Annotated in this window: 56 protein-coding genes (2 of these 56 running past the window's edge); 24 read left to right on the top strand and 32 right to left on the bottom strand. The window is 60.2% G+C overall.

Going from position 1 to position 55,283, the window contains the following annotated elements; all coding sequences use genetic code 11:
- The 11 genes from ABDK74_RS12785 to ABDK74_RS12835 all read left to right on the top strand — a co-directional run.
- On the top strand, nucleotides 1–20 hold the 3' end of the coding sequence (locus tag ABDK74_RS12785; protein WP_346004069.1) for a leucyl aminopeptidase. The gene continues 1,453 nt to the left of window position 1, outside the view; 20 of the gene's 1,473 nt are visible here — the last part of the coding sequence; the start codon falls outside the window, past its left edge; its stop codon occupies nucleotides 18–20.
- Complete coding sequence (locus ABDK74_RS12790) at nucleotides 4–480, top strand: DNA polymerase III subunit chi (RefSeq protein ID WP_346004070.1); 477 nt, start codon at nucleotides 4–6, stop codon at nucleotides 478–480. Before ABDK74_RS12785 ends, ABDK74_RS12790 begins: the two co-directional genes overlap by 17 nt.
- Before the next feature lie 84 nt (nucleotides 481–564).
- The gene (locus tag ABDK74_RS12795) at nucleotides 565–1,653 is read left to right on the top strand and encodes an aromatic ring-hydroxylating dioxygenase subunit alpha (RefSeq protein ID WP_346004071.1); all 1,089 of its coding nucleotides are present in this window, start codon (nucleotides 565–567) and stop codon (nucleotides 1,651–1,653) included.
- 43 nt (nucleotides 1,654–1,696) lie between these two features.
- Nucleotides 1,697–2,542, top strand: coding sequence for an aldo/keto reductase (locus ABDK74_RS12800; RefSeq protein WP_346004072.1), 846 nt, complete (start codon nucleotides 1,697–1,699; stop codon nucleotides 2,540–2,542).
- A 12-nt stretch (nucleotides 2,543–2,554) separates the two neighbouring features.
- Entirely contained in the window at nucleotides 2,555–3,892 is a 1,338-nt protein-coding gene (locus ABDK74_RS12805; protein WP_346004073.1) for a hypothetical protein, read from the top strand.
- Nucleotides 3,892–4,761 (top strand): hypothetical protein, encoded by an 870-nt coding sequence (locus tag ABDK74_RS12810; protein WP_346004074.1) that lies wholly within the window; start codon nucleotides 3,892–3,894, stop codon nucleotides 4,759–4,761. The genes ABDK74_RS12805 and ABDK74_RS12810 overlap by 1 nt, the downstream gene beginning before the upstream one ends.
- Complete coding sequence (locus tag ABDK74_RS12815) at nucleotides 4,758–5,279, top strand: hypothetical protein (protein WP_346004075.1); 522 nt, start codon at nucleotides 4,758–4,760, stop codon at nucleotides 5,277–5,279. The genes ABDK74_RS12810 and ABDK74_RS12815 overlap by 4 nt, the downstream gene beginning before the upstream one ends.
- Nucleotides 5,279–6,367 (top strand): hypothetical protein, encoded by a 1,089-nt coding sequence (locus tag ABDK74_RS12820; RefSeq protein WP_346004076.1) that lies wholly within the window; start codon nucleotides 5,279–5,281, stop codon nucleotides 6,365–6,367. The genes ABDK74_RS12815 and ABDK74_RS12820 overlap by 1 nt, the downstream gene beginning before the upstream one ends.
- On the top strand, nucleotides 6,364–7,803 hold the full coding sequence (locus ABDK74_RS12825; RefSeq protein ID WP_346004233.1) for a hypothetical protein: 1,440 nt from the start codon (nucleotides 6,364–6,366) through the stop codon (nucleotides 7,801–7,803). Before ABDK74_RS12820 ends, ABDK74_RS12825 begins: the two co-directional genes overlap by 4 nt.
- Entirely contained in the window at nucleotides 7,800–8,285 is a 486-nt protein-coding gene (locus tag ABDK74_RS12830; protein WP_346004077.1) for a hypothetical protein, read from the top strand. Before ABDK74_RS12825 ends, ABDK74_RS12830 begins: the two co-directional genes overlap by 4 nt.
- Nucleotides 8,286–8,451: 166 nt before the next feature.
- Nucleotides 8,452–9,387 carry an ROK family protein gene (locus tag ABDK74_RS12835; protein ID WP_099286853.1) on the top strand — a complete coding sequence of 312 codons (936 nt, stop codon included), beginning with the start codon at nucleotides 8,452–8,454 and terminating at the stop codon, nucleotides 9,385–9,387.
- A gap of 74 nt (nucleotides 9,388–9,461) precedes the next feature.
- On the opposite strand, the gene ABDK74_RS12840 is transcribed toward ABDK74_RS12835, so the two are convergent.
- The 3 genes from ABDK74_RS12840 to ABDK74_RS12850 all read right to left on the bottom strand — a co-directional run bounded on the left by ABDK74_RS12840 (nucleotide 9,462) and on the right by ABDK74_RS12850 (nucleotide 11,867).
- Nucleotides 9,462–10,379 (bottom strand): CDP-alcohol phosphatidyltransferase family protein, encoded by a 918-nt coding sequence (locus ABDK74_RS12840; protein ID WP_408874484.1) that lies wholly within the window; start codon nucleotides 10,377–10,379, stop codon nucleotides 9,462–9,464.
- 14 nt (nucleotides 10,380–10,393) lie between these two features.
- On the bottom strand, nucleotides 10,394–11,071 hold the full coding sequence (locus ABDK74_RS12845; protein WP_099286851.1) for a phosphatidylserine decarboxylase: 678 nt from the start codon (nucleotides 11,069–11,071) through the stop codon (nucleotides 10,394–10,396).
- A 79-nt stretch (nucleotides 11,072–11,150) separates the two neighbouring features.
- Nucleotides 11,151–11,867, bottom strand: a complete 717-nt coding sequence (locus ABDK74_RS12850; protein WP_346004078.1) for a methyltransferase domain-containing protein — start codon at nucleotides 11,865–11,867, stop codon at nucleotides 11,151–11,153.
- Between the two features lie 40 nt (nucleotides 11,868–11,907).
- Between ABDK74_RS12850 and gloB the strand changes: the two genes are divergently transcribed.
- Complete coding sequence (gloB, locus tag ABDK74_RS12855; RefSeq protein WP_194254857.1) at nucleotides 11,908–12,624, top strand: hydroxyacylglutathione hydrolase; 717 nt, start codon at nucleotides 11,908–11,910, stop codon at nucleotides 12,622–12,624.
- 62 nt (nucleotides 12,625–12,686) lie between these two features.
- Here gloB and ABDK74_RS12860 read toward each other — a convergent pair whose 3' ends face one another.
- The 8 genes from ABDK74_RS12860 to ABDK74_RS12895 form a co-directional block, all read right to left on the bottom strand.
- Complete coding sequence (locus tag ABDK74_RS12860) at nucleotides 12,687–12,836, bottom strand: DUF2474 domain-containing protein (protein WP_194254855.1); 150 nt, start codon at nucleotides 12,834–12,836, stop codon at nucleotides 12,687–12,689.
- A 19-nt stretch (nucleotides 12,837–12,855) separates the two neighbouring features.
- A complete protein-coding gene (gene cydB, locus ABDK74_RS12865) occupies nucleotides 12,856–13,881 on the bottom strand; it encodes a cytochrome d ubiquinol oxidase subunit II (RefSeq protein ID WP_194254853.1) in 1,026 nt (341 codons plus the stop codon).
- A 5-nt stretch (nucleotides 13,882–13,886) separates the two neighbouring features.
- Nucleotides 13,887–15,326 carry a cytochrome ubiquinol oxidase subunit I gene (locus ABDK74_RS12870; protein ID WP_408874485.1) on the bottom strand — a complete coding sequence of 480 codons (1,440 nt, stop codon included), beginning with the start codon at nucleotides 15,324–15,326 and terminating at the stop codon, nucleotides 13,887–13,889.
- 219 nt (nucleotides 15,327–15,545) lie between these two features.
- Nucleotides 15,546–16,604 (bottom strand): DUF2125 domain-containing protein, encoded by a 1,059-nt coding sequence (locus tag ABDK74_RS12875; protein ID WP_346004080.1) that lies wholly within the window; start codon nucleotides 16,602–16,604, stop codon nucleotides 15,546–15,548.
- 249 nt (nucleotides 16,605–16,853) lie between these two features.
- Complete coding sequence (locus ABDK74_RS12880) at nucleotides 16,854–17,603, bottom strand: lysophospholipid acyltransferase family protein (RefSeq protein ID WP_346004235.1); 750 nt, start codon at nucleotides 17,601–17,603, stop codon at nucleotides 16,854–16,856.
- Nucleotides 17,604–17,648: 45 nt separating this feature from the next.
- Nucleotides 17,649–18,242, bottom strand: coding sequence for a YdcF family protein (locus ABDK74_RS12885; protein ID WP_346004081.1), 594 nt, complete (start codon nucleotides 18,240–18,242; stop codon nucleotides 17,649–17,651).
- A complete protein-coding gene (locus ABDK74_RS12890) occupies nucleotides 18,239–19,147 on the bottom strand; it encodes an FtsX-like permease family protein (protein ID WP_346004082.1) in 909 nt (302 codons plus the stop codon). Before ABDK74_RS12890 ends, ABDK74_RS12885 begins: the two co-directional genes overlap by 4 nt.
- On the bottom strand, nucleotides 19,144–19,845 hold the full coding sequence (locus tag ABDK74_RS12895) for an ATP-binding cassette domain-containing protein (RefSeq protein WP_346004083.1): 702 nt from the start codon (nucleotides 19,843–19,845) through the stop codon (nucleotides 19,144–19,146). The genes ABDK74_RS12890 and ABDK74_RS12895 overlap by 4 nt, the downstream gene beginning before the upstream one ends.
- A gap of 123 nt (nucleotides 19,846–19,968) precedes the next feature.
- Between ABDK74_RS12895 and ABDK74_RS12900 the strand changes: the two genes are divergently transcribed.
- Nucleotides 19,969–20,451, top strand: a complete 483-nt coding sequence (locus tag ABDK74_RS12900; RefSeq protein WP_408874486.1) for a zinc-ribbon domain-containing protein — start codon at nucleotides 19,969–19,971, stop codon at nucleotides 20,449–20,451.
- Nucleotides 20,452–20,479: 28 nt separating this feature from the next.
- On the opposite strand, the gene ABDK74_RS12905 is transcribed toward ABDK74_RS12900, so the two are convergent.
- Nucleotides 20,480–20,890 carry a hypothetical protein gene (locus ABDK74_RS12905; RefSeq protein ID WP_346004085.1) on the bottom strand — a complete coding sequence of 137 codons (411 nt, stop codon included), beginning with the start codon at nucleotides 20,888–20,890 and terminating at the stop codon, nucleotides 20,480–20,482.
- A gap of 138 nt (nucleotides 20,891–21,028) precedes the next feature.
- Between ABDK74_RS12905 and ABDK74_RS12910 the strand changes: the two genes are divergently transcribed.
- From ABDK74_RS12910 to ABDK74_RS12920, 3 genes are read left to right on the top strand one after another with little or no spacing between them, the layout of a single operon-like run.
- Nucleotides 21,029–22,828, top strand: coding sequence for an ATP-binding protein (locus tag ABDK74_RS12910; RefSeq protein ID WP_408874512.1), 1,800 nt, complete (start codon nucleotides 21,029–21,031; stop codon nucleotides 22,826–22,828).
- Nucleotides 22,825–24,762, top strand: coding sequence for a response regulator (locus ABDK74_RS12915; RefSeq protein ID WP_346004087.1), 1,938 nt, complete (start codon nucleotides 22,825–22,827; stop codon nucleotides 24,760–24,762). The genes ABDK74_RS12910 and ABDK74_RS12915 overlap by 4 nt, the downstream gene beginning before the upstream one ends.
- A gap of 24 nt (nucleotides 24,763–24,786) precedes the next feature.
- Entirely contained in the window at nucleotides 24,787–25,227 is a 441-nt protein-coding gene (locus tag ABDK74_RS12920; RefSeq protein WP_346004088.1) for a SufE family protein, read from the top strand.
- A gap of 39 nt (nucleotides 25,228–25,266) precedes the next feature.
- Here ABDK74_RS12920 and ABDK74_RS12925 read toward each other — a convergent pair whose 3' ends face one another.
- From ABDK74_RS12925 to ABDK74_RS12935, 3 genes are all read right to left on the bottom strand, one after another.
- The gene (locus tag ABDK74_RS12925) at nucleotides 25,267–25,476 is read right to left on the bottom strand and encodes a hypothetical protein (RefSeq protein ID WP_346004089.1); all 210 of its coding nucleotides are present in this window, start codon (nucleotides 25,474–25,476) and stop codon (nucleotides 25,267–25,269) included.
- Between the two features lie 108 nt (nucleotides 25,477–25,584).
- Nucleotides 25,585–26,238 carry an energy transducer TonB gene (locus tag ABDK74_RS12930; RefSeq protein WP_346004090.1) on the bottom strand — a complete coding sequence of 218 codons (654 nt, stop codon included), beginning with the start codon at nucleotides 26,236–26,238 and terminating at the stop codon, nucleotides 25,585–25,587.
- A 135-nt stretch (nucleotides 26,239–26,373) separates the two neighbouring features.
- The gene (locus tag ABDK74_RS12935; RefSeq protein WP_346004091.1) at nucleotides 26,374–28,800 is read right to left on the bottom strand and encodes a glucose/quinate/shikimate family membrane-bound PQQ-dependent dehydrogenase; all 2,427 of its coding nucleotides are present in this window, start codon (nucleotides 28,798–28,800) and stop codon (nucleotides 26,374–26,376) included.
- Between the two features lie 310 nt (nucleotides 28,801–29,110).
- On the opposite strand from ABDK74_RS12935, the gene rpmI reads away from it, so the two are divergent.
- From rpmI to lpxB, 5 genes are all read left to right on the top strand, one after another.
- Nucleotides 29,111–29,311: a 50S ribosomal protein L35 gene (gene rpmI / locus ABDK74_RS12940; RefSeq protein WP_046901279.1), complete on the top strand. Its 201-nt coding sequence runs from the start codon at nucleotides 29,111–29,113 to the stop codon at nucleotides 29,309–29,311.
- A 14-nt stretch (nucleotides 29,312–29,325) separates the two neighbouring features.
- Entirely contained in the window at nucleotides 29,326–29,682 is a 357-nt protein-coding gene (gene rplT / locus ABDK74_RS12945; RefSeq protein ID WP_062033041.1) for a 50S ribosomal protein L20, read from the top strand.
- Between the two features lie 98 nt (nucleotides 29,683–29,780).
- The gene (gene pheS / locus ABDK74_RS12950) at nucleotides 29,781–30,851 is read left to right on the top strand and encodes a phenylalanine--tRNA ligase subunit alpha (protein WP_346004093.1); all 1,071 of its coding nucleotides are present in this window, start codon (nucleotides 29,781–29,783) and stop codon (nucleotides 30,849–30,851) included.
- A gap of 1 nt (nucleotide 30,852) precedes the next feature.
- Entirely contained in the window at nucleotides 30,853–33,321 is a 2,469-nt protein-coding gene (pheT, locus tag ABDK74_RS12955) for a phenylalanine--tRNA ligase subunit beta (protein ID WP_346004094.1), read from the top strand.
- A complete protein-coding gene (gene lpxB, locus ABDK74_RS12960) occupies nucleotides 33,318–34,565 on the top strand; it encodes a lipid-A-disaccharide synthase (RefSeq protein WP_346004095.1) in 1,248 nt (415 codons plus the stop codon). Before pheT ends, lpxB begins: the two co-directional genes overlap by 4 nt.
- A 4-nt stretch (nucleotides 34,566–34,569) precedes the next feature.
- Here lpxB and trpS read toward each other — a convergent pair whose 3' ends face one another.
- Together trpS and ABDK74_RS12970 are read right to left on the bottom strand one after the other, a co-directional pair.
- A complete protein-coding gene (gene trpS / locus ABDK74_RS12965) occupies nucleotides 34,570–35,559 on the bottom strand; it encodes a tryptophan--tRNA ligase (RefSeq protein WP_086648774.1) in 990 nt (329 codons plus the stop codon).
- Nucleotides 35,560–35,601: 42 nt separating this feature from the next.
- Nucleotides 35,602–36,087, bottom strand: coding sequence for a c-type cytochrome (locus tag ABDK74_RS12970; RefSeq protein WP_346004096.1), 486 nt, complete (start codon nucleotides 36,085–36,087; stop codon nucleotides 35,602–35,604).
- Nucleotides 36,088–36,182: 95 nt separating this feature from the next.
- On the opposite strand from ABDK74_RS12970, the gene ABDK74_RS12975 reads away from it, so the two are divergent.
- On the top strand, nucleotides 36,183–36,725 hold the full coding sequence (locus ABDK74_RS12975) for a thymidine kinase (protein WP_346004097.1): 543 nt from the start codon (nucleotides 36,183–36,185) through the stop codon (nucleotides 36,723–36,725).
- 27 nt (nucleotides 36,726–36,752) lie between these two features.
- Here ABDK74_RS12975 and ABDK74_RS12980 read toward each other — a convergent pair whose 3' ends face one another.
- The 8 genes from ABDK74_RS12980 to ABDK74_RS13015 all read right to left on the bottom strand — a co-directional run bounded on the left by ABDK74_RS12980 (nucleotide 36,753) and on the right by ABDK74_RS13015 (nucleotide 44,173).
- The gene (locus ABDK74_RS12980) at nucleotides 36,753–37,259 is read right to left on the bottom strand and encodes an FKBP-type peptidyl-prolyl cis-trans isomerase (protein ID WP_099286833.1); all 507 of its coding nucleotides are present in this window, start codon (nucleotides 37,257–37,259) and stop codon (nucleotides 36,753–36,755) included.
- 26 nt (nucleotides 37,260–37,285) lie between these two features.
- The gene (locus ABDK74_RS12985; RefSeq protein WP_099286832.1) at nucleotides 37,286–38,518 is read right to left on the bottom strand and encodes an argininosuccinate synthase; all 1,233 of its coding nucleotides are present in this window, start codon (nucleotides 38,516–38,518) and stop codon (nucleotides 37,286–37,288) included.
- Nucleotides 38,519–38,595: 77 nt separating this feature from the next.
- Nucleotides 38,596–39,819 carry a 23S rRNA (adenine(2503)-C(2))-methyltransferase RlmN gene (gene rlmN, locus ABDK74_RS12990; protein ID WP_194254832.1) on the bottom strand — a complete coding sequence of 408 codons (1,224 nt, stop codon included), beginning with the start codon at nucleotides 39,817–39,819 and terminating at the stop codon, nucleotides 38,596–38,598.
- Nucleotides 39,820–39,899: 80 nt separating this feature from the next.
- On the bottom strand, nucleotides 39,900–40,661 hold the full coding sequence (locus tag ABDK74_RS12995; RefSeq protein WP_346004098.1) for a TlyA family RNA methyltransferase: 762 nt from the start codon (nucleotides 40,659–40,661) through the stop codon (nucleotides 39,900–39,902).
- Between the two features lie 7 nt (nucleotides 40,662–40,668).
- Complete coding sequence (dxs, locus tag ABDK74_RS13000) at nucleotides 40,669–42,651, bottom strand: 1-deoxy-D-xylulose-5-phosphate synthase (protein WP_346004099.1); 1,983 nt, start codon at nucleotides 42,649–42,651, stop codon at nucleotides 40,669–40,671.
- Between the two features lie 4 nt (nucleotides 42,652–42,655).
- A complete protein-coding gene (locus tag ABDK74_RS13005) occupies nucleotides 42,656–43,561 on the bottom strand; it encodes a polyprenyl synthetase family protein (protein ID WP_346004100.1) in 906 nt (301 codons plus the stop codon).
- Nucleotides 43,558–43,821: an exodeoxyribonuclease VII small subunit gene (locus ABDK74_RS13010; RefSeq protein ID WP_346004101.1), complete on the bottom strand. Its 264-nt coding sequence runs from the start codon at nucleotides 43,819–43,821 to the stop codon at nucleotides 43,558–43,560. The genes ABDK74_RS13005 and ABDK74_RS13010 overlap by 4 nt, the downstream gene beginning before the upstream one ends.
- A gap of 97 nt (nucleotides 43,822–43,918) precedes the next feature.
- Nucleotides 43,919–44,173: a sulfurtransferase TusA family protein gene (locus ABDK74_RS13015; RefSeq protein ID WP_099286826.1), complete on the bottom strand. Its 255-nt coding sequence runs from the start codon at nucleotides 44,171–44,173 to the stop codon at nucleotides 43,919–43,921.
- A gap of 169 nt (nucleotides 44,174–44,342) precedes the next feature.
- Between ABDK74_RS13015 and ABDK74_RS13020 the strand changes: the two genes are divergently transcribed.
- Nucleotides 44,343–44,687 (top strand): hypothetical protein, encoded by a 345-nt coding sequence (locus tag ABDK74_RS13020; protein ID WP_194254823.1) that lies wholly within the window; start codon nucleotides 44,343–44,345, stop codon nucleotides 44,685–44,687.
- 330 nt (nucleotides 44,688–45,017) lie between these two features.
- Here the strand turns inward: ABDK74_RS13020 and ABDK74_RS13025 are convergent, their stop codons facing one another.
- The 3 genes from ABDK74_RS13025 to ABDK74_RS13035 form a co-directional block, all read right to left on the bottom strand.
- Nucleotides 45,018–45,806: a hypothetical protein gene (locus ABDK74_RS13025; protein WP_346004102.1), complete on the bottom strand. Its 789-nt coding sequence runs from the start codon at nucleotides 45,804–45,806 to the stop codon at nucleotides 45,018–45,020.
- Nucleotides 45,807–45,864: 58 nt separating this feature from the next.
- Entirely contained in the window at nucleotides 45,865–47,196 is a 1,332-nt protein-coding gene (locus ABDK74_RS13030; RefSeq protein ID WP_346004236.1) for an NCS2 family permease, read from the bottom strand.
- A gap of 85 nt (nucleotides 47,197–47,281) precedes the next feature.
- Nucleotides 47,282–49,312 (bottom strand): AsmA family protein, encoded by a 2,031-nt coding sequence (locus tag ABDK74_RS13035; RefSeq protein ID WP_346004103.1) that lies wholly within the window; start codon nucleotides 49,310–49,312, stop codon nucleotides 47,282–47,284.
- 221 nt (nucleotides 49,313–49,533) lie between these two features.
- Between ABDK74_RS13035 and ABDK74_RS13040 the strand changes: the two genes are divergently transcribed.
- Nucleotides 49,534–50,091, top strand: a complete 558-nt coding sequence (locus ABDK74_RS13040) for a biliverdin-producing heme oxygenase (RefSeq protein ID WP_346004104.1) — start codon at nucleotides 49,534–49,536, stop codon at nucleotides 50,089–50,091.
- Here the strand turns inward: ABDK74_RS13040 and ABDK74_RS13045 are convergent.
- From ABDK74_RS13045 to ABDK74_RS13060, 4 genes are all read right to left on the bottom strand, one after another.
- A complete protein-coding gene (locus tag ABDK74_RS13045; RefSeq protein ID WP_346004105.1) occupies nucleotides 50,082–51,488 on the bottom strand; it encodes a glycosyltransferase family 2 protein in 1,407 nt (468 codons plus the stop codon). The genes ABDK74_RS13040 and ABDK74_RS13045 overlap by 10 nt on opposite strands.
- Before the next feature lie 10 nt (nucleotides 51,489–51,498).
- Nucleotides 51,499–53,301, bottom strand: a complete 1,803-nt coding sequence (gene lepA, locus ABDK74_RS13050; protein WP_346004106.1) for a translation elongation factor 4 — start codon at nucleotides 53,299–53,301, stop codon at nucleotides 51,499–51,501.
- Between the two features lie 84 nt (nucleotides 53,302–53,385).
- A complete protein-coding gene (locus tag ABDK74_RS13055; protein ID WP_346004107.1) occupies nucleotides 53,386–54,387 on the bottom strand; it encodes a peptidoglycan -binding protein in 1,002 nt (333 codons plus the stop codon).
- Between the two features lie 3 nt (nucleotides 54,388–54,390).
- Nucleotides 54,391–55,283, bottom strand: partial view of a flagellar motor protein MotA gene (locus ABDK74_RS13060; protein ID WP_346004108.1) — the 3' portion only. Its footprint extends 244 nt past the window's final position; 893 of the gene's 1,137 nt are visible here — the last part of the coding sequence; the start codon falls outside the window, past its right edge; its stop codon occupies nucleotides 54,391–54,393.

Here is a 55,283-nt window from a genome sequence, read left to right on the forward strand (position 1 = left end):
CGCATGAAGCCAGCGCCTGAGGGGCAGGATCACGCTGTGGATGTCGGGTTCTATCATCTGACGCGCACGCCGCTTGAAGAAGCGCTTCCGGCCCTTCTGGGCCGGACGCTGGATGCGGGGGAGCGCGCGCTTGTGCGTTGTCCCGATGCGGCGGCGGTCATGGCGCTGGATACGGCGCTCTGGGCGTGCCGGGACCCGGTTTGGCTTCCTCACGGGAGCGCAAAGAGTGGTCATGCGGCCCGGCAGCCGATCTGGTTGACGGAGAGCGGAGACGTGCCGAATGGGGCGCATTTCCTGTTTCGGGTCGATGGCGCGGGGGATGATGATTTCGCGCCGTTCACCCGGATTTTCGATCTGTTCGACGGCGGCAATCCGCAATCCGTACAGCGGGCAAGAGAGCGCTGGGTTGCGATGAAATCCTCGGGTCACAATCTCGTGTATTGGAAACAGGAAGAGCGGGGCTGGAAAAGGGCCGGGTAAGGTTTCAAAATATGTCTGAAGCCATTGGTGGAAGACGCTCGATAACGAGGGCGCCTTTCATGTCACTGGAGAGGACGCCTGACTGTGCCGGACCCCACGAATTCTTCCCCTGATCCTCTGAAAACCGATCTGCGTCGCGTCGATATTAATCCGGACTTCTGGTATCCGCTGGCGTGGTCGAAGGATCTCAAACGTGGAAAGACGATCGGGCGTCGGTTCGGACGCCATCCGATAGCATTGGTCCGCCCTGAGGAGGGCAGCGTTTTTGCGCTGGAAGACCGGTGCGCGCACCGGCAGGTTCCGCTTAGTTTGGGCAAGGTCAGCGGTGAGGCTGTGCAGTGCTGTTATCACGGCTGGGCGTATGGCCGCTCGGGGCGCTGCATTGACGTACCGTATCTGGGCAAGGGCAAGCTGCCGAACGGTGTGAGAACCTATCCCTGCCGTGAATCGGGCGGGATGATTTTCGTTTTTCCCGGTGATGCAGCGAAAGCGGAAAGCGTTCCCCTGCCGCCACTGGCGCAGGTGGACAATCCGGCATTCAAGACGCGGCATTTCAGCCCTGTCGTGAAATGCCATTACACGTTCATGCATGAGAACCTGATGGATATGAACCATCAGTTCCTGCACCGTCGCCAGATGGGGCAGATCAAGGCGCGTTTTCTGGGGCAGGATGAGGGCGAAGGCTTTATTGAGGCGCGCTACAGTTTCGCACGAAGCGGGAGCCAGCAGCCACTGGCGGAGCGGCTGATTTTCGGCAAACACCACGATGATCCGGGTCGGGAGCAGCCGATTGAGGAAATCGTCAGTATCCGTACGACTTACCCGTATCAGAGCCTGAAAATCCATGACAAGGACGGTGATCTGATTATGGAGCTGTTCAGTGTTTACGTCCCCAACAGTGCTGATGGCGCGAGTACGCAGACATTCGGTCTGCTTTCAGTGCTGCGTCCGAAAACGCCATTCCTGATTGATGTGATCTGGCCTGCGCTGGGCATTTTTACGAACCGGATCTTTGAGGAGGATCGCGAGATCATGGAATTGGAACAGGCTGCGTGGCGCGAACTGGGTGGCGATCATAACATCGAAGTTTTCCCCATCGTGCGGAAGTTGCGAGACCTTCTGAAGGTCAATGGCATTGTGAAGGAACAGACTGCCGATCCTGTCGTTGTTTGAGGACATGGGTCTGAAAAAACGGGTCTGAGGACAGGAGACGGTCATGAAAACAGTCACGCTCAGGAATGGTGTTACGGTTCCTGCACTGGGAATGGGAACCTGGAATATTGGCGATAGTGCCTCACGGCGCAGCAGCGAAATCGAGAGCCTGCGCAAGGGGCTGGAGGCTGGTCTGCGGGTTATTGATACCGCTGAGATGTATGGAAACGGGCGTTCGGAAGATCTGGTGGGTGAGGCGATCGCGGATGTGCGAGAGGATGTTTATCTCGTCAGCAAGATTGTACCCTCCAATGCGTCTTATGACGGGGTTCACAAGGCGTGCCGGCGTTCTCTGAAGCATCTGGGAACGGAGTGGCTGGATCTGTATCTGCTGCACTGGCATGGGGGGACACCGCTTGAAGAAACGATCCGGGCCTTTGAGGATCTGAAGGATGAGGGCCTGATCCGGGGTTGGGGGGTATCGAACTTCGATGTCGATGACATGGAAGAAATTGAAAATCTGTCCGGAAACTGTCTGGTGAATCAGATTTTGTATAATCTGGAGCATCGGGGGACGGAGTTCGACCTTCTGGATCACGATCTGAAGTCCGGAACGGTGACGATGGCTTATTCGCCGCTTGGGCAGGGTGGGGAGTTGCTGGAGCATCCGGCACTGAAAGAGGTGGCGTCGCGGCATGAGACGTCGCTCGGGCCTGCCGATCCGGCACAGATTGCTTTGGCCTGGGTGCTGCGTCGGCCGAATATCCTGGCCATTCCGAAGGCAACGTCTGAGAAGCATGTGGCGGGAAATCTTGCCAGTCTGGAGATCAGGCTGACGGATGCGGATCTCAAAACGCTTGACGGTGCTTTCCCTTCTCCGAAACGCAAGCTATCTCTCGCCATGATCTGACGGTCGTGATGGTTGCGGTCCGTTCTCCCTAACCTGCGGATCGCGGCCCTGCATATTTTTACGTCCCTGTTTCATACTGATCCGGTTTCACTCTGCCTTGCGGTGCTTGTTCTGCCTGCCTGCATGCAGGTGGTGCAGCCCGCGAGGTTCGGGAAAGTCTTGGCCGTGTGTCTGGCGGCTCTGGCTGCGGTATTGGCGCTTTCGCCAGCTGTTCTGGCCGTTGCTCTGGGTGTGATTGCGGCGCAGGAGCGGGATGCCTGTCCGGCGGTGTGGAGCGTCCCGGCTCTGCTGTTGAGCGCTTTGTTTCCTGCCCAGACGCCTGTTCTGCTGGGGCTGCTGCTTGTTCTGTTCTGGTCTGCGCTCGTGCGTCGCAAGGACGGGGGCTGTTCCGCCGTTATGAGCATTCTGGGCGTGTCGCTGGTGTGGCATGCTCCGGAGGCTGTATCGGCCGAACTGGTTGCGGGTCTGGGTGTGTGTGTACTTGGGCTGATCGGCTGGGCTGTTCTGGGAGCGCATCGACCGGGGAATCTGGGGCTTTTACGTCCCGTTCTGCTGATGGTGCTGGTGGTGGCCGCGCAGGACGAAGGTCTGGTGGTTTGTGCCCGGATTGCGCTGGAAGCCGCGCTTCTTGATCTCGCAACGCTGGTTTTGACGGCATCACTGGGGCTTCGGTTTCCGAGTTTTGCCGTACTGCGTCTGCCGTTTCCGCCTCTGCCCGGGCTGGTCGTGCTGTGGCTGGGAATTCATGCCGCGTTGGGCATGGCGGCGGGCGTCGAGGGCTGGAGCGTGCTCGGCGTGGGGGTGGCTCTGCTTCTGGGCGTTCTGGCGCTGTCCGATCTGCTTGTCGTCGTGCGGCAGATGTCTGGGCGTGCGGCTGCCATATCCGGCGTTTCCGTATTGCTCGTGGGGACTGGAAGTCTGCTTTTGCCTGCGCTGGTGTTCGGGCTGACAAGCCCGGCGCTGCATGGTGTGGGGGGGGAGTGGGTCTGGCCCGTCTGGAGTATTGGTGCAGGTGACGGTTCACATTTCCGGCTGATGGCCTTCGTGATGGTTGGAGCCCTGATCTGGATTGTTCTCCTGCGTCCCTGGCGCATTATGGGGGGGATTGTTCAGGCGGCTTCCACGCTGGCTCCGGCGTTGATGACACTGCTGGCATCAGGCGATGCCCTGTTTGAAGAGGCGCCGTCTCTGGGCTGGAGCCTGCGCCGTTTTGTCGTGTCAGGGCGAGTTCGCTTGAAAGGGCTGAAGGGGGTTAAGGCACCCGTTCTGCCTGACCTGCGTCAGGGGGCTGTGGGGCTCTGGCTTGTTCTTCTCGGCCTCGTTCTCGCGGTGCTGGGAGTGATGACGTAATGGCGCATGACGCGGGACTGATTGCGTTGTCTGTGCTGGAAGCGCTGTTCCAACTGGGGCTGCTGCTCGTTCTGGCGCCTGTGCTGGGGTGGTGTCTGGACAGTCTGCCGTTCTGGCTGGCGGGCCACGCGGGGGGGGCAGTGCGGTTTCGCCTTTTGGGCGCAGGTCGTTTCTGGAAAAACCTGTTTCAGAAACCGCTTGCAGCGCGTCCTGCGCTTGCGTTGACCGTGGGTGTGCTGACGCTTGTGTGTCTGCCTGCGGTGACGACGGGATCGGTGTTGTCCTCGCTGACGGACCCGCTCGTCATGGGCCTGATGCTGTTGATGGGGCGTGGATTTCTGGGGTCGGGCGTTCTGTCGCGAGAGGCGTCGTGTCTGGTGCCGGCGGTTCTGCTGTTGTGTTTGACGGAAGCACTGATCGCGCTGGCTGCTCCGGGAACCGACGGTTTGGGGGGCTTGTGCGCGATGTTGCATATCGAGCCTGAGCCGGGTCTGGAAGGTGCGCTTGCGGCCTGTGCGCTGGCTCTGGGAATTGTATGTCCGCCGCTTCGTTCCGAGGATGTGACGGGTATGTTGTCCGGGGTGCGGGACCGGCAGGAGCGTGAGGCGGCGCGCAGTATTGCGGATGTGCTGAATTGTGGCTGGCTGCTGCTGCTGGCTGATCTGGCATGGCCGGTGAGTGTGGGCCTCGCGCAGGGAGGCGTTCAGGGCTGGTGGCTCGGGTTGGTTACACTGGGCGCACGACTGGCGTTGGCTGTGAGCGTGGCGGTTGGGCTGAGGCTGATGGCGCAGGAGCGGAGCGCGCGGCTGACGGCGTTGTTTGCGGGTGTGGCGCTCCTTCTGGCTCTGGCGGGGAGGTTTGGCACATGATTGTAGGGTTCGGACTGCTTCTGTTGCTAGCCCTTGCAGGGTTGGGGAAAGACGGGCGGGGGCTGCCGCTTTACGGGATGGTCTGCGCTTTTGCCGGGGCGACGGTCTGTTCGGGGCTGATGGCGCTGCTCACGTCTGTGGCGCTGATCGGACTGAACGTTCTGGCATGGGTCTGGCTGCGGCGGTTTGCGCCGGAAGCGCCGGACAAGGCAGCTGTTCTGCCGGTTGTGGGTACGCTTGTTCTGCTTCTGGCACTTGGTTTGTCGGGGGCTGGTCTGGGACTTGCGCCGGTTCTGGGCGCGGGGGCGGTTTTGGCCGGGTTATGTGGTGCGGCGTGGGGAACGCCGCTGGTTCAGTTTACTGGGCTGATCCGGGCGGCGGACGGGCTGGTTGTTGTGGCGTGTGTTCTGAATTCATGGCCGCTTTTTGTCGCGGCTCTGAGCCTGTGGGGCGTTCTGGCGGCACTTGGCGTCACGCTGCTGCCCCGTCTGGCCTGGCGACGGGTGGAGGACGTCTGATGCATCCGCTCGCACCCGTCGGCACGCTGTTTGCCGTCACCGTCTGGCCGCTTCTGGCGGCGTTCCTGCTGTTCCTGACGCCTGAAAACCGTCAGGCCGCCAGTAGCCGGACGTTTGCCGTGGCCGGGCTTGTCATCACGCCGCTGGCTGTGTGGCTGATGCCGAGGACGGATGCGCTGGCTGCGGCGTGTTCCTGCATCGTGACGGCCATTCCGCTGCTGCTGCCGCAGGCCCGGGACCGGACGGGGCGGATCCTGCCGTTTCTGGTGACGGGGTGTGCGTTGCTGGCGCTGAACGTCCATTCGGCATTCGCGGTGACGATCCTGTGTGGCGCGGGAACGGTTCTTCTGGCGTGGCGCGAGGGGCGTGGCCCCCGTCAGGCTGCGATTGTGTGGGACATCGCACGCAGTCGGCTTGGAGGTGTTGTTCTGGGGCTTCTGGGCGCATCGCTTCTGCCGATGCAGCAGTCATCGCTGGGGGCAGTTCTGCTGACGGTCGGGCTGTGCATGGTGGCGGGTCTGGGACCATCACCAGCACCTGCGCCTGAGGCGGCGCTTCTGGATACGGGACTGCGGTTTGCAGCGCTGATGCTGATGTTCCGTCTGAGTGCCTATCCACTGGTCCATCTGCTGATGCTGATTGCGGGTTTTGGAACACTCTTCATGCTGGTGGTGTCGCGCTCGACGGGACGGACAATCTCCTTGCCGATGCTGTCGGCGCTGGGTGTTGTTGCGGCCGCGACCGGTGAAGGTCCGGCGATCGTCCTGTTGCTTCTGTCGGCGCTGGGACTGGCCGTTCTGGATCTGCATGAGGCTGAGGGAGCGGAGACTATCGGGGCAGGAGCCGCACCATGGCCGGTGTTCTGCGCGCTGGTCGGGATTGGGCGGTCGCTTGATGCCGCACAACTCGTTCTGTTGATGCTGTGTCTGCTGCCTGCTTTGTGGTCAGTACGCCCTATGAAGCTGCTGCCAGCCTTCGGACGGGGAGAGCGGGGTATCGTCGCTGTGACACAGGCCGTTCTTCTGCTGGGCGGTTTGTGTGGGCCGCTGTTTCTTGCGTGGCATCCGGTGACGGGGTGGCGACCATGAGAAGTATGGGGCGGATTATCCGCAGCGGCGAGCGTGTGGCGCTGTCGCATTATCATCTCGATCCTGTGCAGTGGAGTGATATGCTCTGTGTTCCGGGTGCGACGTTGCCGCTGATCTCGTGCTGGGCGGATGATGCACGCGCCTCTGTTCTGCTGCTGGAGGGGGATCGCCCACTTCTGGCGAGTACGGTTGTGGAAGATCGCCGGTATCTGGCGCCGTCGTCGCGGTTTGCCGGGGCCGAATGGGGCGAGCGTGTGTCGTATGATCTGTATGGCGTGGAGGCGATGGAGGCGCGCGGGAATGGCACGCCTGCGCTGGATGAAGGCGGCTGGACGTCCACATGGCCATTGTCGTCCCGTCCGGGACCGGCTTCGGGGGGGCTGCGTCCGCTTGGGGGGAGCCGCTTTCTGCGCCCGGAGCAGACGGGGCTGAGTGGCCCTCTGGATCTGTCTTTCGAGATTCTGAAAGGGAAGGTCCGGACTGTGGATGTCTGTGCGGGCGGGGCGCATCGGGGTGTGGTGTCGCGTCTTTTGGGGAAGACGCCGGAGGAGGCCATGTTCCTCATAGCACGGATGACGGCGGGCGGTTTCGTGGCGCATCCTTTGGCTTTTGCACGTGCTGTGGCGCAGGCGCGCGGGCAGGTTCCGGGGCCGGGAATTCGGGATGTGTGGATGATCCTTCTGGAGATCGAGCGGATATCGCTCCATCTGTTCGACATGGCGCGGACGGCGCGAGGTGTGGATGCGGAGCTTTTGGCGACGCACTGCGATCATGCACGCGAAGCGATTGCGCAGGCCTGTGCGGAGCGGGGTGTGTCGCGCCGTCTGATGGACACTGTGAACTGTGGCGGCTTTCGCGAGGGACTGGAAATCGTCCCGCTGGCGCAGGCGGTTCATGCGGCGATGCAGCCACGTCTTGTAGCTTTAGAGGAGCTTCACCGGGTCTTTGCGTCCCGTCTGAACGGGTTTGCGGTTCTGGATGTACGACTGGCGGAGCGTTTTGCTGTTGGGGGCGTGACGGGGCGTGCGAGTGGTCGCAGCATGGACATGCGGCGGCGGGAATCCGGAATGCGGCTGGAGGCGCTGCGGGCGACGGGATCGAGCCGTGGCGATGCCCGGGCGCGTGACGGGCTGCGGATTGCGGAAATCAGGGATTCGCTGAAGCTGATGGAACGGATTCTGGGGAGCATTGGTCTGGACGATGACGAGCCCGCGCCGGATCGTACGGATGAGGGTATTGGCGTGGCCGAGGGGGCGCGCGGAGATGTGTGGTACTGGGTGCGGCTGAAAAACGGACGGATCGAAAGCCTGCATGTCCGTGATCCGGGTGTGTCGGTTCTGCCGGTTCTCGGGGCGATGCTGCGGGACTGTCCCGTGGAGCGTGTGCCTGCGGCTCTGGGGTCGATCGGACTGTCTCCGGCAGGGATTGCCTTGTGAAGGGGTTGCGACGGACAGGCCCTCTGAGCCTGCTTTATGCGTTCATGGATGCGCGGCGCTGGTGTCCGTCCTCGGAAGAAGTGCTTCCGCGTCGTGAGGGTCCCATCGGGCTTTATGTTTTGGAGACGGGGGGATGCGAGGGCTGCTTCATGGAGATCGAGTCTCTGAAAGGCAGTGCTTTCGCTCTGGAACAGGCAGGTTTTGTGTGTGTGAGCGATCCTGCAGATGCGGACTGGTTGTTGCTGACCGGTGCGGTGACGCGGGTCTGTGCCGAGATGGTGGACCGGGTCTGGCGGGCGATGCCGCCGGGTCGGAGTCTGATTGCGGTCGGGGCCTGTGCGGTCGACGGAGGGCCGTTTCCGGCCAGTTATGCGATGCTGGGTGGTTTGCAGGCCCTGACGCCGGTGCGGCGTGCGATTCCGGGCTGTCCACCCGCGCCGCAGGAGATCCTGCACGCGCTTCAGGAGCTAGCGCGGGTCTGATCGCGATATTCTGAAACTGGAAATTGCCTGAAACAACGAAGTTTTGTCTTCGGACGGCTTGTCGTGACACGGTTTCGCGTTAAAGCAGACGGACGCACTGGATGCGTTTTCCCATGAGGTCCGGCCACCTGTCGTTCAGGTCGCCGCACAGAGCACAGGGCTTGAGATGGCTGATTATCGCCTTGGAATTGATCTTGGTGGCACGAAGATCGAAATCGCAGTTCTGAATCGTTCGGGCGATCTCGTCCTGCGTGAACGAATTGCCAATCCCGGTATTTATAACGAGGCCGTTCTGGCGATCCGGGATCTGGTGGCGGATGTGGATCATCGTCTGGGTGCGGTGCCGAGCCATCGCGTTTCGGCAGGGCAGCATACCTCCACGCTGGGTATCGGGATTCCGGGATCAATCTCGCCAGAGAGCGGGTTGATCAAGAATGCCAATGCAACCTGGCTGAACAACCAGCCTTTTGGGCATGATCTGGAAGCTGCGCTGGCCCGTCCGGTCCGGACCGAAAACGACGCCAACTGCTTTGCGCTGTCTGAAGCTGCCGATGGTGCGGCCAAGGGCATGCTAACCGTTTTCGGTGTCATCATCGGGACGGGTATGGGCGCGGGCATCGTCAATAATGGCCGCGTTCTTGAAGGGCGTCATCATATTGCTGGCGAATGGGGGCATCTGCCTCTGCCTTGGCCGACGGAAGAAGATGCGCCGCCGCGCGAGTGCTTCTGTGGAAATAAGGGCTGCATGGAGCGCTATCTTTCGGGCCCGGCACTTGCCGCGGACTGGAAAGGACCGGGGCATCGCAATACCGCCGGTATCGAAGAGGCTGCGGCCAATGGCGATCAGGCTGCGATTGCAGCACTCGGCCGTTACACCGAGCGTTTCGCGCGGGCCTGCGCCATGGTCATCAACTTCCTCGATCCGGATGTGATCGTTCTTGGTGGCGGCGTCTCCAATCTTCACACGCTTTATGAGCGCGTGCCGCCGCTTCTGGCCAAGCATGTCATCACGCCGGTCTGCACGACGCCGATCGTGAAGAATAAGCATGGTGACAGTTCTGGCGTGCGTGGTGCGGCATGGCTGTGGGACGTGACGGAATAAAACCAGCCGTTTGCTGGATATGAAAAAGGCCGCCCGGAGAACCGGGCGGCCTTTTTTGTTGGCGTTTTCTGTATTCAGGCAGGTTCTTCTTCTACCGTTTCCGACATCTCTTCCGCCGCCAGTTTCAGGCGGTGGTAAGAGCGGCGGGAGAAGGGCAGGATCGCGATATAGAGCAGTCCCGCACCGGCGAGGGCGCCCCAGGGGTCTGCGACCAGAAGGGCCGCATACAGGCCGGTTCCGAGCATCAGGGGCAGGACGTAGCGGGCCGGAACCTTGAAGTTCTTGAAGGACCAGACCGGAAGCGTCGAGACCAGCAACAGCCCTGTGACGATCAGACAGACGGCCGAGACGAGGGGCAGGCGGGCGAATGCGGCCAGACCTTCAGCATGCAGGCGGTCGGCTTCAAGGCCGAGGAAGACCGGGAACAGGACCAGTCCGGCTCCGGCAGGAGCCGGAACGCCTGTGAAGAAGCTGTAGGAATAGTCCGGCTTGTCGTCGTCATCGAGGCTGGCGTTGAAGCGGGCCAGACGCAGCGCCATGCAGACCGTGAACAGGATGCACGGGACGAAAGAATAGCGTCCGGCATGTTCGAGCGACCACATCAGCAGCACGAAGGACGGTGCGACGCCGAAGCAGACGAAGTCTGACAGACTGTCGAATTCCGCGCCGAAGCGGGTGGCGCCCTTGAGGAGGCGCGCGATGCGTCCGTCCAGTCCGTCAATGCAGGCTGCGATCAAAAGTGCTACGGCAGCGGGTTCAAACTGGTGTTCGAGCGCAAACCGCATGCCGCTGAGCCCAGCGCAGAGGCCGAGCATTGTCATGATGTTGGGGGTGAGGCGGTTGAACGACGGCCCGCGCACACGGGTGCGGGGGTTGCGGCCCATGCGGCGGAGTCTGCGTCGGATGCGGCGCTTTCGTCCAGAGGCGTTCACAGAGGCGCCAACAGATTGGGCGGGTTCGCGGGTGGGTTCAACCGTCGGAGGCGTGGTCATGTATGGCGTCTGGCTCAGAGCGTCGCCAGGACAGTTTCGCCACCAACCATGGTCTGCCCCTCCACAACCAGAGGTTCGACACCTGGCGGCAGGTAGACGTCGGTGCGGGAGCCGAAGCGGATCAGGCCGAAGCGCTCGCCTGCTTCCATGCGGTCGCCTTCTTCAACGAAGCACAGGATGCGGCGTGCGATCAGACCGGCGATCTGGACGACGCCGATATTGCGGCCATCCGGCAACGTCAGGCGCAGTTCGTTGCGTTCGTTGTGTTCGGAAGCCTTGTCGAGGCTGGCATTGAGGAATTTGCCTGCGTGATAGGCGATCTTCGTCACTTCACCGGCTGCGGGCATCCGGTTGATATGGACGTTCAGCACAGAGAGGAACGTCGAGACGCGCCAGACCGGCGTGTGTCCCATTTCCAGCGCGGGCGGCGGCGTGACGAGGGCGACGGATGTGACGCGGCCATCGGCGGAGGCCAGCACCAGATCGGCGCGTGGCGGCGGGGTGCGCTTGGGATCGCGGAAGAAGTACAGGCAGAACGCCGTGAAGGCGATGCCCGCATTGCCCAGCAGGCGCGTGGCGCGCCAAGGCGTGGCCCGTCCGATCAGTCCGACGAGCGAACCTGCGAGGAGGAAGGGAGTCGCGGCGCGGTGCGGCGGCGACAGGACAAGCTTGAAGGACTGGATCAGCGACATGGAACGCACTCTTACGGCACACGGCGGGAGGGTCAAGAATTCGCCACAAAGAAGGCGTTTTTCGGGCAGGTTTTCTGCTTCAGGCGGGTCTGGGCACCTGTTGGGGGATCGGAGGAGCCAGTTTGTCGCCGATCACGGGTATCCCAGCATAGGCGTTTTTGCGAGCCGTGACGAGGTGAACACCTCCGCAGGGCAGGCGTAGTCCGCGTCCGATCCGCTCCACGAAGCGTCCATGTGTGGTGGAAAGAACGGCAGGTGGCGCCATCAGCGCACCTGAGAGATGCTCGATCCGGAACAGGGTCTGGTCGAGCAGGCGGGTCAACTGGCGGGTGCTGTAGGGGATGCCGTGGCCGAAGGGGGTGGCATCGGTATGCGCCCAGTATCCTGAACGATTGGGAACGACCAGGATCAGAACGCCGTCATCGGTTAGGGTGCGCCAGATGGCCCGCAGAAAATCTGGCGCGATGCGCGTGAATTCGAGGCCATGAACCACAAGCACCGCATCCATTGAAAGGTCGTCGAAAGGGAGGCGGGCGCTGTCGACGATGCAGTCTCTTGGAGAGGGGCGGAGTGTTTTTTGCGTCTGGGCGTGAAGCAGGCGCGCGGAGACTGCGAATTCGGCACTTTCGGGAAGATAGGGGGCTGTGTAGCCTACGCCGAGAATGCGACGGCCCCGCATGGGGGGCATGAGACGTCGCAGACGCTCGTTGAGGAGCAGGGCTGTGCGCTGTCCCTGTCGGCTTTCATAGAAAGTGGCGGCATCCTCGGAACGGAGGCGGGCCAGAGACGTCAGCATGCAGCTACCTCATCAGCGGGACAGTCCAAGGGGAACAGTCATGCCACTTGATATCAAGCCGATTCCGGTTCTGTCGGACAATTATGCTTGGATGCTGACCACGCCGAAGGGAATGCGCGCCATCGTGGACCCCGGTGAGGCCAGGCCAATATGTGATGAAATCGGGGACGGGCGGCTCGATATGATCCTGCTGACCCATCATCACGCCGATCATACGGCTGGGACGGAAGCATTGCGGGAACGCTATGGCGCGCAGGTTTATGGGCCGCGTCAGAAGCAGGACTGGCTGCCCCGGCTGGATCATGCTGTTGAGGATGGGGACGTCGTTTCTCTGGGGAGTACACAGATTCAGGTCCTGTCCACTCCGGGTCATGCGGTTGGGCATGTGTCATATGTCGTGGCCGAGGTTCCGGCGCTGTTCTGCGGGGATGTGCTGTTCAGTCTGGGGTGTGGGCGGTTGCTGGAAGGTACGGCGCAGGAGCTGTTCGACAGCCTGCACCGGTATGACAGTCTGCCGGACAGCACGCTTGTCTGTGCGGGGCATGAATATACGCGCTCTAACCTTGCTTTCGCATTGCATGTTGATCCGGAGAACGCCGCCCTGAAGGCTCGGGCCGGGGAAGTCGAGCGTTTGCTGGAAGCCGGGCGGCCGACGCTTCCGGTCACGCTGGGCGTGGAGCGCAGGACCAATCCGTTTCTGCTCGCACCGGATGTCGCGACTTTTGCGCGGCTGCGCAGGGAAAAGGACACGTTCTGAAGGCACAAAAAAGCCCCGCTCGAAAGAGGCGGGGCTTTTTTGTGTGAGCAATCGTCAGGCCATTACCAGCCGAAGATAACCTTCTTGAGCAGTTCGGCGCCGAGGCCCACGACGATAACGCCGCCAGCCCAGATCGCCACGAACCAGCCCACACGCTTCATCCAATTCAGGAAGCCCGGTTTCTCGTCCGGCTGACCGTATTCGATGCGCATGGGGTCTGGTCCTTCGCCGTTAGTGGTAGTGATGTCCGGCGGACATTTTTCCGCGGAACACATAGTACGAATAGGCGGTGTAAGAGAGGATCAGCGGCAGGAGGAACATCGTGCCGACCAGCAGGAAGGTTTGGCTCTCCGGCGGAGAGGAGGCCTGCCAGATGGTGATGGTCGGCGGCACGATATAGGGCCACACATTGATACCCAGACCGCTGAAGCACAGGAAGAACAGGCCCAGTGTCGCGATGAACGGCAGCAGATGCGAGCGCGGGTTGCGCAGTCCGAAGAAGAGCGCTCCTGCAAGAACGACCACTGCAACCGGAACCGGCGCCACCAGAGCGAGCTGCGGCATGTCCAGCCAGTGCTGCATGTAGGTGGTGTGGAGCATGGGCGTCCAGATCGAGACGAGCGCGATCGTCACCAGCATAAGGCCGCCGAGGACGAAGGAAATCCGGCGCATCGCATCGTGCAGTTCACCTTCGCAGCGCCACAGAAGCCAGGTCGCGCCGAGCAGCGCATAGCCGATGACGACCGCAAGGCCACAGAACAGGGCGAACGGGGTGAACCAGTCAAAGCTGGACCCGACGAAGACGTTATTTTCAACTTTGATGCCCTGAACGAGCGTTCCGAGAATAACACCCTGCATGAAAGCCGCCACGAGGGAGCCGCCGCAGAACGACGTATCCCAGAAGAACTGGCTCATGGGCGATTCCGACTTGAAGCGGAACTCGAAGGAAACGCCGCGCAGGATCAGGGCCAGCAGCATGAACAGGATCGGCAGGTAAAGAGCCGGAAGGATCGTGCCATAGGCAACGGGGAAGACGCCGTAGAGCGCGGCTCCACCGAAGATCATCCAGGTTTCGTTACCGTCCCAGACGGGGGCGACAGTGTTGACCATGAGGTTGCGGTGATCGTGGTCCTTTTCCTTGAGGAAGAGGATGCCGATCCCGAGGTCGAAACCATCAAGGCAGACATAGAGGAAGATGGCGGTTGCTGCGAGCAGCGCCCAGACCACCGGGAGCCAGAAGCCGGCTGTTTCTGTCATGGTTCTTACTCCGCCATGCCAGCGCCGGCTGTCGGGCCGGACGGGGGCTGATGGGAGACCTGTGTTGTACCTGCGGCACGCTGGGGCTGGTCCTCGGCGGGGCCGTGTTCTCCCGAATGGGGTTCTTCGGCGAAGGTCCGCAGCAGGATGGTGATGCCGCCCATGAACACGATGAAATAAACGATGATGAAGGCAATCATCGACGTTGCGATGCTCGGCAGGGCGATCGGAGACACGCTGTCGGCGGTCCGCATCAGGCCATAGACTGTGAAGGGCTGACGGCCCACCTCAGTCGTGACCCAGCCACAAAGCAGGGCCAGAAATCCTGCCGGCGACATGAACAGCGCAACACGATGCAGGAGCGGCGTGTCGTACAGTTTGCCTTTCCAGCGCAGATACAGCGACCACAGACCGACCAGCACCATCAGCATGCCAAGAGCAACCATGATGCGGAAGGAGAAGAACAGCAGCGGAGAATAGGCGCGGTCTTCCTTCGGGAAGTCCTTCAGACCCGGGACCTTACCGTCGAGGCTGTGCGTCAGGATGAGCGAGCCCAGATAGGGGATGGCAATCTTATAGTGGGTCGTCTCGTTTTCCATGTCGGGAATGCCGAACAGGATTTCCGGGGCGCGGCTTTCGGATTCCCAGTCGCCTTCAAGGGCGGCGATCTTGGCGGGCTGATATTCCAGCGTGTTCAGGCCCTGCGTATCACCGGCCAGAACCTGGATCGGCGAGACGATGGCGGCCATCCACATGGCCATGGAGAACATCAGTCGGACTTGTTCGGATGCCTGACGGCCTTCGCGACGTGCCTTGAGCAGATGCCATCCGGCCACGCCCGCCACGATAAAGGCCACGCACAGGAAAGCTGCGAGGCCCATATGGACGATGCGATACGGGAAAGACGGGTTGAAGACGATCTGCCACCAGTCTACGGGCAGGAAACGTCCGGTGGCTTCGTCAATGCGATAGCCGCGGGGCGTCTGCATCCAGGAATTGGAGGACAGGATCCAGCTCATGGAAATCAGCGTACCGATCGAGACCATGCAGGTGGCTGCGAAATGCAGGCCCTTGCCGACGCGATTGAGGCCGAACATCATGACGCCGAGGAACCCGGCTTCAAGGAAGAACGCCGTCATGACCTCATAGGCCAGCATCGGGCCGAGGATCGGGCCGGCTTTCTGCGAGAAGGCCGACCAGTTCGTTCCGAATTCGTAGGACATGACGAGGCCGGAGACCACACCCATGCCGAAGACGACGGAAAAGACCTTCAGCCAGTATTTGAAGAGGTCCAGATAGGCGCTGCGGCCTGTCTTGAGCCATAGCCCTTCCAGAACAGCCAGATACGCTGCAAGACCGATTGAAAACGCCGGGAACACGATGTGAAACCCGACCGTAAACGCGAACTGGAACCGCGCCAGGAATAAAGCCGAGAGGCCAAACATTTCGGTTGCCTTCTGCATAGATGGCGAGTGGCAGATACCGTCAGAAGCAAGGCCGCTCCCTGAGGAATCTGACGCACGCAGAACGAGAATAACGAAGTTGTGATCGTTTCGTGTGTCGCCGTCTTTTGAACCCCTAGAACGTGTTTGGCTAGAGAAAGTTCTGTGTTCAGGCGGGGTTTTTGACAGAAATCAACCGGGATTTTCTGGCTTTGACAGCTTTTAGGGGGGAGAGAATTTTCCGCTGAAAAGCGCAGAAATCGCCTGTGTATCCGGGAGGATCTGCCCGTTGGTGACGGGGAGTGCCACCGAAAGAGGGGGGCCGCTTCTATGCTGTGAGGTGGAAACTTTTTCCAGCGCCTTACGAAGAGCGGCCTGAAAGTCTGGTGCGAGGTGCGACTCTATTTCCGGATGGTCCAGAAGGCGGGTTGCGAGTTCCTGCCAGTGGGTGAGAGTGAGGGTGAGCGTTCCGGTTTGATTGGGGAGGGTGATGCTCCCTGACAGCGTGATGTGACTGTCTGTGGACGCTGGTGAGGCTGAGGCGTCCTGAAGCAGGAGCCGTTCGTATGAGGCCGGGTCGAGAAATGAGCGGTCTGTGGAAGATCCGGATGCTGTCAGAGCGAGCGCAAGATGCGTCTGATGCAGGTCGGTGGAGTTCCCGTAGGGTAGTGGAAACCCGGACAGTTTTGCGGCCTTTGCCTCTACGCCAAGCCGTGTCGCACCGGCGGAAGCTTCAGGAAAGCGGATGAGGCGTCCGGAGAGGTTTTTCGCGAAAATATGCCTGTCTGGCCAATGCCCGGAAAAGGCAAGTTGAAGCTGTGACGCTGAAAATCGCAGATCTTCAGGACTTCTGAAGCGGATCTGAACACCCGACGTCAGAACAGTCAGGATTCTATCATTCAGGACAAGCCGTGCAGCCTGATGTCCCTTCAGGGAAACGGGAAGTCCCGCGTGAAGCAGGGAGGCCCAAGATCCTCCAAGGCAAAGATGCTCTCCGGCCCAGCCGGCATCATAGGGCGCGTCGGAGGACGTCGGGTGCGTGGCGCCCAGATGGTCCAGCTCCACCCATGCGCCGAACGGCCAGCCGCCTCTGTGGAACGGAGTCGCATGAACGGACCAGCCGTTTTCGCGTGCGGTGGTGATGGCAGCTTGAGCGGTGGCTTCCAGCCTGTGGATCGTGTGATGCCAGCAGAGTGTATCGAGTAAGGCCGATATTGCGAGAATTGCAATCAATACCACAGCATATCTGCTGTAACGGACAGTAAAGAACGAACGATCCATTGAGAATCTCTTTTCGGGAGGGACTGCGGGATTGGTCAACCCCTGTCTGTTTTATCCCCAGCCGGAGAGAGTGCTTCGGGAATGCCGGAAAATGCGTCCACGGGCCGGTTTGTGAGAAAAGCTACGGAGGTTGTGAGGTAATGAAAACCGCAGAAAATCAAAGAATATGGAGATCTTGTTAATGGTCAAATGCTGGAAGCGCGCAGTTTTTGGAAGGCTATTGAAAGATTTCAGTTTTTTGCAGCCAGATTATGCGTTTTCCGGGTCCACAGAGTTATCCACAGGATTTCTGGGCAAGGCGTGGGTTGTGCACAGTTCGTCCCACGCGCTTTCCAGTGCCTCGGTAAAGGCTTTGCGTTCCTGCTGGGGTGGGAGGGGCTGACCGATCACGACGTGAAGAGTTCCCGGACGTTTGAACCAGGGGTTTCGGTCCCAAAAGAGCCCTGAATCGGTTGCGACGGGCACGACGGGGACGTTGGTCTGCCGGGCCAGAGCGATGATACCGGGCTGGATCGTCTGGCGTTCACCGGGCAGCGTGCGGGTGCCTTCGGGGAAGATGATGATCTGGCGACCCGCGTCATGAGCCGATTTTGCATCCTGCATCATGGTGCGCAGGGCTTTCGAACCGGCTTTCCGGTCAACGGAGATCATGCCGGTCAGGAGCAGCATCGGGCCAACGACGGGAATGCGCGTCAGTTCCGTTTTGATGATGTAGTCGGGGCGGTCAACGAGGGTCATCCAGATGAAGCCATCGAAGAAGGACTGATGCTGCGATGCGATCAGCAGCGGCCCGGGCGGTAGGTTCTCCTGGCCTGTGATCTCGATGCGGACCGAAGAGATCCGGGTAAAGCCGAACAGAACGGCGCGTGCCCAGAGTTTTGCGTAGAACAGGGCCAGGTCCTGATTTTTCATCAGGCGGATCGGGATGGTCCCGAGGCCCATGAACAGGGTGATCCAGAAGAGATAGAGGTTGAACAGGACGCCGCGCAGAATGCTCATCATGGTGTTCTGCACACCAGAAAATCCTGTCCGGCACAAGGGCTGTCAGGCGCCATCCAGTCCTTCACGGCCATCTGGAAGACCTGTCAGGACGCCGATTTCGGCTCCGAGGAGCTTGTTGTATTCCCGAAACATCAGGAAGAGCGTTCTGCGCGAAAGGGGGCCTTGCAGGGCGAGAGGTACCACCGGATAGGCGATGAGGTCCAGATCGGGTGCGGTGCGGTGGATTTCGAGAATAGCCCGGCGGATATGATAGCCAGAGGTGACGACGAGAAGGCGGTGGAGCCGGTTGTCTCTTGCCCACTCGGCGGTCTCGTGGGCGTTACCGATTGTGCTGGTAGCGCGGCGGCCCAGCGTGATGCGTGCTGCCAGAGGCGAGGACAGGGTTTCCTGCTGAAGGTGCAGGATATGTTGCAACGTGACATGGGGGCCGACCCCCGAAATCAGTAGCAGAGGTCCGTATCCGCCCCGCAGAAGCGTAATGGCCGTATCGACGCGCTGTTCTCCACCGGTCAGCGCGACGATGCCATCGCAGACAGTGGCGGTGACGGGAGGGCTGATGGCGTCCTGAACAAACCATGCGAATCCTGCCAGCCAGAGACCTCCCAGCGCCACACATGCCTGGAAGAGGCGTGTCATGGCAGACGCCGGAGCCAGACGAGCACGACTGTCTGTGCGGTGAGCCAGCCCAGGCAGGCGGCGATCAGGGGCAGGGCACCGAGTTCTTCAAGGAGCATGCGTGGCAGGACGTGCAGGGTGCCACACCATGTTGCGAACAGGGTGTCCCATGTGTTGGTGGGAGAGGCGGCTGGAGGTGTGCCATGTGAAAAAGGTGTGAGCCTCTGGGCCAGCATGGTGATGACCGGGCTCAGGAGCAGCAGGCCGACGAGCCCTCCGGCGAGGCTGAGCAGCGCTGCCCGTCCTGCGATCCTGCTGGAGATGGTCAGGTCTCCTGCTCCAAGGAAATGGACGATTTCGACAGCCTTGCGCTGGGCCATGACGGAACGGCGGACGGTCATGCCGACTGAAAGAACCGCAATGGCCGCGATGAGGCTTACGGCCAGCCATGCACAGGCGATCAGGCTGCTTCCCAGGCCGTTGAGGCGTTCACCCCAGCGGCGGTCTTCTTCCACAACGGCTTCGGGCAGCACGCTGTGTACGATCGCACCCAGATCAGGGGTACCGGTATGGGCAACGATCAGAACAACAGGCAGTGAGAGGCCGGGAAGGCCTGCGCTGTCAGAGACCTGTCCCAACCACGGTGCGAGAAGAGTCTGGACCTCCTTGGCGGGGAGTTCGCGGACTGTCGTGACATCGGGCGTTTTGTTCAGGGTCTGGATCAGGGTGTGGGTGCGGTCTTCAAGCTGGGGCGTGTCGGCCGGGATCTCGATTGTGGTTGCGTTGCGGGCGGCACCGGACCAGCTTTCGGCGAGGGTCTGTACCCCTGCAAGCCCGGCGAGGGAGAGGCCTGCGAGCAGGGTCATGAGTGCGACGAGAAGCGGCAGGCTGCCTGAACGCAGTCCGGGGGAGACCGGGGCACTCATGAGTGTTCTGTCCGTCGAGTGGAAGTTCCGTTCTGAGCGTCAGTATTTGCGATCGTGCCGTCCTGAAGGACGATCGAGGCTGCTGGAGCTTCGCGGACCAAGGCCTCGTTATGGGTGGCGACGATGACGGTCGTGCCCATTTCGATCAGTTCCTGAAACGTCGTCAGAAGGCGTCTGGCCTGCGCGTCTTCGAGCGCATTGGTGGGTTCATCGGCGAGCAGGAGTTCTGGGCGGCCGATCAGGGCGCGGGCAATGGCTGTACGCTGCTGCTCACCGCCGGACAGGGCGCCGGGGCGCTTATCGGCGAGATGGGCCACATCCAGCCATTCCAGTACGGCGAACGCCTCGCGTCTGGTGTCGCGCTCGGAAGCGCCGCGCAGTCTGAGCGGGAGAGCCACATTGTCGAACACCGTCCATTCCCCGATCAGGCGATAGTCCTGAGGAACAAACCCGATTCTTCGACGCAGGTTTCGCAGCGTTGCGCGGCTGGCGTGGCTGACGGACACACCGAGCATGTCCATCTGGCCGGCAGATGGGCGTGTTTCCAGCGTCAGGAGGCGCAGAAGACTCGACTTGCCAGCTCCTGATGGTCCGAGCAGCCAGCGAAACTCTCCCTGCGGCACGGAAAGAGTCAGGTTCCGCAAGACCGGCTGTCCTACGCCGGGGGGCATCATCGAGACATTCAGGAGGCGAATCATGACGCTTTCATTGAAAACTGGAGCAATTTATTAACCATTTAATAACGATCATTTCGTCATAACAGGCAAGTACATCGATCAGGCTAGGCCGGATCGGAGCTGGCTGTCGAAGGGATTGATTGAATGCGCATTGAATGCCCCCACTGTCATGCGGTCTTTGAAGTACCGGAGGCGATGGCAAAAGGGGTTAAGCGTCTGCGCTGCGCCAATTGTGGAGACAGTTGGGCAATGACTGGCTCTGCGGCGGCGCAGGAGTCTGTCCCCGAGGTCGCGCCGACTGTCTTTGAAGTTCCGGAGGAGGAGAACGACAGCAAGCCTGCTGTGGTGGAGGTTTCTTCGACTGGTTCCGAGGGAGCTTTCCTGGCGACCGGGGCGATGGCGGGGCGAAACGCTGAGCGCCGTTCGGCTGTCCTGCATTCCCGCTCAGCCGGTGACGTGCAGGCACGGGCTGAACTGGAGGGGCCGTCGATGATCGGGTCTGCCGGTCTCTGGGTTGCGGCCTGGGGGGGCAGTCTTGTCTTGGCAGGCTCCGGAGTGGCTGCGTTGTGGTACTGGAAGGGAGCGGGCGTGTTCGGTTTTCTTCCGGGGATCGGACATTTTTCCTGAACCCCGTTTTGATTGGCCCCCGCGGGTTTTACATGTTGCGGGCGGCGAGTGCCGAGAATGTGGCACCGATGGCGGCTATGGCCATAAGCATGATGCCGTCGAAGATGAGGGAGCCCGGTGTGATGAGATGGCTGCCGATCTGAAGATGGTTCGGAAGGGTTCCGGCGACATGATTCATGATGTCGCGTGCCTGTGGGTCGGCACTGGCTGCGCTGGTTGTGATCGCATTGACGATATGCGGAAGAATATACCAGCCTAGGCCCAGAATTAGCAGGAGAGGTGCCATGAGTTCGGCAATCTGCTGGGCCAGATAGAAGGCAAAATAGCAGACGGACCACACGCCTATCCGGATCATCGACGATGTTGTGAGCGATGACTCGCTTCGGTTTCTGTTACCGAGGAGACGATCCGTGATATGGGGCGGGGGCTGCATGTCCATGAGATATGGCTTCCAGTGGTCCGGCAACGGGAGTTAGTGTTCGTCCCTGAAAGCGGACGAATGGTTCACTTCGGACTAGCTGCAAGAGATCGCCAATGCAAACTTTCCCGTGCCGTCATGCCTTTTCCTGAATTTGAGATGCCGATGGTGACGTCGAATATGCCCCGGGTCGTTCTGGTGGAGCCTGATTGCGACCATGCTCGGCAGATTGCCCGGATTCTGGTCAATGAAGGCTTTGCGCTCACCTGCGCGACGAGCGGCGAGGAGGGTTTGGGCACGATCGAGGATACGATGCCCGATCTGGTGGTGGCTTGTACCGAACTGCCGGGGATGAGTGGTGGCCAGCTTGCGCGGCGGCTGCGGCTGGATGCGCTGACCCGCAACATTCCTATCCTGATGCTGACGGAAGATGCGTCGCCGGGCGTCGAGCGTGAGGGGCTGGAAAGCGGGGCTGACGCTTATATTTCAAAATCTGCTCATCCTGACCTGATGGTTCTGCGGATGCGGGCGTTGTTGCGTGAGGGGCCGGAGCTTCTTCAGGTCGATGAGGCGTCCCGGTTGCGTCGGGCACGGATCGTGATCGTCAATTCTCCACGTGAGGAGGAAGACGACGACGATACGGTCGAGGAGGCGCCCGAAACGACGTTGGGGGAGTTGCTCTGGCGTGACGGGCATACCGTGACATCCATTGAACGTTCGGACGATCTGATCGAAGGCGGATGGCTGCGGGGGGCCGACAGTCCGGACTGTCTGGTGCTGGAACTCGGGAGCGGGGACGAAGATCTGAAGTTCTGCCGTCTTCTGGATGCGCGGCGACAGGCTGTTCTGGAGGCTGGCGGAATTCCGTTCCGGACGTTGGGGATCGTGGAGGCGTCACGGTTCAGACGGCAGTCTTCCGGGGAGTTTTTTGAAGCCGGAATTGATGATTTGGTGCCGAGCGATATCGCGCTTGAGGCTCTTGCGATGCGAATCCGGACACTGGCCCAGCGCAGGATGGCGCAGGATGAGTTTCGCCAGCAGGAGATCGAACGTCAGCAGAACGCCCTGACTCTGGAGGCCGCGCGGGCCAAGGCGGAAATGGCCGAAGCGCTTGCACAGGCCAATATGGAGTTGGCGCGCACGAACGAAAGGCTTCTTCAGGCGCAGTCCAAGCTCGTGCAGACGGCAAAAATGGCCTCGCTGGGCGAGTTGGTGGCGGGGATTGCGCATGAGATCAACAACCCGCTGGCCTTCACGATTGCTCATGCCGATACGGTGGCGCGGACGTTGAAGCGGTTGCAAGGCGTTAATGCGACCGACGAAGCAACGTCACTGACGAAAAAAGGCCTGTCGCGGCTGGAATCCATGAAGCTCGGATTGCAGCGTATTCAAAATCTGGTGCTGAGCCTGAGGCGGTTTTCACGCCTGGATGAAAGCTCGTTCCAGAAAGTCGATGTTCCGGCCGCTCTGGAAACGGCGCTTGCCCTGCTGGCGCATAAGCTGGGGCCGGGGATCGTTGTTCGGAAGGATCTTCAGGCTCCGGCCGAGCTGGTCTGTCAGCCGGCTTTTCTCAATCAGGTTGTCATGAACATCATTTCCAATGCGGCGGATGCGCTCGCGGATCTGTCGGTGGATAGTGATGTGGTGCGCGGTACGATTGTCATTGCTTCCCGGCTGGAGAATGGTCGCTATGAAATGAGCGTGAGCGATGACGGACCGGGTCTGCCACATGATTTGCGAACACGGATCTTTGACCCGTTTTTTACGACTAAACCCGTGGGAACCGGCACGGGGCTGGGGCTGGCCATTGCCTATAGTGTCATGGAAGCGCATGACGGGACGATTGAAGTAATGGACGCCAATCTGCCGGGCGGGCATGGCATCGGGGCCTGTTTCCGGCTGAGTCTGCCCATTCGCATGACCGAGGAGGGGCCGGTGGCGACCGGCCGCGCAGCATGACTTTCTGGAGCGCAAAAGGGCCCTCGCGCCCTCTGATACTGCTGGTTGATGATGAGGAGGAAATCCTCGTTGCCCTGACGGATCTGCTGGAAGACCAGTACGAAATCCTGTCCACGACGGACCCGCTACGAGCGCTGGATCTGTTGCGGGAACATCGGGATGTTGCGACCATTATTTCCGACCAGCGGATGCCGGGCCTGACCGGAGATCAGTTGTTGATGCAGGCGCGTGCGTTTTCAGACGCACGAAGCATCCTGTTGACGGGATACGCGGATCTGGAAGCTGTTGTGTCGGCGCTTAATCAGGGGCAGGTGCAGGCTTATGTGCATAAACCCTGGGATTCGGATGCGCTGCGGTCTCTGGTTGGGGAAGTCACACAGCATTGTCTCGCACAGCGGGCGTTAAGAACTGAACAGGCGCTGCTGCGTGGTTTGATGGAAGCGCTTCCGATCGGACTGGTCTTTTCTGATCGGGACGGGCGGTGCATCCGGAGCAATGTGCGGGATGAATCCGAGAACGGTGCCGAGATCGAGCAGGCTCATTTCCCGGAAAGTCTGTGGCCGGATGTCGTGGCCATGCGAGAGAGCGTTCGCAGGTCCGGGCAGGAAGAACGTCTGGTTGGGGAAGTTCTTGCGGAAGAGGGCGGCAAGACATCCATGCGCTGGCATGAACTGACGCGACTGGCGCTGGCGTGGCCGGAAGGTGCGTCTTCGGAAGACGCCTGGCAGGTCAGCATGGACCGGGATGTGACGTCGCGCGTTGCTATGGAATCGCGGCTGCGACAGGCGGAGAAGCTTCAGTCCCTTGGGACGCTGGCAGGAGGAATCGCCCATGATTTCAATAATCTGCTCGCGGCGATTTCAGGATCTCTCGAGTTGCTGGAAGATATTGCCGATCTTGATGAGGCGTCTGTAACGCTGCTGCGCAATGCGGCTGATTCAGCGCAGCGTGGGGCAGTTCTGACGCGACGGCTGCTTCAGTTCGGACGTCCGCGCGAGGCGCGTCTGTCGGCGGTGTCGTTGGAGCAGCTCCTGCCCGGTTTGACGGATCTTCTGCGTCAGAGTCTCAAGAAGCGTGGTGCGCCGGCGGTGGCCTCACCCTGTGCGCTGTGTGTCGAGGACTTTTCAGAGGATTTGCCGCCGGTCTGGTCGGATGCCGACCAGCTTGAAATGGCGCTTCTGAATTTGTGTGTGAATGCACGCGATGCCATGGCGGATGGTGGAACGGTGCGGATCAGCGCGCGGGTTGTGACACAAAAGCGGACGGATCTGCCTGCGGAGTGTTGTCCTGACCGGGCGGTGGCGTTGGACGTCGTGGATGAAGGCGCGGGCATGACACCCGAAATTGCAGCGAGAATTTTTGATCCGTTCTTCACGACCAAGGATGTCGGCCGCGGAACGGGGTTGGGGCTGTCGAGCGTTTATGGATTTCTCAGTCGCAGTTACGGAGAGATCGTTGTCGAGAGTGTCGTGGGTAAGGGAACGCGCATTACGCTGATTCTGCCAGTGGCGCAGAGCAGACAGCAGCGGGTTAGTCAGCCGGAAAGACCTGATAGGAAAGTTGAACGGTCGCTGAAGGTTCTGGTGCTGGACGATGAAGCGCCAGTACGGATGGTGACGGCAGGTTTCGTTACGCAGGACGGGCATGAAGTGACGGCTGTCGCCTCGTTGGAAGAAGCGCTCAACACTGTCGACCCGGCATCTCCGTTTGATCTGGCGATCATTGATATGCGGATGCCTGAACATGATGGTCTGACCTGTGCAGCGGCGTTACTGAAAGCGATACCGGGGATAAAGGTGCTGTTTGTCAGTGGCCATACAGATGATATGCCGACGCCTGAAAATGGTCTGCTTCTACCAAAGCCTTTTACGCAGGATGCTTTGCGCAGAGCTGTTGCCGAAACCATGCGTCTTGGCAACGGGAGCACGGACTGAGGCCTGTAACGGAGATTGTGACGCGTGAGTGATGCCTATCTTGTTCCCCAGGAAGACACCGCTGCTGCGGCCATTGAGGAAATCAAAGCTGAACTGGGGCTGTTTGATGACTGGATGGAGCGGTATCAGTACATCATCGAAATGGGACGTAAGCTGCCGCCCTTTCCGGAAGACTGGCAGGATGATGCGCATCGTGTGCCGGGCTGTCAGAGTCAGGTCTGGCTTGAGGCGGTTGAACGGGACGGAAAGCTGTTTTTTGCCGGCGCGTCCGATGCTGCGATCGTTCAGGGGCTCGTGGCGCTGTTGCTGAGGGTTTACTCTGGCCGACCCAGTGCGGAAATCCTGGGGACAAGTCCGGTGTTTTTGCACGACATGGGGCTGGTCAAGGCGCTTTCGACCAATCGTGGCAACGGGGTCGAGGCCATGGCGCAGGCCATTCAGAAGCGGGCCGCCCTTCAGGCGTGAAAAACCCCCGTTGGCTGAGGCCTTCGGGGGTATGACGTGTTACTTCGGTGCTGTTGCAGGAGCTGTGCTGCTGGCAGGTGTGGGGCACTTGGTGAACTTGCCTTTTGCGTCCCGGCAAGGCTTCGGCTTCTGCGGTGCTTCGCATTTGACGAATTTGCCCTTGTCATCACGGCAGGGCTTGGCATGAGCCATCTGGGCACCGAGGGCCATAATGGCAAAGGCGGCAACGGACAGGCGGCGGAATGACATGATGCTGGTCTCCAGAGCGGGGCCGGGTCGTGGATGCCGCGCCCCGGATTGGCGGAAATCATGCAATATGTTGCATGCGGGACGCAAGTTGCGTCATTTCCCACAAAATTAGCGGAATCCCTTTTGGTCCACAGGATGAGACGCATCCCAGTCGATATTGCCATGATACTGCGCAGACACAGGCTGTCCGTCCTTTAGAGCGGGATAGTATCTTGCGAGACTAAAATAGGCGAGCGAGGCGCGTTGCAGGATGGTGGGGCCGTTGCTGGCAGTGCAGTCATGGGCGGTCCCGATCTGATCGATCTGGCAGATGACAGTGATACGCGCGCCGATAGAATCAGCATCCGCTGCTTCTGGATAATGAGGGGGGGCAGAGTGCATTTTATCGAGTAGCGGATGCATCAAGTCGGCGGAGGTGTGGAAAGTGTACGTGTACTCCCACGTGCTTTGGACGGCTTTGCCATTCTCGTAAGCTGGAAGGAATTTTGAGCTATAGGCCAGATTTTCGGCGGCGATTGCGAAGTCCGGCTGTGATGCGGTTGTCTCACACTCTGTAGGAAAACCCGTGGGACTGATGGTGCAGCGGATATGCGCCGTTCCGTTTTTGCGTTGTTCGAGTTCCGCCGGGGGGTAGATGAGCTGGCTATAATGGTGCGGGTCCAGCATGGCGCCGAGGGGATGGTCTTCGGCACGGGCTGCCGTCATCATACTGAGAACTGCAGCTGTTATGGCGAGTGCGGGACGAATGGCGGGCAATGTCATGGCATGTCTCTACGTCTGCGAGCGGAGTATTACCATATGTAACAAACATGTCTGCGGCCAGTAGGCTGCAATCAAAAAAGGGAAGATGCCGGATGGCACCTCCCCTTTTTTTATAACCCGTGTAGTCCTGTCAGATCATTTCTGATCGGGCAGGGCGTAGGCAATGATGTCGTCGCCCATGCGGGTCGGGAACGAGTTGTGTCCGCCAGCATAGGTTACGATGTACTGCTTGCCGTTGATGGCATACGTCATCGGGGTGTTCTGGGCACCAGCCGGCAGACGATCCTGCCAGAGGACCTTGCCCGTGGTCAGGTTGTAAGCTCGGATGTAGTAATCCATGGACGACGTCAGGATGCCGATGTTGCCAGCCGTGGAGAGCGGGCCGCCAAGGCTCGGAACACCGATTTTGATCGGCGGCAGCGGGATCGGCAGGGAGCTGCCATACATCGAGTCACGCAGGGTGCCGTTGCGGTGCTGCCAGACGACCTTGTTGGTCTTCAGGTCAATACCCGCGACATAGCCCCAGGGCGGTGTGCGGCAGGGCATCTTGATGCCGAGCGGCAGCAGCACCGGATCCAGGAACGGATGCAGGTTGACGGCGTACGGAATGCCATAATTGTGCTGCAGGCCGGTTTCGCCGCCCGTGCCCTTGGCGTTTTCGTCAGGCCAGAGCGGGTTGCCCGGTCCGCGAGGAACCAGCTGGGAGACGAATGGCAGCGAGATCGGGTTGGCGAAAGCCACCTGACGCTGCGGATCGACGGCCAGACCGCCCCATTCGAACATGCCCAGATCGCCCGGGAAGATGAGCGAGCCCTGAAGCGACGGCGGTGTGAAGGGACCTTCGTAGCGCAGGGTGTGGAAATAGATGCTGCAGAACATCTGGTCGAAGATCGTGCCGCCCCAGATATCGGAGTCGTTCAGCGGGTTCTTCGGACGAAGTGTCAGCTTGGACATCCGCTGTGTCGGGTTGGTGTAATCGCCCGGAGCAGCGCCGCCGGGGACCGGTGTTTCCGGAGCCGCGACAATTTCCTTGCCGGTGCGACGGTCGAGGACAAAGATATCGCCGGTCTTGGTCGGGATATATATGGCCGGAACAAGTGTGCCGTCCTTTTGTGTAATATCCACGAGGCTCGGCTGGGACGGAACGTCCATGTCCCACAGATCGTGATGAACCGTCTGGTAGAACCAGGCGAGCTTACCCGTGTCTGCGTTCAGCGCGACGATGCCCGGAGCAAAACGCTCGGAATCCTTCGTGCGATATCCGCCCCACTGGTCGGGAGTGCCCACGCCCATCGGAATGTAAACGAGGTTCAGGGCCTTGTCGTAGGACGACACGATCCAGGAGTTCGGGGAGTTCGGATGGAAGACAGGATGGTTTTCATCCGGAAGCTGGTTCGGGTCGGAATTCGAGGCATCGAAGACCCAGACGCGCTTGCCGGTATAGACGTCGAATGCCTGTGTCGCGCCCGAAGCCTGCTTGACCGAACCGTTATCGGTGATCGCGCTGTTGGCGATGATCAGCTTGTCCGTGATGACCGGCGGGGACGTCGGCTCGTACTGGCCGGGCGTCGTGTAAGGCTGGTTCGGAACGCGTAGATCAATTTCGCCATTGGTGCCGAAGCCCGAGCAGGCCTTGCCCGTGTCTGCATCGACTTCAACCAGACGGCCATCGTTGACCGGCAGGATGATGCGCTTGGCGCAGTCCGTCGGAGCGGGGTTGCCATCGGAATCGGTCGCATTGACCGGCGTTTCGTGGAAGCTGACGCCACGGCAGGTCAGATGCTGGAAGCCCGGATTGATCTGGAGTTTCGGATCATAGACCCATTTGACGTTGCCGGTCGCGCCGTCGATCGCAAACAGCTTCTGGTGCAGGGAGCACATGTAAAGCGTGTTGTTGAATTCGATCGGGGTGGCTTCGTTCGTCGCTTCACCTGGATCGTTCGGCGTCATCATATCCCCGGTGTGGATATGCCATGCGACCTTGAGGTTGCTGACGTTCGATGCGTTAACCTGATTCAGCGGGGACCAGCGGTCACCGGCCTGCGTGCGGCCGTAAGCGTGCCACTCGCTGGCCGGGACGTTGTCCGGGTCGGCGGGGGAGGCGTTTGCGATCTGCGTCGGCAGTTCGCCGCTGATGTCGTGCGGGTCCGTGAAGAGGCTGGCGAACAGGGCCAGAACCGCAACGCCAACGGCACCTGCGAGCGGCAGAATGGTCGTGCGTGTTCCGCCGATCTGGCGGGAGACGAACGGTAGCAGCAGCCAGATGCCGAGGATGATGACGATGTCCGAACGCGGGATCAGGGCCCAGATGTCGAGACCGACAACCGTAAGTTCCCAGATGACCGTTGCGAAAACGACGACTGCAAAGAGATAAAGTGCAGCGGAATTGCGCCGGAATGAGAGGAAAGCCGTGGCAAGGAGCGCCAGGCCAAGGATGACGTAATACAGTGGGCCGCCGATAGCGGCGACCCATGCGCCGCCTACGGTAAGGATCGCGCCGCAAAGCGCGAAGACCGCGGCCGTTATCAGGGCCCAAAGCCCTGGCCGGGATGATGTGCTCATGATGTTCCTGAAGATGTTGTTCTGGTGCAGCACGGTGACTTCCGGACAAAGCACATGGAAGGATATCAAGGGTCAAGATGTCAGAAGGTTCACTTTGCTCACGTCACTGTGAGGGCGTTCACGTCGTCGTGACTTGAGGAAAGGAGGCACTTATGATTGAGCGTTCAAGAAAATAATGCGCTTGCAGAATACTTTGGCCTCCGATAAGGACCCCGCTTCCGCGCACGCGTCCGGGCCACGAGTGGCATGCCCGGCCGTGCAGAGTCCCTACTGTGTGAGGGACCAATCGTTTACGGCGAGGGAGACCGAAATGCCCAAGATGAAGACCAAGTCGTCGGTCAAGAAGCGGTTCAAGATCACCGCGACCGGCAAAGTGATGTGCGGCCCGGGCAACAAGCGCCATGGCCTTATCAACCGTCCGCAGAAGATGAAGCGCACCAACCGTGGTCCCCAGACCATGACGGACATGGATGCGAAGACAATCAAGCAGTGGGCGCCCTACGGGCTCTGAGGAGATAAGGTACTATGGCACGTGTCAAGCGGGGCGTAACGTCGCACGCCCGTCACAAGAAGGTTCTCGGGCTCGCCAAGGGCTATCGCGGTCGTTCGTCCACGAACTATCGCATTGCTCTCGAGCGCGTCGAGAAGGCGCTGCGTTATGCGTATCGTGACCGTCGCAACAAGAAGCGTGATTTCCGCGCCCTGTGGATCCAGCGTATCAACGCTGCTGTCCGCGAGCATGGTCTGACGTATAGCCGCTTCATCAACGGTCTGGACAAGGCTGGTATCGAGATCGACCGTAAGGTCCTCGCCGCCATTGCTTTTGACGATAGCGCCGCTTTCGGTGAAATCGTGAAGAAGGCCCAGGCCGCTCTCGGCTGAGCTTTTCCGGCTTGACCCCTCCTTGGGGTCTGGTGACTGGCGGGCCGTCCTGTTATCAGGACGGCCCGTTTTGTTTTGTGCTGCAGGAGATGGGCGGTATGGCTGACGATCTCGATATACTCAGGAATGATACGCTGGCGGCGCTGGCCGGAGCGCAGGACCGTGCGCAGTGGGACGCGATCCGCGTCGGGACACTGGGTAAATCCGGTGCGCTGACCGGTCTGCTCAAGCAGCTCGGTAAGCTGGAACCTGAGGAACGCAAGGAGCGAGGTCAGGCGCTGAACCGTCTGCGTGACGAACTCACGGCGGCTGTCGAGGCACGTGGTCGCGATCTTGAAGAAGAGGCGCTTCAGGCCCGTCTGCGCTCCGAGCGCGTCGATGTGACGATGCCCACGCCTGCGGTTGTGACGGGCACCATCCATCCCATCAGCCGTACCATTGAAGAAATGACGGCCATTTTCGGCGCGATGGGTTTTTCCGTTGCTGAAGGGCCGGATATCGAGAGCCAGTGGCACAATTTCTCGGCGCTCAACACGCCGGACCATCATCCTGCACGGACTGAGCACGACACGTTCTATCTTCCGCCAGAAACGGAAGGCGGGGAGCCGCGGGTGCTGCGGACGCAGACATCCGGCGTGCAGATCCGCACGATGCTCGGCTCACATCCGCCTATCCGTATTATTGCACCCGGCCGGACGTATCGTGCCGATCATGATGCAACGCATTCGCCGATGTTCCATCAGTGCGAAGGTCTGGTGGTGGATCGCAATATCACGTTGGGTCATCTCAAAGGCTGTCTGATCGAATTCCTGCGCGTCTATTTCGACAAGCCGAACCTGCCTGTTCGTTTCCGGGCCTCTTACTTTCCGTTCACTGAACCTTCCATGGAAGTTGATATCGGCTGGTCTAAGGCGACGGGCGAGATCGGTGGCGGGTCTGACTGGCTTGAGGTTCTGGGTTCGGGGATGATCCATCCGCGGGTTCTGGCGAATTGTGGACTGGACCCGGCTGAATGGCAGGGCTTTGCGTTCGGAATGGGAATCGAGCGTTTGGCGATGCTGAAGAATGGCATCCCCGATCTTCGCTCTTTCTATGAGAGCGACCTGCGCTGGCTGCGTCATTATGGATTTTCGGCGTTTTCGCCTGCCACGCTGACGGAGGGCGTGTGACATGAAGTTCTCTCTTTCATGGCTGCGTGAACATCTTGATTTTACGGCTTCTGTTGAAGACATCTGCGCCCGGCTGAACGTTATCGGGCTTGAAGTCGAGGGTGTTGAGAACCCGGCCGACCGTCTGGTGGGTTTCCGGACGGCCAAGATTGTCGAAGCGCATCGCCATCCTGATGCGGATCGCCTTCAGGTCTGTCGTGTGGCTGCCGGTGGTGGTTTTGAAGACGTGCAGGTCGTGTGTGGTGCGCCGAATGCCCGCGCGGGTCTGCATGTGATTTTTGCGACGCCGGGGACGTATGTTCCGGGGCTCGACATCACCATCAAGAAGGGCAAGATCCGCGGGCAGGACAGCAACGGAATGCTGTGCTCCCTGAAGGAACTGGGGCTGGGCGAGGAAAGCAACGGGATTGCCGAGCTTTCTGAAGCGGCTCCGATCGGTGAGTCCTACGCGGCCTATGCGGAACTGGATGATCCCGTTATCGAGATCGCGATTACGCCCAATCGCGGCGATGCGCTGAGCATTCGTGGCATTGCGCGCGATCTGGCCGCGGGAGGCATCGGACGTCTCAAGCCATGGCTTACGGAAGCCGTGGAAGGGGATTTTCCGTCTCCGCTGGTATGGAAGACCGAGCATCCGGCCTGTCCTTATATCGTTGGGCGCGTTATTCGGAATGTGAAGAACGGGCCGAGCCCCGACTGGCTGCGGCGTCGTTTGGAAGCTGTTGGGGTCAAGTCGATTTCGGCCCTCGTTGATGTGACGAATTACCTCACATACGATCTTGGCCGACCGCTGCATGTCTTTGATCTTGCGAAACTTAAAGGCGATACGCTGACGGTGACGCACGCGGCTCGCGAGACCTTCACCGGGCTTGATGGACGCGAATATGTGCTCGGGACCGAGGACATGGTCATTGTCGATGAGGCCGGGGTGCAGTCGCTTGCCGGGCTGATTGGCGGCGAGAGCAGCGGTGTGGACGAGAACACGACGGATGTGTTCGTGGAATCCGCCCTGTTCGATCCGGTGCGGATTGCCCTGACTGGACGCCGTCTGGCCATTCACACCGATGCGCGCCAGCGTTTCGAGCGTGGGATTGACCCTGCGCAGGTTCTCAACGGGCTTGAGGCCGCTACGGTCATGATCCGTGATCTTTGTGGCGGTGAGGTCAGCGAGATTACCGAAGCTGGCACTCTGCCGGACTGGAAGCGGACCGCGACGCTGCGTTTCGAGCGTCTGAAGACGTTGGGGGGCGTGGATATCGCGTCTGCAGATGCCGTACGCGCTCTGGAACATCTCGGCTTTGAGGTGACAGAGCAGACGGCAGACGCTGCGACCTTCCTTGTGCCGTCCTGGCGGAATGATGTCGCTTCGGGGCAGGTTCTGGCGCAGGCACCGACGCTGGACGAGGCTGTGGCGGCGAAGGCTGCCGATCATGTTCGGGCCATGGAGGCGGAGTGCGATCTTCTTGAAGAAGTGCTGCGTCTTTACGGGCTGGACAATGTCCCGGCGGTCGCGTTGCCGCAGGCGACGGTGGTTCCGGCTCCGGCTGTGACGTCTCTTCAGGCCCGTACGGCTCTGTTGCGGCGGATCTGTGCGGCCCGAGGACTGACCGAGACAGTCGGCTTTTCCTTCGTGGCGCAGGACGATGCTGCACTGTTCGGAGATCTGCCAGAGACTCAGCATCTTCTGAACCCGATCGCCACGGATCTGGATCAGCTTCGCCCGACCCCATTGGTCAATCTAGCGCGGTCCCTGTCACGCAATCTGGCGCGTGGCCTCGGCGTTTCGGGAGAAGGCGCACTGTTCGAAGTCGGGCCGTGCTTTGATGCCGCGGGGCAGCATCTGCGTCTTGCCGGGCTTCGGGCCGGGCAGACGGCTCGTGAGCCGGGTGTGGCTGCGCGTGACGCGACGTTGTGGGATGCGAAGGCGGATCTGTCGGCGGCTCTGGTGGCGCTTGGCGTGCCGGAAGCTGCACTCTCCGTGACGGCGGATGCGCCGGGCTTCTATCATCCGGGTCGGTCGGGGCAGGTGCGGCAGGGACCGAAGACGGTTCTGGGCAGCTTTGGCGAACTGCATCCGTGTGTTGCGCGGGCATTGGGCCTGAGCGGAACCGTGGTGGCCTTTGAAGTCTATCTGGATCAGGTGCCGCAGCCGAAGGCCAAACGGAAATCCGTCCCTGTCCTGTCGGCGTTGCAGCCTGTCCGGCGTGACTTTGCTTTCGTCGCGGGACCGGATGTCGAAATCCAGGCCGTTCTGAAAGCAGTGCGGATGGCGGATCGCAATCTGGTGCAGGATGTGCGCCTGTTCGATGTGTTCGAAGGAGGCAGTCTGCCGGAGGGACATCGCTCGCTCGGTGTGGAAGTGGTCTTGCAGCCACAGAGCGAGAGTCTTACGGATACGCAGCTTGAAGCGGTTTCCAAATCGGTGGAAGCTGCGGTTCTCAAGGCAACAGGGGCAGTATTGCGTCGATGAACTCTCTTCCAGAATCCGGATCTGACGGACAGTCCACAGCGGACCCTTCCCAAAAGACCACGCCTTTGCCCCGGTATGGGCGGGTGATCTGGATTCTGGCCGGTGAGGCCAGTGGAGACGTGATTGGAGCGCGCCTGATGCAGGCGCTCCATGCGCAGGACCCGTCGTTGGTTTTCGCAGGCGTCGGCGGAGGGCGCATGGAAGCGCTGGGGCTTCACAGCCTGTTTCCGATGAGTGATCTGGCGGTGATGGGGTTTGTCGAAGTGCTGCCTCGTCTGCGGCATCTGTCGCAGCGGCTTCTAGAAGCCGTGCAGGATATCGAACTACGCAAACCCGATCTTGTCGTGACGATCGACAGTCCGGGTTTTGCGCTGCGCCTATTGCAGAAAATCGAGCGTTCCGGGATCAAGCGCGTTCATTATGTGGCGCCGCAGGTCTGGGCCTGGCGGGAAAGCCGGGTCAAGGAATTCCCTGGTTTGTGGGACAGGCTTCTTTGCCTGCTGCCTTTTGAACCTGAATGGTTTGCAAAGCGGGGGCTGGAGGGTCGATTTGTCGGGCATCCGGTGCTTCAGTCCGGCGTACGGCAAGGCAATGCCCAGCGGTTTCGGCTGAGACATAACATTCCAGCCGATGCGCCGGTCGTGATCCTAATGCCCGGCAGTCGACGTTCGGAAGCCCCTCGGCTTTTACCTGTTTTTCGTAAAATGCTGGATATTTTGCGGGTACAGTATCCGGATATCTGTCCTGTGATTCCGGTTGCACCCGTGATTGCGCCGACGATCCGTCAGTTGATCCGCAAATGGCCGATCCAACCGCATATCGTCACGGACATTCATGACAAGCATGATGCTTTTGCAGCCGCGCAGTGTGCCCTGACCAAGTCAGGGACTTCCACGCTGGAGTTGGCGATGGGTAACGTGCCGATGGCGGTGACGTATCGGGTCAACCCGGTGACGGCGACGATCGCGCGGCGCCTGATCAAAGTGCCGCATGTGGCGATGGTCAATCTTCTGGCCGGTCGGGAAGTTGTGCCGGAACTGCTTCAGGAAGACTGTACGCCAAAGAAATTGGCCGAGATGGTCTCGAAGCTGTTGAGCGATCCGCAGATGGTGGAAAAGCAGCGTATGGCGTTTGCCGACGTGCTTGAGATGCTCGCACCGCCGGTGGGGACGCCCGCTGATGCAGCGGCCGCCGAGATCATGGATCTGCTGAACGAGCCGGTTTCCCGGTCGTCCAGCCACTGAAATTTTAACGTAGGAAGCCGACGAGGCGTTCGGCTTCCTGAACGATCGGTTCCGAAACGCTGTTTGCACGTTCGGCACCGGCACGCAGAACCGAGAGCAGATGCGCTTCGTCCTGAAGTAGGCGCTGTGTCTCGCTGGCGACCGGGGCCAGACGTTCCACCAAAAGATCCGCGAGAGCGTTCTTGAATGGGCCAAAGCCCTGACCGCTGAAACGGGCCAGAATGTCTGCCGGTGTTTCATCCGACATGGCTGCATAGATGGAGACGAGGTTCCGGGCTTCCGGACGTTCGCTCAGACCGTCCATTTCGCTGGGGAGCGGTTCGGAATCGGTCTTGGCGCGGCGGATCTTCAGGGCGATGTCATCTGCCGTGTCGGTCAGGACGATGCGGCTCTGTTCTGACGGGTCGGACTTGGACATTTTCTTGCTGCCGTCGCGCAGGCTCATAACGCGGGCCGCGGCAGGGGGGATGAAGGCCTCCACTTGCGGGAAGAACTCCACGCCCATGTCGTGATTGAATTTCTGGCCGATATCGTTGGTGAGTTCGATATGCTGGCGCTGGTCTTCGCCGACGGGGACGCGGGTTGCGTGAAAGGCCAGAATGTCGGCGGCCATCAGGTTGGGATAGACATACAGGCCCGCCGAATGGTTCTCGCGGTTCTTGCCGGCCTTGTCCTTGAACTGGGTCATGCGGTTGAGCCAGCCGAGGCGCGAAACGCAGTTGAAAATCCAGCCGAGGCGGGCATGCGCGCTAACGGCAGACTGGTTGTACAGACGTGTGGGTTCGATTCCGGCCGCCAGAAGGCAGGCTGTCGAGCCGAGCGTCTGTTCACGCAGGGTCTGCGGGTCCCAAGGCATGGTGATGGAATGCAGGTCTACCAGACAGAAGACGCAGTCGTGGTCTTTCTGCAGCGTAACCCAGTTGCGGATCGCTCCGAGATAATTGCCCAGGTGGGGAATGCCGGTTGGCTGAATGCCGGAAAATACGCGCTGCATGGGTTCTGTCTTCATTTGCTGGGAAAGGGGAAGCGAATGGCTTCAATGAACGGGTGTTTGCAGGTCCAGCCTCTGGCGTTCCTGCAGGACGTCCGTCGCCGACATCGGGTGAGCTCGTGCGACTGTGATATCGGCGGTGGTGAATTTGGGGGCGTCTGCGGGCATTTCCTGACTCGCGACGAATGTCAGGATGCGGGCGATTTCATCGTTGGAAAGGCGATGGAAAGAGGGCATGGAACTGTTGTAATGGCCGTCTCCCGCCGTGATGGGGCCGTCCAGTCCGTAAAGCAGGACATCGACCAGATAGTGATGACCGGCAGGGGACTGGGCGATCGGGCCGACGCGACCGAAAATAGGGGCGACTTCAGAAACCTGACCATGACCGCCATGGTGGCAGATACTGCATTCATTGGCGTATTCGCGCGGGGCCTGAGCACGATTTTCCCAGGCATGACCGACAACGAAGGCCGCCACCATGAAAATGGCGAGAAACAGGGGAAGTCGGACAGCGGGGTCAATTCTGATCACAGTGCCGTTGTCGCATCTTCGGAGGCGTTTCAGCAAGTCCGGGGCTTGGCAAATCGGCTGTAATAGGGCTCATGGCGCTATCGGAAGGAGAAGCCATGACCGTTAAAGGCCGTCTTGTAGTGTATGTGGGGCCGATGTTTGCCGGGAAATCCGCGCATCTGATTGCTGCCGCGAAAAAGCAGACGGATATTCTGGCGCTCAAACCCGGCTTTGATACGCGCGATGGCGCAGAGCTTGTCAGCCGGGATGGATCTCATCTTGCTGCGATGTCGGTAAACACATGGCCCGCAGATGCAGACCGGTACGGCCATATCGTTCTGGATGAAGGGCAGTTTTGGGTTGCGCCGCATTATCAGGGCGATATCGTTGAAGATATCCGGGATGTTCGGGCGCAGGGCGTGGATGTGACCGTCGGGGGGCTAGATACCGATTACCGGCGCGTTCCGTTCGACGTCATGGAGCGGCTGAGGGGAGAGGCAGACGAAGTTATTGTCCTGACAGCGCGCTGTCATGTTTGTGGTGCGCCCGCCGCGTGGACCGCGAAAACCCATGACACCGGTCATTTGCTGGAGACGGGCGATCAGGAGCTTTACGAAGCGCGCTGCGAGGCGCACTGGACCCTGCCGGAACGGCCCTGAGAGCGGCTCCGGCAGAGGTGGGGGCTTTTACTGCTGGCCGCCGCCGCCGTTATTGACGCCCAGAAGGCGGATCTTGAAAATCAGCGGGCTGTTGGGCGGGATGATGCCCATGGAGCGCTTGCCGTAGCCGAGGTTCGGCGGCAGGTAAAGCATCCATTCATCGCCCACATGCATCATGGGAAGGGCTTCAAGCCAACCCTGCACAAGGCCGTCGAGCGGCATTTCCATGTAGGCGCCATTGCCGTGCTGGTCGGAGCTGTCGAAAATGCCACCATCGGGAAGGCGACCCTCGTAGATGACCATGATGGTGGAGCCATGATGCGGGCTATCACCATCCTTAGGGCCTGACTGGAGAACCTTGTAGGCCAGGCCGTCCGGCAGGGTCTTGACGCCGGGCTGGGCATGGATTTTCGCCATGAACTGCGCCGGTGTCAGGTCGGAATCATCCACCGGCTTGGGAGCGCCCGAGCAGCCCGCGAGGGCAAAGGCGCCACACAGGGCGAAAGCGGATGTAAGACGGATCAGACTGGTCATGGTTTCCCGGGGAGTCAGTTGAGAAGTCAGAGCGTGCCGCCGCGGCGGCCGATCTGACCGCCGAGCCGCAGACGCAGGGCGTTGAGCTTGATGAAGCCCTGTGCATCCTGCTGATTATAAGCACCTTCGTCGTCCTCGAAAGTCACGACGCGGGTATCGTACAGGCTGTTCGGGCTCTCACGGCCAACGCAGGTCACATTGCCCTTGTACAGACGCATGCGGACACGCCCGGTAACGGAATGCTGGCTGGTGTCGATGAGGGCCTGAAGCATCCGGCGCTCGGGCGAGAACCAGAAGCCGTTATAGATGATTTCGGCATAGCGCGGCATGATGCTGTCCTTGAGATGGGCAGCTTCGCGGTCGAGCGTGATGCTTTCGATGGAGCGGTGCGCGGCCAGCAGGATCGTGCCACCCGGCGTTTCGTAGATGCCGCGGGACTTCATGCCGACGAAACGGTTTTCCACGATGTCGAGACGGCCGATGCCGTTGTCGCGGCCCAGTTCGTTCAGACGGGTCAGCAGGGTGGCCGGGGTCATTTCGACGCCGTTGATGGCGACCGGGTCACCGCTGACGAAATCGATGGCAATTTCCGTTGCGACGTCAGGAGCAGCTTCCGGCGAGATCGTGCGCTGGAAAACGATTTCTTCGGCTGCGATCGACGGATCTTCGAGCAGCTTGCCTTCGGATGAAGAGTGCAGAAGGTTTGCGTCCACGGAGAACGGGGCTTCGCCGCGCTTGTCCTTCGTGACGGGGATCTGGTTCTCTTCAGCGAAGGCGAGGAGCTTTGTGCGCGACGTCAGATCCCACTCGCGCCAGGGTGCAATGACCTTCACGTCCGGCTTGAGCGAATAATAACCCAGTTCGAAACGGACCTGATCGTTGCCCTTGCCGGTCGCACCATGCGCCACGGCATCGGCACCGACGGCTTCGGCGATTTCGATCTGGCGCTGTGCGATCAGCGGACGGGCGATAGACGTGCCCAGCAGGTACTGGCCTTCATAGAGCGTGTTGGCCCGGAACATCGGGAACACGAAATCCTTGACGAAGGTTTCGCGCAGATCCTCGACGAAGATTTCCTTGACGCCGAACATCTCGGCCTTTTTGCGGGCCGGCTCCAGTTCTTCACCCTGTCCGAGATCGGCAGTGAAGGTGACAACCTCACAGTTATAGGTTTTCTGAAGCCAGCGAAGAATAACCGAAGTGTCCAGGCCGCCAGAATAGGCGAGCACAACTTTCTTGACGTCCTGGTGGGCACTCATAACGGTGTGGTCCTTGGTGTGTTTCGTTTGAGAAGCGTTTCTAGCAGTTCAGCCGACAGAGGGAAACCGGGCGTGTGTCAGGTATCCGATGCGGCTGTACGGCGCTGGCGTTCGCTTTCGGTTTTCAACTGACCGCAGGCTGCGAGGATGTCCTGTCCGCGTGCTGCGCGGATGGGAGAGGCGAACCCTGCGTCCATCACGATATTGGCGAATTTGGCGATCTGGGCGCGGCTGGACGGCTGGAAATCCGAGCCGGGCCAGGGATTGAACGGGATCAGGTTCACCTTGGCCGGCAGATCGCGGATCAGACGGACCAGTTCGCGGGCATCGGCTTCGCTGTCGTTCACGCCGCGGAGCATGATGTATTCGAAGGTGATGCGCCGCGCGTTGGACGCAGCCGGATAGCGGCGGCATGCGGCGATCAGCTCTTCGATCGGGTATTTGCGGTTCAGCGGGACGATCTGGTCGCGCAGTTCGTTCGTCACGGCGTGTAGGGAGATGGCTAGATTGATGCCAAGTTCCTCGCCGCAGCGATCCATCATCGGGACGACGCCGGATGTTGAGAGCGTGATGCGGCGGCGGGAGAGGGCGATGCCTTCACCATCCATGATGATCCGCATGGCTTTTGCGACATTTTCGTAATTATAGAGCGGCTCACCCATGCCCATCAGCACGATCGTGGACAGGTAGCGTGGCATGTCCGCGCTGGGGCTGGGCCATTCGCCGTAGCTGTCACGGGCGGCCATGAACTGACCGACGATCTCGGCAGGGCCGAGGTTACGGACCAGCTTCTGGGTGCCCGTGTGGCAGAAGGTGCAGGACAGGGTGCAACCGACCTGCGAGGAAATGCAGACAGCACCTCGGTCTTCCCGACGATCCGGAATGTAGACGGTTTCGGCTTCCTGACCGTCGCGGAAGCGGAAGAGGAACTTGCGTGTCTCGTCTACGGAGGTCTGTTCGGTTGCGGTCTCGGGGCGGCTTACGACGAAATGTTCGGCAAGTTTGGCCTGCATCGGCTTGGCGATGGTGGTCATCGCCGAGAAATCGGTGGCGCCCTGGTGATAGATCCAATGCCAGAGCTGCTTGGCGCGGAACGGCTTCTCGCCGATATCCGTCATGAGTGCTGCCAGTTCCTCGCGTGATAGGCCCACCAGATCGCGCCGCCCGTCTGCGAGACGCGCCTCGGGCGGCGCGAACAGAGCAGATTTCGCATGAATGCGTTCGCGTTCGGCGGCGTTCAAGTCGTCGGAGGCGACGGAATTGATTCGGGGGCGGATGTCTGGATGGATTACGGCTGTCATGACGGCGGAGCCATAGCACGGAGAAGACCCGCAGTTCCAAAGGAAAAGCGCGGTCTTTCCGGTAAAACTGTTTTGGAAAACTATTCTGCTTCTGGCTGGGCCTGCGCCGTTTTTCTGGCAGCGATCAGGAACTCGCGATTGCCTTCGGGGCCGGTGATGGGGCTGGCTTCGATCCCGAGGACGTCCCAACCGGGGAGGGCTGCGAACCATTCTCGGATTTCTTCGCAGACGCGTTCATGGACCGCCGGGTCGCGGACGACACCTTTCGCACCAACTTCGCCGCGCCCGGCTTCGAACTGTGGCTTGATGAGCGCGACGGCCCAGGCATCCGGGGTGGTGAGTTCAAGCGCTGCGGGCAGGACGGTGCGCAGGCCGATGAAGCTCGCATCGCAGACGACAATTCCGGCGGGTTCGGGAATCTGTTCGACCGTCAGGGCGCGGGCGTTCGTCTTTTCCATGACGACGACGCGTTCGTCAGAGCGGATTTTCCAGGCGAGCTGTCCGTGTCCAACATCCACGGCATAGACCTTTTCGGCGCCATGGGTCAGCAGGACGTCCGTGAAGCCGCCAGTCGAAGCGCCAACATCGATGGCGATACGGTCTTTCGGGTCCAGGCCGAAATGCTCGATGGCGTGAATCAGTTTGAGGCCGCCGCGCGACACCCAGGGATGGTCCTGCCCCTTGAGGGCAAGGGGAGCATCCTCGGGAAGCTGGTCGCCAGCCTTCGCGATCCGGCGGTCACTGGTATAGACGAGGCCAGCCATGATCAGGGCCTGAGCCCGTGTCCGGCTTTCGACCAGTCCCCGGTCAACGAGGAGCTGGTCGGCGCGGCGTTTGGCCATCAGTCGCTCAGGCGGACTGCTGGGCGACGTCGACGCCCAGAGCAGCGGCTGCGACATGCACGATGTTCGGCGCTGTCAGACCTGCTTCTTCGTACTGGGCGTCCTGCGTGTTGTGGTCGATGTAACGATCCGGCAGGGCCAGCGGGCGGAACTTGACCTTATCCAGCAGGCCGGTCTCGGCAAGGTGCTGCACGACGAGGCTGCTGAAGCCGCCAATGGCACCTTCTTCAAGCGTGATGAAGACTTCGTGCTGGTTGGCCAGATCTTCGACAAGCGCCTTGTCGATCGGCTTGGCGAAACGGGCATCGGCGACCGTGACCGGAACGCCCTGTGCGGCCAGAAGGTCGGCCGCGCGCAGGGCCTCGTGGATACGGGGGCCAAGCGACAGGATGGCGACGCCACCACGGGCATTCGGCGCACGACGGGCTTCGCGGACGATCCGGCCCTTGCCGATTTCCAGAACTTCGCCCTTTTCTGGCAGATCAAGGCCGATGCCATTGCCGCGCGGGTAGCGGAAGGCGATCGGGCCAGCGTCATATTCACAGGCCGTGGCCGTGGCGTGCAGCAGTTCGATCTCGTCGCACGGCGCCATCACAACCATGTTTGGCAGGCAGCACAGGTAGTTGAGGTCGAACGATCCGGCATGAGTGGCGCCATCGGCACCGACCAGACCGGCGCGGTCGATGGCGAAGCGGACCGGGAGGTTCTGGAGCGCCACGTCATGAACGACCTGATCGTAGGCGCGCTGCAGGAAGGTTGAATAGATCGCACAGAACGGACGCAGGCCTTCGGACGCAATACCGGCTGCGAAAGTGACGGCGTGCTGTTCGGCAATACCAACGTCGAAGAAGCGGTCCGGATAAGCTTTGGCAAACGCGTTCAGTCCCGTGCCGGAGGGCATGGCGGCTGTGATCGTCACGAGCTTGTCGTCAGTTTTGGCGCGGCGCATCAGTTCGCGGCTGAAGATGGACGTGTAGCTCGGCGGACCGGCCGGAGCTTTCTTCTGCTCACCCGTAACGACGTTGAACTTGCTGACAGCATGATATTTGTCACCTGCGGCTTCGGCGGGTTTGTAGCCGCGGCCCTTCTCGGTGATGATGTGCAGCAGGATCGGGCCCTGATCGTCGGCATCGCGCAGGTTGCGCAGGATCGGCACGAGCTGGCTCATGTCATGGCCGTTGACGGGGCCGACATAATAGAAGCCGAGTTCTTCGAACAGCGTACCGCCGGTGATCAGGCCGCGGGCATATTCTTCAGCGCGCTTGGCGGTGCGCTCGATCTTGCCCGGAAGGCGCTTGGCGACCTTGCCTGCGAGATCGCGCAGGCTGAAGAACTGGCGCGAAGACATCAGACGCGACAGATAGTCCGACATCGAGCCGACCGGCGGTGCGATCGACATTTCATTGTCGTTCAGCACCACGATCAGGCGGTTTGCGCCGGGGCCTGCAACAGCCGCATTGTTCATGGCTTCGTAAGCCATACCAGCGGAAATCGAACCGTCGCCGATGACGGCGATGACGTTGCGTTCGTGATAGCTCGGGTCTTCTTCCGCGCGCAGGTGATGCGCGACCGCCATGCCGAGGCCTGCCGAGATGGACGTCGAGGAATGCGCCGCGCCGAACGGATCGTATTCGCTTTCCGCACGTCGGGTAAAGCCGGACAGGCCTTCGGGCTGGCGCAGGGTGCGGATACGGTCGCGGCGGCCTGTCAGGATCTTGTGCGGATAAGCCTGATGGCCGACGTCCCAGATGATTCGGTCGTCAGGCGTGTTGAAAACGGCGTGCAGAGCGACGGTCAGTTCGACAACACCGAGAGACGCGCCGAGATGACCACCTGTGGTGGAGACAGCGTCAACGGTTTCCGAGCGCAGTTCATCGGCAAGCTGCTTGAGCTGGTCGACGGACAGGTTCCGCATGTCGGCAGGGAAGCGGACGCGATCCAGTTCGGGATAACGGCCATAGGTAGGAATCGTGGAGGAATTCTTGCTCATGGGATCAGTTCCTGCGCTCGACGACATAATCTGCCAGTGCCCTGAGGGCGTCGGCCTGTGCACCGAAAGATGAAAGAGCCTCCCGTGCCCGGTCGCTCAGGCGACGGGCCTCGGCGCGGGCACCATCGATGCCAAGCAGGGAGACATAGGTTGATTTGCCGCTGGCTTCGTCTTTGCCAGCGGTTTTGCCGAGTTCCTCGGCGGTAGCGGTAGAATCCAGAACGTCATCGGCGACCTGAAAGGCGGTGCCCAGATCGCGGCCATAGGCGACGATGGCCGCACGACGTTCATCGTCCACATCAGCCAGAATGGCGCCGGACTCGGCGGCATAGCGGATGAGGGCGCCGGTTTTCAGGGCATGCAGACGATGCACCTGATCCAGCGGCAGGGCGCGGCCTTCGCCACGGATATCGATGACCTGACCACCGACCATGCCAGCCGATCCCGAGGCCTGCGCAAGGGCAAGGGCCAGATTGGCGCGGACGGTCGGGTTGGTGCTGGTTTCGGGCTCGACGAGAATTTCGAAAGCGCGGGTCTGAAGAGCGTCGCCTGCCAGAATTGCGATCGCTTCGTCGAACTGCTTGTGCGTGGAGGGCTGACCGCGTCGCAGGTCGTCGTCATCCATGGAGGGCAAATCGTCATGGACCAGAGAATAGGCGTGCAGCAGCTCGACCGACGCGGCAACACGCAGGGCGGCCTCGCGCTCTGCGCCAAACAGTGTCGCGACTTCGACGGCCAGAAAACCGCGCAGACGCTTGCCGCCGCCAAGGGCGGCGTAACGCATGGCGTCCAGAAGAACGGACTCGTCCCCCGGAACCATGGGCAGAAGAGCGTCGATCGTGCTTTCGATTTCAGAACAGGCGCGTGAGAGCGCGTCCTTCAGGGAAACAGACGGGGTAGGGGCATTCATCGGCCGGAGTCTCCGGTATCGGCAAGAGGCTCCGTGCCTGTCGTGCCGTCATCGTTCTGCACGATGGCACGCACACGCATCTCGGCCTCTCCCAGCTTCGCATCGCAATGTCTGCGCAGGGCAGCACCGCGTTCATAGGCGGAAATAGCGTCCTCGAGTTTCATCTGGCCGCCTTCAAGACCACGGACAATCCTCTCCAGTTCGGACAGGGCATCCTCAAAAGACAGGGTATCCATGGGGGCATCAATGAGTTCGGGCATGAGAAGCCTCAAGGCATACTTTGGAACAAGGTAGCGAGGGGATTACAGGCAGAAGACAGTTTTTGCCAGCCCCGCGCGCGGGAACGCTGGAGTTTCCTCAGGAGGGTGACGTTTCTGCACGTCGCCGGATTACGAAGGAAAGCATGCCTGCGGTTTCCGTGAACGCAATGAGCGCATGACCGGTTTCGCGGCAATAGGATTGAAAATCCGCCACTGAAGCGCGGTCTGTGGCGAGGATGCGCAGCTTCGCGCCAGGGGCCATGTCACGCAGGGCGCGATTGGCCTTGAGGACGGGCATGGGACAGGCCAGACCGCGCAGGTCGAGAAGTGTTTCTGTCGGAGGAACAGTCATGGGGCGCGACTATGCGCCTATCCCCGAAGGTGGCCAAGTCGGCTTTTGATACGGTTGACTGAAGGTTTCAGGTTTTCGTTGATAAATCAGGTGTTTGTTTCTATATTAATGGCTTAATGCCACAAAAGCGTTCCCTTCAGGGAGCGCTTTTTTTTATTGGGGGAACGACATGTCGGACGGGGAAGGCCAACTAGTCAGTCTGGCTGATGGAAATGAGAGACGCGCCTATACGTTGCGGATGCTCGAGGATCGGGTTCTGCGACTGGAGACGATCGCGGGGGGGCTTTCGGATCGATATGAAGAACTGCGCAACGAGATGCGGCAGGAAATCTCGTCGCTTCGGGATCAGATGAAGCTTCTCGAGACGAAGGTTGAAGAGGGGAATCGTGTGGTCAACGGGAAGCTCGACCGTCTGATCGGGGGGCGGGCGGTCATTACTGGGATCATCACGCTGGTCACATCCATTCTGGGGACGGGCATGGTGCATGTTGCCCTGTCCCTGACCACGAAATGAGAAATGCCATGGGTGGAATTGATGCAGGCCAGCGCAAGTCTCTGGCTGCCAGCTTTGGGTTTGTGGCAGGTGGATACGCGGCACACGATGACTGTCAGGTCAACTTTCCGTGTTATCCGGAGGTCAGAAAGTTCGAGTGGTTTCTGAAAGGACGCTCTCGCAGGATCTGCACTGAAATATGCAGTTTATTTTTCCGTCAGGCGATTATGACCTGAAGCGAGAGGGAGCGGTGTCGGGGAATGTATGCATCACGCTCCCGACACCGCATGAGTGTTTAAACCGGTTTAATATGACGGAATAGTGGCAGATGACGCCGGAAAACAGGTCGTTTCAGGTCTGAAGAGTAGAAAGTGGCAGCGTTCGCGCGGAAAGGTCGCCTTTGAACGTCGTGCTGCCCGTATGTGTCAGGGACAGGCCACGGTGGAGGGCGACTTGTCCGCCGATTGTGATCCAGCGGCGGCAAAAGGCGAAATCTTCGGAAAGATATGTCCGGGTTTCGGGGTCGATCAGGCAGTCGAACAGGGCGTAGGCGTCTGAAGAGGGCGTCTGCGGCTCCTGCCCTCCGGTCTTTGCGTCGATGCGGCTGTAACGGGTTTCGGGATAATGGGCGATCATGTCGAGAACCATCTGGCGGGTCATGAGCATGAAGCCGGTTCCGATATAGGAGACGGTTACGATATCTCCTGATGTGCTGCCGTCATGCAGGGCGGTGCAGTCTCCCACATAGCGCAGACTGGCTGTCCGGCGGTCTTCGCCAGCGGCGACGAAACGGTCCGTATCGTGGTCCCAGTAGTGAGATTTCAGGGGATAGGCGCCCCCGATCAAAGGGCGGTCCGCATCCAGCAGGGCGAGGATATCGGTGATTGAAAAGCCGATGTCGCTGTCGATGAAAAGAAGATGGGTGGCATCGGTCATGGTCACGAACTGATGCAGGAGTGTGTTTCTGGCGCGGGTGATGAGGGCGTCACTGCCGATCGTGGACAGGGTGAGTTGCAGATTATGAGCTGGTGCGGTGGCCATGCAGCCGATGAGGGACTGCATGTAATCCAGCGTGATGGTGCCGCCGAAGCAGGGCGTGGCGATGAAGACGTGGCGCGGATTGGGAGAGCAGGAAGTCATGCGAGGCAGACTGCCCTGAAGCCATGAAGAAAGAATTAAAATAGCGCTTTAAAGGTCTTCATGCTCCCATATGTGCTTGTAGAACCATGTAAAAAACGAAGGCAGCATCCAGACCGAGGACGATTGGTGTCAGACGCTGGAACTGGCGTTTGGCGATGGCCAGCGCGGTGTAGATCAGTAGGCCGCAGGACAGGCTCAGCATGAAATTGCCGGTCACACCTGCAATCAGCAGCATGATCAGGGGTGGGATGGCTTCAGCGGGTGTTTCCGCAACACGGCTGAGGCTGCCGAGCATGTTCAGACCCACGAGAATGAGCACGGGAGCTGTAGCGATTGAGGGAATGGCGGTGATGAGCGGCCAGAAAACGGAAGACAGGACAAACAGGACAGCGACGACCAGTGCGCTCAGGCCCGTACGACCACCGGCTTCGACGCCTGCCAGACTCTCAACATAAGCAGAGACCGTGCAGGTTCCGAGTGAGGCGCCGATAATGCTGGCCGCTCCGTCAGAGCCGAAGGCGCGGTGATCGAGCGCAGGTTTTTCGACCGTTCCGTCCAGACCTGCGCGGTGGGCGACGCTCATCATTGTTGCGGTTGCGTCGAAGAAATCGCTCAGCAGAAAATAGAGCGTGATGGGGACGAGAAGTCCGAGATGGGAAAAATATTCGTGGAAATCGAAGGGCAGGAACAGGTTGGTTGGATAATGCGGCCAGTCCAGCAGCTGGGCTGGAAGATGCGTGATCGGGCCTGAGGGCGTGTGGATGAAAAGTCCGGTGATGGTAATAGTGAGGATGGCGATAAGCAGTCCGGCCGGGACGCGCAGGACCACGAGAATGGCACTCAGGACGACGCCAGCCATGCTGAGCAGGACGGACGGGTTGCTCAGGGAGCCGAATGTCAGACCTTCGGGCGAAGGAACGGCGATGCCGCCCGTGATAAGGCCGATCCGGGCGATAAAGGCGCCGAGTGCGATTTGAATGCCGAGCACAATCGAGGGCGGAAAGCCACGGATGATACGCTGGCGGATCTGGCTCAGGGAGAGGGCGGTGAAGCATAATCCGCTGAACAGGACGACCGTGAAGGCCGTGCGCGGACTGACATGCGCCTGCTGGACGACGACCTGTGCGAACAGGACATTGCTGCTCATGGCGGGGGCAAGGGCGATGGGTAGTCTGGCCCAGAGCGCCATCAGCAGCGTTCCGGCGACAGCGCCGGCGATCGTGGTCATGACCATGTCGTGACGATCCAGACCCGCCGCCGAGAGGATGGCCGGGTTGACGGCCACGATATAGGCCATGGCCCCGAAGACCGTCAGTCCGGCAATGACCTCACGCGGGATCGTTGAACCACGGGCCGTGATATGGAACCAGCGGTCGAGTCTGGATAGCAGCAAGCGGGCACTCCGGGGGCTGGGGATGGCTGGGCCAAGCTATAGTCAAAAAAGCTGTTCCTGCCACGGTCTGGAGCGTATCTTTTCATTTCGGGTTCGATTTTTTCTCCCATGCCTTGCGGACCTCTGCCGGAGACAGGCGGTGATGTGGGGCTTGTGGATGCGTTGCGGTCCGTGGGCGCGCCGGGTGCGGAACACCGCTGGGGCCTGAACCTGTTGTGGCGCCGGGTGCAATCCCGGCAGCGGGGTGTTCATTGGCTTCCAGAATGGCTTTTTCGCAGGCTGAGCCCTTGCCGACACCAAGCTGGATGGTCGGGACCAGAGCTGCAGGCGGGAAGACAATGCCAAGTCCGACGGAAGCTGCGACACGCCCTACCAGTTCCGCACCGGGCAGGATCGTCGGGCTGTTGATCGGGCCGAAAATATGGACTGCGCCGGGCAGCGACAGGATTTGTGGTCCGATCGAGCGGGTGGTTACGGCGTAGTCCAGCGTGTCCTTATGAAAATCGACAGTTCCGGCGCCGATTGTCCGTGTGGTGCCGGTTTGCAGGAGCATCGAATTGGTGTGGACGATGCCGTCCTTGAGTGGCAGGTCGGCCACGAGACATTCCAGTTTCGAGCGATCAGGGATTCCGAGGGCTGACAGGATGGCTGAACCCAGCTTGAGGCCAAGCAGATCGGGTAGCAAGGCCGTCACATCACCCCCGCGATTCAGCACAAGTGTCGTGCCGCCATCGCCGTTTTCGACCAGGGTTGCGACCGAATTTCCGGTCGAAGTGAGTGTTACGTGACCGCCAATGGTGCCTTCGCCTTGGAACATGTCTTTTGACGTCATGATCCGTGAGATAGGTAGGCGGGAGACGTCCAGACGGAAACGGGTGTGGAACTGTTCGTTTTTCGTCGGCTCAAGCGTGGCGTTTGCGGAAATGGTGCCTGTCCCGGTGGCGAAGGTCAGGTGTTTGAGGTCTATGGCGCCATCACGGATGGTCAACTCTGTATCAATATTGTCCAGAGGCCAGTTTTTGTTGCGGATATGCTCGCCGTGATATGTCAGATGGACGTTCGCAGCGTTGAGTTTCGGCACATTGATTGTCTTGTCAGGCAACACGCGCTTGCTGGCTGGTTCAGTTTTTCTCGTATCACCGGGTTGTGCACCGATGAAGCCACCCAGATCGGCCAGATCCACCGAATGGGAATGCAGGGCTGCGTCGACGAAAATCGGCTTCTGGTGCGGATCAACGTTGATGTCTCCGCCGATATCCGAAGAGCCCATACGGCCTTCGAATTTCTGAAAACGGATCGCCCGGTTGGAATAGGCCAGATTACCGGTCACGCTGTAAGGCGGCGTCTGGGGAATGGGTACGCCCGTGAGAGGGTAAAGCAGGGACATGTCTGGCCCTGCGAAGTGCAGCGCCAGATTGGTGCCCTGAAAATGGATCGGATCATCCACTGTGCCACGCAGGGTGACATAAGTTGGCCCGTTGGCGAGGCGTCCGTCGATCGGATAGGGATGTGTAGTGTCTGTCAGGTCCAAAAGAGCGCCACCGACGATATGGCCCGTGATCGGCGCGCGGGCATACCGTCCTGCGAGATCGATCACGATATGCCCGTCGTCGCCGTCTTTCGGGAGGACGGTATGAATGAGGACGTGCATGTCCGTCTTCAGTTTAGCCATCGCCACATGGATATTGCCGTCATTGATCTCGATCTTGCCGAGCTTCGGCAGGGGGGTTGAGGATGACGCTGTCTGGGATGATGTGTCGGACGATGAGGGGAACGTATAATTGTTCGTGCCATCGGCTAGCGAGACAATGTCGCCTTTGGGAGTATCAACGCGGATTAGTGGCACGGAGAGGCCACCGCCCGTCAGATAGCGCCAGGCATCGACTTTGACGGTTATGGCATGAGCGGAGGCGAAGTCGTCTTTCTCTTTGCTGAAACCCTCGGGCTGGCCGATTTTCAGATCATCGACTGTAATTGTTGGCTTGAAGCCAAGATGAACATGCAGATGTGCAATGCTGACGGGGCGCTGCAGGGCTGCTGTAGCCTTGCGATTGATGTACGGAACAAACCAGTCCCACTGCCAGATCAGGACCAGGACGATGAGGGCGGTCACCAGCGCTCCGAAAACACCGCCCGCGGTTTTCAGACCACGGTGCTGCTTTTCCCGCCCAGCGAGAGGTTTGTCAGAAGGGGAAGGCGCTCGGGGCGGTGCGGTGCTCAAAGGGGGTTTCTCCGGAATTTGTGGTGTGTCGGAACAGATCTGGTCGTTGCAAGTCACTCTAATTACGGACAGAACCGGAAACGGTTTCACCAAGGACGGGAAGATCAGGACGAATGGACACGGTTGAACGCATCGGCAGCCAGAATGGATCAGGCCTTGCGGACCTGCGGCGTGTCAGCCGGCAAGCGCATGAAACCGTCGATGAGGCTTTTTCACGTTTTGATCTTGCCGATCGGGAATCCTACGGTGCGTTCCTGACAGCTCATGCAGGTGCGCTTCTGACTGCCGAGGCATATCTGGCGAGGCACGCTGATGCCGTGCCAGCATGGCGTTCACGCTCAGAGTTGTTGAAAGACGATCTGCGGCATATGGAGCTTGAAATTCCTTCTGCGCGTCAGGACGTTTTTCCCGAGCGTGATGGCACGGTGCTTGGTGTGCTGTATGTTCTGGAAGGTTCTCGGCTTGGCGGTCGTGTGCTTTCGGCCCGGGTGGCGCAAGGTTTGCCTCGGGCGTATCTGTCAGCCTTTCATCAGAAAGGGGAGTGGCCGGAATTTCTGGCGCATCTGGAGCGCTCTTTGAATGAGAGTGATGCGGCCCGGCGGCAGGCTGTTACGGCAGGAGCCATCATGACGTTTGACCTGTTCCGGACCAGCACTGGCTCTCAGGACTGAGAGGGGCGGGCCGGCCGCACGTTTCTCGGAACCACACCCGGAAAAGCGTCGGACAGGCGCTCGGCTTCCTCGAACGGCAACATTGCAATCGCGCAGCCCAGAGCGCTGGCATCGGGTGCGGGAAGTCTGTCGATCCCGCGCAGGAGGCCTGCGAGATTATGGCCTTCTGCCGTCAGAACCATGAAGGGTGTCATGCGGCTGTAGAGGCTAACTGTGGAGTCGATTTCCGTCAGGGCATGATCGGGGATGGCGATATGGATTTCGTCACCGCTGACGGGGGACAGGACGGTATTTTCCGCAATCCTGATACGGAGCGGCACCATGGGCAGGAGCGTCGGTGAACCTGCGAGAGGGAGATATCGGCCGGGTAGTGGGTTTTCCACGAACAGGCATGCGTTCCAGATATCAGTGTCCGACACTTCCAGAGCCATGACGAGCGGATTGTAGCGCCCGAAATTCGTATCAGTTGCTCCGATAGGCACCAGAGAACCGCTCTGCATGTCCAGCATCAGGCGCTGCGATTCTCCGAGTGTACAGAAACGGAACTGCGGTTGTAATCGGGAAGATAAAGACACGGAAAGCTGGGCAGGCGTCAGGCCGAGTTTTTGCAGAATGGGCTTGTCTGCATGGGTCATGACGGCCTTGAGGCGCCAGTAAAGATCGGTCAGCGACGCCTGTGTTATGAAAGAGGCGATTCGTCGGCTTTCGGGTAGCCAACGGCTTGCGCCGCCATATTCAGCATCATTGCGGTCGAAATTCTGCCAGGCCTGTTCGGGCATCGCGCTTGAATCCCGCTTGAAGAAACTTTCCCAGTCGCTGGCGGCAAAGTGAAGAATCCGCGCTTCGTCCCAAACAGCATTTCTATCCAATGCTGAAAAAGGGTCAGGCAGGCTGTTATCGAGATGGCGCGGTTGCACAAGATGCCGGACAACGCGGTGGTCCGGCAGACTGAGAAGTCCGTGCCGGGTGAAGGTCTCGACCGGGGAGAAGGCCGAGGGCGTCATGCGGCCGGAAGAGCCGAACAGGCACCAGTTTATCGCCATTGTCGCTTCGTTCGCACCCGCCGTAAATTCGGCGACGGATCGGGCAGTCTCGAAATGCAGATATTCATCCGCCGCCAGAATCATCATCCAGTCGAATTCGTCGCGGCCCTTTGCAAGCGCGTTTTCGTGGAATCGGGTCTGACGTTCCAGTCGCGTGGGGAGCGTCGTATCGGCGGACTGGACACGGATGTCGTAGAGGGTAGCGGCATTTGAAAGGGCAGCACGCGTTCCGTCTGTCGAATGGTCGTCACAGACAATTAGGGTCGAGAAACCGATTGTCGCGTGATGGGCCAGCCACCATCCGATCGTATCAACCTCGTTGTGAACGAACAGAATGGCGGCGCTTTTCGACATGGGGCAGGGATCAGTCCATCTTCAGGGCGGCGAGGAAGGCGCTCTGCGGGATTTCGACCTTGCCGAACTGCCGCATGCGCTTCTTGCCTTCCTTCTGCTTGTCCAGAAGTTTGCGCTTACGGGAAATATCGCCGCCATAACATTTGGCTGTCACGTCTTTGGACAGTGCGCCAATCGTTTCACGGGCAATAACCTTGGAGCCGATGGCCGCCTGAATGGCAATCTTGAACAACTGCTTGGGGATCAGATCCTTGAGCTTGCCGCAGATCGAACGACCGCGCTGCTCGGCAACGGTGCGGTGCGAAATGAAGGACAGGGCATCGACCGGCTCGTGGTTCACGAGGATGGAGATGCGGACCAGGTCGCTCTCTTCGTAACTGTCCATCTGATAGTCGAAGGAGGCGTAGCCGCGGCTGATGGATTTCAGGCGGTCGTAGAAATCGAACACCACTTCATTCAGCGGCAGACGATAAACGGCCATGGCACGGTTGCCGACATAGGTCAGATCCACCTGCACGCCACGACGTTCGGAACACAGCGTCAGGACCGGGCCAAGGTACTCGTCCTGAACCATGATGGTTGCCTTGATCCATGGCTCCTCAATGGTTTCGATCTTGCTCAGTTCCGGCATATCGGCTGGGTTGTGTAGGTCTTCGGACGTACCGTCCGTCATATGCATTTTGTAGACCACGGACGGAGCCGTTGCGATCAGGTCAAGGTTGAATTCGCGGGACAGGCGTTCCTGAATAATTTCCAGATGCAGCAGGCCGAGGAAGCCGCAGCGGAAACCGAATCCCAGCGCAGCTGAAGTCTCAGCTTCAAAATGGAACGACGCATCGTTCAGGCGCAGTTTTCCGAGGCTGTCACGCAGTTTTTCGAAATCGTCGGCGTCAATGGGGAACAGGCCACACCAGACCACTGGAATGGAGGGCTTGAAGCCTGGCAGGGCCTTGGGAGCAGGGCGCCGGTCCAGAGTAACGGTATCACCGACATTGCAGTCCGCGACGGTCTTGATGGCGGCGTTGATGTAGCCCATCTCGCCCGGACCGAGGCTCTCGACCGTCTGCATTTTGGGCAGGAACACACCGACCTGATCGACATGATAGGTCGCGCCGGTCTGCATCATACGGATGCGGTCGCCGCGTTTAAGGCGACCGTCCTTGATGCGCACGAGAATGATGACGCCTAGATACGCGTCGTACCAGCTATCGACCAGCAGGGCCTGAAGCGGCGCTTCGGCATCGCCCGTGGGGGCGGGGAGGCGCTGGACGAGGGCTTCGAGCACGCCCTCGATATTGATGCCGGTCTTGGCGCTGATTTCGACGGCGTCATCGGCGGGGATTCCGACAACTTCCTCGATCTGGGCGCGGACGCGCTCGGGTTCAGCAGCGGGAAGGTCGATTTTGTTCAGGACCGGGACGATTTCGTGATTGGCGTCGAGCGCCTGATAGACGTTCGCCAGTGTCTGGGCTTCGACGCCCTGTGAAGCATCCACAACCAGAAGCGAGCCTTCACAGGCAGCGAGCGAGCGGCTGACTTCATAGGCGAAGTCGACATGGCCCGGCGTGTCCATGAGGTTCAACGTGTAAGTCTGACCGTCTTTTGCCGGATAGCTTAGACGCACGGTCTGCGCCTTGATGGTGATCCCGCGTTCCTGCTCAAGTTCCATCGAATCGAGAACCTGATTTTTCATCTCGCGAGCGGTCAACGCGCCACAGGCCTGGATCAGGCGATCGGCCAGCGTCGATTTGCCGTGGTCAATGTGGGCGATGATCGAGAAATTGCGGATAAGGGAGAGCGGGGTATCGGTCATGGCTGCTACATACGGGATTATTGCAGAAATGTCAGTAGATCTGCGTAAAAGCCTGCCTTCGTCAAAAGGCAGGCTGGAGTGGGATCAGCGATCCGTCAGACGGAACTCGATCCTGCGGTTTCTGGCATAGGCGGCCGGTGTGGTGGCCGCGTCCAGAGGCTGGTAGTCGGCAAAGCCTGTCGCGGCCAGATGACGTGGGTCCACGCCTTCGGCGATGAGCAGTTTGACCACCGTGATTGCGCGCTCGGAGGACAGCTCCCAGTTACTGGGAAAGGCGCTATGGATCGGCTGACGGTCGGCGTGGCCGTCCACGCGCAGAATCCATGGAAGATCTGTTGGGATCGTTGAGGCAACCTGCTTGAAGGTGTGGGCAAGGGTTGTGATTTCCTTGCGGCCTTCCGGCGTCAGATCGGCACTGCCCTGCGGGAACAGGATTTCTGACTGGAAGACGAAGCGGTCTCCCACGATATTCACGCCTTTCTGGTTTTTTAGCAGATCGCGCAAGCGCCCGAAGAATTCTGACCGGTAGCGTTTGAGCTGATTGACCTTATCTGCCAGCGCCAGATTGAGCTTGTTACCAAGATCCGCAATCTGGGCATCTTTGCCCTGCTCGTTCTTTTTTTCGAGGTCGAGGGCGTTCCTGATCGCCTGAAGCTGGCGGGTCAGTTCTTCAACCTGAGCCTGAAGGTCCGAGATCTTACTGTTCTGCTGTTTGCTTGTGTCGTCTGCCGAGGCCAATGCCTGATCTTTCGACTGAAGCTGTCCCGTCAGGGCGGCGATCTGGGTTGAAAGGGTCTGGAGCTGGGCCTGGTTGTGTTGTTTTTCGTCAGACAGGGTGGCGACGGTTGAGGACAGGCTTTTATTTTTGTCTTCCGTCATCGACAGCATGTGCGACAGTTCGGCCAGTTGCTTTTGCAGGGCGTCGAGCGTGTGTTCGCGTCGTGAGAGCGAGACCGACAGGAATTGCTGCCCCACGACGAAGACGAGCAGAACGAAGGTGACGACCATCAGCAGGGTGGACAAAGCGTCCACATAGCCGGGCCAGGCATCAAGGGCGTTGTGAGATCCGCGTCTGCGCCGGGCCATGGATCAGTCCTGCCTGCCGGAAGATGGCGTCGTGTTGCCAGAGGCTGCCGCAATCGTGCGGGCCAGAACGCGGAGATCGTTGCGAAGCTCGCCGATCGTCTGGGCGCGGCCTTCATGAAGCTCCTGAATCAGACGGCTGAGATGCGTCTCGATCCGCAGGAGTGCAGTGCCCTGAGAGCCCGGACCATCATCGCCCATGTGGCGAAGAAGGGCGGTCTGGGTTTCGGCGGTGCGGGTCATGAGCGTCTGGTTAGCGGCGAGCAGATCTGTCATGCCGCGCAGACGTTCTTGAAGGCTGTCGAGCATGTGCAGTTCGCGGACGCGGTTTTCCTCGCTGCGGGAGACGGCGTTCTGGAGCGTTTCCAGATTTTCGGCAGTCTGTTCGAGCAGCGCCTGAACATAAGCCGGAACGGGCGCGCCGTCGCTCTCGATGGACGTGCTGCCCGTGACGCGTGTGACGCCAGCCAGCCATTCTTCCAGTTCATTGAAGAAGCGGGTCTGGGCCTGTCCGGCTGTGAGATCCAGAAAGCCGAGAACCAGTGCGCCGGCGAGGCCGAACATCGAGCCTGAGAACGCCGTGGACATGCCCGCAAGCGGTCCGGCAAGGCCTGTCTTAAGCTGGTTGAACATGACGTCCATGTCACCGCCGCCTGCGGACATGCCGCCAATGACACCGGCAATCGAACTGACTGTCAGCAGAAGGCCGTAGAACGTACCCAGCAGACCCAGAAAAATCAGAAGCTGAGTCATGTAGCGGGAGATTTCCCGGCTTTCGTCCAGACGCGAGGACAGGCTGTCGAGCATGGCCTGTGTAGTCTGGGTCGAGAGCGTCAGGCGGTCCGTCCGGTTGCGGGCTGCCAGCATGCTGGCCATGGGCGCGAGCAGGCGAGGAGGCT

This window comes from Gluconobacter sp. OJB, from assembly GCF_039638275.1.
Classification (GTDB): domain Bacteria; phylum Pseudomonadota; class Alphaproteobacteria; order Acetobacterales; family Acetobacteraceae; genus Gluconobacter; species Gluconobacter cerevisiae.

Coding starts and splice junctions, on each gene's coding strand:
- ABDK74_RS12925 (WP_346004089.1), bottom strand. CDS start 25,476: ATGTCATTCCGCCGCCTGTCCGTTGCCGCCTTTGCCATTATGGCCCTC.
- lepA (WP_346004106.1), bottom strand. CDS start 53,301: ATGACCGATACCCCGCTCTCCCTTATCCGCAATTTCTCGATCATCGCC.
- ABDK74_RS12840 (WP_408874484.1), bottom strand. CDS start 10,379: ATGACCACGCCTCCGACGGTTGAACCCACCCGCGAACCCGCCCAATCT.
- ABDK74_RS12985 (WP_099286832.1), bottom strand. CDS start 38,518: ATGAGTGCCCACCAGGACGTCAAGAAAGTTGTGCTCGCCTATTCTGGC.
- ABDK74_RS12820 (WP_346004076.1), top strand. CDS start 5,279: ATGCATCCGCTCGCACCCGTCGGCACGCTGTTTGCCGTCACCGTCTGG.
- ABDK74_RS13010 (WP_346004101.1), bottom strand. CDS start 43,821: ATGCCCGAACTCATTGATGCCCCCATGGATACCCTGTCTTTTGAGGAT.
- lpxB (WP_346004095.1), top strand. CDS start 33,318: ATGAACTCTCTTCCAGAATCCGGATCTGACGGACAGTCCACAGCGGAC.
- ABDK74_RS13020 (WP_194254823.1), top strand. CDS start 44,343: ATGTCGGACGGGGAAGGCCAACTAGTCAGTCTGGCTGATGGAAATGAG.
- ABDK74_RS12790 (WP_346004070.1), top strand. CDS start 4: ATGAAGCCAGCGCCTGAGGGGCAGGATCACGCTGTGGATGTCGGGTTC.
- ABDK74_RS12895 (WP_346004083.1), bottom strand. CDS start 19,845: ATGATTCGCCTCCTGAATGTCTCGATGATGCCCCCCGGCGTAGGACAG.
- ABDK74_RS12800 (WP_346004072.1), top strand. CDS start 1,697: ATGAAAACAGTCACGCTCAGGAATGGTGTTACGGTTCCTGCACTGGGA.
- cydB (WP_194254853.1), bottom strand. CDS start 13,881: ATGACAGAAACAGCCGGCTTCTGGCTCCCGGTGGTCTGGGCGCTGCTC.
- ABDK74_RS13025 (WP_346004102.1), bottom strand. CDS start 45,806: ATGACTTCCTGCTCTCCCAATCCGCGCCACGTCTTCATCGCCACGCCC.
- trpS (WP_086648774.1), bottom strand. CDS start 35,559: ATGCAGCGCGTATTTTCCGGCATTCAGCCAACCGGCATTCCCCACCTG.
- ABDK74_RS12980 (WP_099286833.1), bottom strand. CDS start 37,259: ATGACCAGTCTGATCCGTCTTACATCCGCTTTCGCCCTGTGTGGCGCC.
- ABDK74_RS12890 (WP_346004082.1), bottom strand. CDS start 19,147: ATGAGTGCCCCGGTCTCCCCCGGACTGCGTTCAGGCAGCCTGCCGCTT.
- ABDK74_RS13040 (WP_346004104.1), top strand. CDS start 49,534: ATGGACACGGTTGAACGCATCGGCAGCCAGAATGGATCAGGCCTTGCG.
- ABDK74_RS12930 (WP_346004090.1), bottom strand. CDS start 26,238: ATGACATTGCCCGCCATTCGTCCCGCACTCGCCATAACAGCTGCAGTT.
- rpmI (WP_046901279.1), top strand. CDS start 29,111: ATGCCCAAGATGAAGACCAAGTCGTCGGTCAAGAAGCGGTTCAAGATC.
- ABDK74_RS12880 (WP_346004235.1), bottom strand. CDS start 17,603: ATGAGCATTCTGCGCGGCGTCCTGTTCAACCTCTATCTCTTCTGGATC.
- ABDK74_RS12870 (WP_408874485.1), bottom strand. CDS start 15,326: ATGTTTGGCCTCTCGGCTTTATTCCTGGCGCGGTTCCAGTTCGCGTTT.
- ABDK74_RS12885 (WP_346004081.1), bottom strand. CDS start 18,242: ATGACACGCCTCTTCCAGGCATGTGTGGCGCTGGGAGGTCTCTGGCTG.
- ABDK74_RS12915 (WP_346004087.1), top strand. CDS start 22,825: ATGACTTTCTGGAGCGCAAAAGGGCCCTCGCGCCCTCTGATACTGCTG.
- ABDK74_RS12860 (WP_194254855.1), bottom strand. CDS start 12,836: ATGCGCATCGAATACGGTCAGCCGGACGAGAAACCGGGCTTCCTGAAT.
- ABDK74_RS12900 (WP_408874486.1), top strand. CDS start 19,969: ATGCGCATTGAATGCCCCCACTGTCATGCGGTCTTTGAAGTACCGGAG.
- gloB (WP_194254857.1), top strand. CDS start 11,908: ATGCCACTTGATATCAAGCCGATTCCGGTTCTGTCGGACAATTATGCT.
- rlmN (WP_194254832.1), bottom strand. CDS start 39,819: ATGACAGCCGTAATCCATCCAGACATCCGCCCCCGAATCAATTCCGTC.
- ABDK74_RS13055 (WP_346004107.1), bottom strand. CDS start 54,387: ATGGCCCGGCGCAGACGCGGATCTCACAACGCCCTTGATGCCTGGCCC.
- ABDK74_RS13045 (WP_346004105.1), bottom strand. CDS start 51,488: ATGTCGAAAAGCGCCGCCATTCTGTTCGTTCACAACGAGGTTGATACG.
- pheS (WP_346004093.1), top strand. CDS start 29,781: ATGGCTGACGATCTCGATATACTCAGGAATGATACGCTGGCGGCGCTG.
- pheT (WP_346004094.1), top strand. CDS start 30,853: ATGAAGTTCTCTCTTTCATGGCTGCGTGAACATCTTGATTTTACGGCT.
- ABDK74_RS12810 (WP_346004074.1), top strand. CDS start 3,892: ATGGCGCATGACGCGGGACTGATTGCGTTGTCTGTGCTGGAAGCGCTG.
- rplT (WP_062033041.1), top strand. CDS start 29,326: ATGGCACGTGTCAAGCGGGGCGTAACGTCGCACGCCCGTCACAAGAAG.
- ABDK74_RS12975 (WP_346004097.1), top strand. CDS start 36,183: ATGACCGTTAAAGGCCGTCTTGTAGTGTATGTGGGGCCGATGTTTGCC.
- dxs (WP_346004099.1), bottom strand. CDS start 42,651: ATGAGCAAGAATTCCTCCACGATTCCTACCTATGGCCGTTATCCCGAA.
- ABDK74_RS12815 (WP_346004075.1), top strand. CDS start 4,758: ATGATTGTAGGGTTCGGACTGCTTCTGTTGCTAGCCCTTGCAGGGTTG.
- ABDK74_RS12825 (WP_346004233.1), top strand. CDS start 6,364: ATGAGAAGTATGGGGCGGATTATCCGCAGCGGCGAGCGTGTGGCGCTG.
- ABDK74_RS12875 (WP_346004080.1), bottom strand. CDS start 16,604: ATGGATCGTTCGTTCTTTACTGTCCGTTACAGCAGATATGCTGTGGTA.
- ABDK74_RS12995 (WP_346004098.1), bottom strand. CDS start 40,661: ATGGCCAAACGCCGCGCCGACCAGCTCCTCGTTGACCGGGGACTGGTC.
- ABDK74_RS12935 (WP_346004091.1), bottom strand. CDS start 28,800: ATGAGCACATCATCCCGGCCAGGGCTTTGGGCCCTGATAACGGCCGCG.
- ABDK74_RS13005 (WP_346004100.1), bottom strand. CDS start 43,561: ATGAATGCCCCTACCCCGTCTGTTTCCCTGAAGGACGCGCTCTCACGC.
- ABDK74_RS12910 (WP_408874512.1), top strand. CDS start 21,029: ATGCCGATGGTGACGTCGAATATGCCCCGGGTCGTTCTGGTGGAGCCT.
- ABDK74_RS12850 (WP_346004078.1), bottom strand. CDS start 11,867: ATGCTGACGTCTCTGGCCCGCCTCCGTTCCGAGGATGCCGCCACTTTC.
- ABDK74_RS12845 (WP_099286851.1), bottom strand. CDS start 11,071: ATGTCGCTGATCCAGTCCTTCAAGCTTGTCCTGTCGCCGCCGCACCGC.
- ABDK74_RS12905 (WP_346004085.1), bottom strand. CDS start 20,890: ATGGACATGCAGCCCCCGCCCCATATCACGGATCGTCTCCTCGGTAAC.
- ABDK74_RS12835 (WP_099286853.1), top strand. CDS start 8,452: ATGGCTGATTATCGCCTTGGAATTGATCTTGGTGGCACGAAGATCGAA.
- ABDK74_RS13015 (WP_099286826.1), bottom strand. CDS start 44,173: ATGACTGTTCCTCCGACAGAAACACTTCTCGACCTGCGCGGTCTGGCC.